This window comes from Actinomadura craniellae, from assembly GCF_003289645.1.
Lineage (GTDB): Bacteria > Actinomycetota > Actinomycetes > Streptosporangiales > Streptosporangiaceae > Actinomadura_D > Actinomadura_D craniellae.
In genome coordinates, this window is record NZ_QLYX01000001.1 from 342881 (window position 1) to 398088 (window position 55208).

Genomic DNA, 55208 nt, shown 5'->3' on the forward strand with positions numbered 1-55208 from the left:
CCCTGCCCGGACGCTCCGGGGCGCCCACCCGCGCCCTCGGTCCCTCCACCAAGGAGTACGAGTCGACCGTCGCGGCGATCATCGCCGTGGCCAGGAAACTCCCCGCCGCCCCCGGCCTGCTCTACCTCAAGGGCCCGGCGGTGATCTCCGTCGCCCTGGGCCGCTACCTCCACGACACCGGCTGGCTCCCGATGCGCTACACCCCGGGCACCCCCGGCACCTACACCCGCTACACCACCGAACCCTAGCCGGGCCGGCCGATCGCCTTCGGCGAGCATCCTTGAGGTGCGCGGCGGGCCCGTTCATGTAGTGGGCGAGTCCGTCGGCCAGGTGGTCTTGAGGTGGAACCAGACGGCTTTGGTGGCGGCGGAGGTCGTGACGCCGCAGGCGTCGGTGACCGCTTCGAGCAGGTGCATTCCGCGGCCGGAGACGTCGGTGTCGCGGGCCGCTTTGAACACGGGGAGCGCTTCGGGGGCGGTGTCGTGCACGGCGACCTCGAACAGGTCGCCCCAGCGGGCCAGCACGATCGTGACGTCGCCGTTCCCGCCGTGCACCACGGCGTTGGTCGCGACCTCGCTGGTGGCGAGCCGGACGGCTTCGAGGATCTCCGCCAAGCCGTAGGTGCGCGCGGCCGAAGTCACCATCTCCCGCACGACCCGTGGCCCGATATCCGATCGGGGTAGCACGATCCGTACCAACTCCCGGCCGTCGCTTGCGGAATGCGCCACTCGGAACCACCCTCTCCTGGGATTTCTCGCGCTCGGTCGATCTCGGCGAACGGCCACGTCGGCCGGCCGACCCGGACTACGCTCCGTATGTGACCCGGAACGGAACATGACGCAGATTCTGTAGCACTGCTAGTGCGGCCCGCAATAGATGCGGCCCGCAAAGTAGTTATCGATCACAATAAGTAGTTCTCAAATCGCCATAAATCGGGAGAACCTATGCCGCGCCGCGCGCCGACGGCCCGCCACCGCAAGCTCATCCAGGAACTCCGCCGCTTGCGCGAGGAACGCGGGCTGCGCCAGGAGGACGTGGCCCGCGAGCTCGACTGGTCCCTGTCGAAACAGGAGAAGATCGAGCGCGGCGCGATCGCCGTCCGCCCGGCGGACGTGCGAGCCATGCTCCATCTGTTCGGCCTCGCCACCCCCGATCATCAGCAGCAGTTCGACACGTTGCTGAGGCTCGCCCGCGACGCCCGGGTCAAGGGCTGGTGGCACGACTACGGCAACGCCATCCCGGACTGGTTCGAGTCCTTCGTCGGCTTCGAGGCCGACGCCGAGGAACTGCACGTCTACCAGAACCAGATCATCCCTGGCCTGCTCCAGACCCGCGACTACGCCACCGTGATCTCAGCAGCCGTCCGGCCGTCCCTGCCCGCCGAAGAAATCGAGAGCACGGTCGCCGCGAGAATGAAGCGGCAATCCAGGCTCTCCGGAACCAAGCCGCTCCGGCTCTGGGCGATCCTGGACGAGTCCATTCTCCATCGCCAGGTCGGAGGCTCTGGGGTGATGGCGGACCAGCTCCGGCATCTCCTCGAAGTCGGAGAACGCCCGAACATCACCATCCAGGTGCTCCCGTTCTCGGTAGGCGCTCATGCATCCGTCGGCACCTCGTTCGTCGTCCTTCAGTTCCCCGAGCCAGGTGACCCCGACCTTGTGTATCTCGAAGACCTGACGAGCAGCGCCTATCTGGAGGACGATCCGCATATTTTCCGGTATACGGTGGCATTCGACCACATCAAGTCGGCGGCGCTCTCAGATCGGGACTCCGCGCTGCTGATCGCGAAGTTGGTCGAGAACATGTCGTGACCATGGAAGGAGTGCGGGATGGCCACCCACGATCTGTCCCGTGCCGTTTGGCGTAAGAGCAGTCACAGCAATGGGCAAGGGGAATGCGTCCAGGTCGCCTCAGCCATGGGAGTGGTTGCGATCCGTGACAGCAAGAACCCCGGTGGCCCTCACATCGCCGTCCTCGCCGACGAGTGGAATGCTTTCCTCGCTGCCGTGAAAACGGGCACGCTGGACAGTGAACGCTGACCGCCAGAAGGGCTCCGTCCTTGTGTTCACCACCTGGTAGGAGTAACCGGTTCGGTGTGGCGATGCCTCTCGTTCACCTCGATATGGACGGCGTTAAGGACGAACCGCCAAGCCGGGCATCGGGATTTTATGAGCGGTGCCTCGTATCACTTGGCAGAAGGCTGCACGCCGATCTCTCGACGGGGGTTGGCGCCTGCCCTTGCACATCCACGGGTAAGGCGGTCAGCCGGGTCGCTCACCGGGCCGTGGGCAGGGCGTAGCCCATGCCGATCGTGGTGCGGTCGCCGATCCCGGCGTAGGCGGCGAAGCGGACGAGCGCGTCCAGCGCCGCTCTGGCCTGCGGGGTGGTGCGGCGGGTGTCGGCGACGCGGTAGGTGACGGTGCCGACGCTGCCGCGGCCTGGCGGGGCGCCGGCCTTGAGCAGGTGCTCGGCCATGGTCAGCCGGTGGTCGGCGACCTCCACGTTGCCCGAGATGAGCTCGGTCACCGCCTCCTCCAGCGGGACGCCGAAGGCGCTCCACCGCCGGTACAGGTCGGCCAGCACCCACTCGGGCTCCGGGAACGGGCGGGCGCGGCGGACCCCCTCCTCGCGGGCGGTGAAGAACGCCACCGGGGTGCGGACGTCCAGGTGCCAGCGGTTGGCGGGCCGGGCGGCGGCCAGCAGGTCCGGGTACGTTTCGGCCCCGGCCAGTTCCACGGCCGCGACCTCGTACAGGCAGCGGGCCACGCGCATCTGGGGGGTGGCCGCCAGCGCCTGCAGGACGGGGCCGGTGAGCGGATCGGCCAGCACGCCTACTTCGAACCGCACCCGCTCGCTGGAGGAGCCGGCGAGCCGGTTCCGCTCGTCCACCAGCGGGGTGAGCGCGTACGGCTTGGGCGGCTTCGTCTCGTGCAGCGCAGCGGACAGGTCGGCCTCGCCCGCGCCGCGCAGCGCGGCCAGGAACGCGGCGTTGACCGCCGGGCCGGTGTGCGGCGGCGGCACCGGCGGGCGTGGTCCGGCCGGGGCGAGGTGGATGGTGATGCGGGCGGGCATGGGGGTTGTGGCCTCCGCTTCCAGGAGCCGTCATCGGACCTTGGTGAGCGGCTGGGGGTGTTGGTCCGGCCTGTTTCAGGATGCTTGGCTCGGTGTCACCGTGGGAGGGATGCGCGCAGCCGGCCGATGGTCCGCAGGATCTCGGTGCGGTGCTTAGCCGACTTCAGCCACGCCGGCAGCCGGGCCAGCATGGTCATCCCGACGTATTCGCCGCGTTCGCGGAGCCGGGCACTGACGTAGTTCTCCAGGATGTCCAGGTGGCGTTCGTTGAACGCCCACAGGGTGTGCCCTCCGCAGCAATCCGCGCACAGCCACAGCGGTTGCCGGAAGTACGGATCGACCTCGCCGCCCCAGCACGAGGACGCCTTCTTGGTTTCGCGCCAGTTCCTGGCATGGCCGCAGGCGCGGCACACCAGCCGTCGAGGCCAGTGAGCCGAGTAAGGGTGCGGCGGTTCCCCGTCCAACCAGGGCACCACTTCCGCGTGGCCCGCGCAGGCCGGGCAGACCACATGGATGGGGTCCGCCGCCAAGGCGTACAGCGACACGGCGGGGTCGGTAAACCGCTCCTGCGTCGGCGATTGAGCATTCATACCGCCATTGTGCCGACATCTCTGTCCCGATGCGCGCGCTTTTACACGTGGCCGAATGGTCTTTCGTACGAGCCCGTAGAGCCATTCAGCGATGAGAGGGCGGCGCGCAGCCCATGCCGATCGTGGTGTGGCGTTGAGTTGCCACGCCCTTCTCATGGCCTTCGGTCCGAGCATGATGGCGCTGGCCGCCGGGGGCTCCCGCGTTGCGGCCGCCTGAGGTGAGGTGACCGCGGGTCGCCGAGGGGAAGGGGGTGTTCGCGCCCGCGCTGCGGTCACGCCTCGGGTGCGTGGGAGGAGGTCGGCCGGTGGCTGCCAGCGAACTCGTGCTCATCCCGGGGCCTGGTGACGTGGGCCGCGCGATCCTTGGCCTGCTGCGGGCGCAGGGCGTGCCGGTGCGGGTGATGGTCCGCCGCGATGATGAGCGTGCGGCCGGGGTGCGTGCGCTCGGGGCGGAGGTGGTGGTCGGTGACCTGACCCGGCCCGAGAGCGTCGCGGCCGCGCTGGAGGGGGTCGGGCGGATGTACTTCGCGATGCCCGTGTCGCCGGACCATCTGCTGGCGGCGACCGTGGTGGCCACCGTGGCGCGGGAGCGGGGGGAACTGGCCGGGCTGGTGGACATGTCGCAGATGACGGTGTCGCAGATGACCGCCACCAGTACCGCGGAGTCGCGCCAGCAGCGGCTGCACTGGCTGGCGGAGCAGGTGCTGGACTGGTCGGGCCTGCCGGTGGTGCACGTCCGGCCGACGGTGTTCCTGGACAACCCGCTGTTCACCACGCTGGCGGCGCGGTCGATCCGGGAGGACGGCACGATCGCGTTGCCGTTCGGCGCCGGGCGCACGTCGCCGATCGCGGTGAACGATGTGGCCCGGGTGGTCGCCACCGTGCTCCGCGACCCGGCCCCGCACGTCGGGCATGTGTACGAGCTGACCGGGCCGCGCACGGTCGACATGGCGCGGTTGGCCGGGGAGTTCTCGCGGGCGCTGGGGCGTCCGGTGTCCTATGTGGACGTGCCGCTGGAGCGGTGGCGGGCCGAGGTGCTCGCGCAGGCCGGTCTGCCGCCGCACGTCGAGCAGCACATCGCCACCATGGCCCGGCTGCACCGCGAGAACCGCTACGACCGGGTGTCCGACGACGTCCGGCGGGTGACGGGGGTGCCCGCCGGGACGATCGAGGAGTTCGTGGCCGCCCGCCGGGATTTCTACCTGGGCTGATTTCCTCCCTCCACCAGGGCGAACTCCTTTTGGTTTCCGCTCGTCGCGGGGATGCGCACTTCGGCGGAGTTCCGCGTTCACGGGGCCTTTGGTGTGCTATAGCCTTATCCGACTATGGGGCGTGACATGAGGTCGGCGAGGGCGAGCTGGCGGGATCGAGCCGAAACGGCGCCCCTGTGGGCGTGGTCGGGTTTGCTCTTTTTGCTTTTCGGGTCCTTCTTCGGGGCGTTCTATTTTCTGCTGACTCCAGATGCCGATGCCGGCTACGCGCTGGTCGCCGGAGTTCTCGGCGGGCTTTTCTTCGCCCTGGTGATGGGGGCGTTCCTGCGCATCGCGCGCGGCAGGGATCGGGCGGTGACCGGCGATCTGAGCCGTGCCGATGCGGTCGAGGTGGCGCGGGCGGGCCGGACCGGTGAACTCCCGGCGGAGCGGGATCTGGACGGCCCGATGCTCGACCTCATCAAGCGCAGGCGGGAGCAGTACCGCCGGTCATCGGTGTCCGGCCCTCTCGTCCTGGGCGCCATCGCGCTCCTTCATGTGGGGAACGCTCTGAACACGGGGGTCGGCTGGTGGTGGGCCGGTGCCGCGCTCATGGTCACCTTGCTGGTCTGGACCCGGGTGCAGGCGCAGCGGAACCTGGCCAAGCTCGATCGTCTCGAAACGGCGATCAACTCTCGACCGCACGACCCGGCGAAGTGACCCGTTCGCCGGGGCCGGCTCCCGTACGCGGTCAGGCGGCGGTGAGCCCGCCGTCGATCGCGAGTGCGGCTCCGGTGATGAACGGGGCCTCGCCGCTCAGCAGGAAGGCGGCGAAGGCCGCGATCTCGTCCGGCCGGCCGATCCGTCCGACGGGATGCATCGCTTCGGTCGCGCGCAGGGCCTCGTCCGGTGCCGGGCCCAGGTTGCCGCGCAGCAGGGGGGTGTCGACGCCGCCGGTGACCAGGGCGTTGATCCGGACGCCGGTGGTGGCCGTCTCGAGGGCCGCCGAGCGGGTGAGGCCGAGGACGCCGTGCTTGGCGGCGCTGTAGGCGGCCAGGCCGGCCATCCCGGTGACACTGACGTTGGAGGCGTTGTTGACGATCGAGCCGCCGCCGGCGGCCTGCAGCGCGGGGATCTGGTACTTGAGGCCGTAGAAGACGCTGTCGAGGTTGAGCGCCAGTTCGGCGCGCCAGGCGTCGCCGTCGACGGCGGTCACCGGGCCGGGTGCGGTGGCGGCGCCGACGTTGTTGAACGCGCCGTCGAGCCGGCCGTACCGTTCGACGGCCTGCCGGACCAGGTCCGCGGCTTCGGCCTCCACCGTCACGTCGGCCGGGACGAAGGTGGCCTCGCCGCCGGCGGCGCGGATGGCGGCGGCCCGCGCCTCGCCGGCGTCCTTGCCGCGTGCGGCCAGGACGACCCTGCCGCCCTCGGCCGCGATCCGCTCGGCGGTGGCCAGGCCCATTCCGGAGGTGGCGCCGGTGATCAGGATGACTTTGTCTACGAATCGTGCGGACATGAGGGTTCCCCCGTCAGGTGAAGATCGGTGATGTCAGAAGGTGAGCACGAGGCGGCCGCGGAGGCCGCCGGCCTCGAGCCGCCGGTGCGCCTCGGCCGCCTGTGCGGCGGGGAGGGCGGCGGCGACCCGCGGGACGAGCACGCCCGCCTCGGCGAGCCGGCGGATCTCGTCCAGCTTGTCCGTCCGGTCCGCGTAGTCGGGGACGAACGGGGTGCGGACGGTGATCCCGCGGCCGCCGGTCCGGTAGCCGCCGGGTTCGTCGGGGCTGCGGAACAGGGCGAGCGCGCCGCCGTCACGCACGGCGTCGAGCAACCGCGGCCCGAGCAGCGCCGTGTCGGCGACCGCGTCCACGCCCTCGGGGTACCGGGCCCGGAGGCGTTCGGCGACGTCGGGCCCCCTGGCCACGACGTCGGCCGCGCCGGAACGGCGGACCAGGGCCTCGTCGGCGGGCGCGGCGTCGGCGACGACGGTCAGCCCGGCGTGCGCGGCGAGCTGCACCAGGTAGCCGCCGAGCGTTCCGGCGGCCCCGATCACGGCGAGGACCGAGCCGGGGGCGAGGGCCAGCTGGTCGAGGGCCAGCAGCGCGGTGAGCCCGTTCATCGGCAGCGTCGCCGCGGCCGCGTGGTCGATCCCCGCCGGTGCGCGGACGACCCGGCCGGCCGGCAGCACGAGGTACTCGGCGTAGCCACCGGCGGCGGGGCCGATCGGGTGGGCCATCGCCATCACCGGATCGCCGGGGGACAGGCCGGTCTCCGTCCCGGGGCTGATCTCGTCGACCACGCCCGCGATGTCCATTCCGGGCACGTAGGGGGCCGGTATCCCGGCGAACGCCCGGGCGTGCACGCCGGCCCGGATCAGCGTGTCCGCCGGGTTCACCGCGGCCGCGTGCACGCGCACCCGGACCTCGCCGGGCCCGGCGTGCGGGTCCGGCAGGTCGACGATCCGCAGCACGTCCGGGCCGCCGAACTCGTACAGGCCGACCGCTTGCATGAGCACTACTCCTTCCGGTTCCTGTTAGATACCAGGTACATGATGCGTACCTTCACTTCGAGTCTTCGGGAACCTGGCCGGAACGGCAAGAGAGCACTTTGACCTGCGCTGGTATCACCCGGGGAACCGCACCTAGTGCGGTGTCCAGCGACGTGCACCGGGCCCACCCCTGCCCGGAGCGTGATCGTTGAGGATAGGTGGGGCCCAGCCCCACCTATCCTCAACGATCACGCTCCGGGGCAAGCCGCAAGGTGGGGTCGGCAAACGTCGCTGGACACCGCACTAGGTGGGCCCGGCAGTACCTGGTACCTCTCGTATACTGCGAGCCATGGCGCATCCGACCACCGACACCGCCGTCTCGCGCGAGGAGGCTCGTGCCCTGATCCGCGACGTGCTCGAACGGATCGGCGACAAGTGGTCCGTGGCCGTCATCTGCCAGTTGGGCGACACCACCCGGCGGTTCAACGAACTGCGCCGGCTGAGCCATCCCATCACCCAGCGGATGCTCAGCGCGACGCTCCAGGGGCTGGAACGGGACGGCCTGGTGACGCGGACCGTCCACGACACCAAACCCCCGCGGGTCGACTACGCGCTCACCCCGCGCGGGCTCAGCCTGCTCGACGTCGTCCGGAACCTGGCCCACTGGGCGGAGGACAACGCCACCGCCATCATGGACTCGCGGACGGCCTTCGACCGCGGCCGCCCGCCGCGGTGACGCGAGCGGCCGCTTCGAGCGGCCACGGTTCGCCGGGCCGGCCGCGGCGGCGGCCCACATGAGGGCTTGGTCGCCCGGCTTCGACGGGTCTTCACCGGCGGCGGAAAGCGTGCGGCCGGGTAAGGGCATCAGGGGTCGAAGCACTTGTAGGTGTAGATGACACCCTGGCCCGAGTGGTAGGGCCACAGCATGGCGGCGTTGGTCTTCGGTCCGTACACGCCGTCCACCGCTATCGGCTCGCCGAAGACGTCACGCTCCCATGTCTGCGCGTTCTTCAGCGCGCTGAGCGTGTTGATGCCGAAGATGCCGTCGAAGGGCCATGCGACCTGCTGCTGGTCGTAGCAGCGGCGCAGGGCGTCCTGCAGTGCGACCACCGCGGAACCGCGGGCCCCCTGCCGCAGTTCGCAGTTGAGCGAACCGTTGTAGGTCGGGTAGTAGACCCATCTCCAGTCCGACATTCCGGTGGATCTCCATTGGCCGGTGTTGCAGGCCGGGGCCGCGTGCGCGGCCGGCGCGGGAATGACCACGGCCATGGCCGTGGTGAGGACGAGAGCGCCCATGCCCGCCGCCGACTTCAGTGGCCGCCGCGATTTCATTCTGGCTCCTCAGGGGTCGTCCCGGTGTTCGCCCGAACATTAGTGTCAGTTTCACACAAAATGCGCCGCGCGTCGGTGGCGCGCGCTGTCCGGATCCGGCCGCGGCCGGGCAGGACGGGGAGCGCGGTCGTCCGCCTCTCCGCGGGCGCCGCCGTTCAGGTGGCGATCTTGTAGCGGCCGAGGAGGACCTGGAGGAGTTCGTCGGCGATCTCGTCGAGGGTGGCGTCGACCCAGCCGACGACCCAGTCGTGCATGAGGCCGTTGACGGCGCCGATGAAGGCGGCGGCGGCGATGCGGTAGTTGCCGGGCTGGATCTCGCCGCGGGCGACGGCGTCGTCGGTGGTGGCGGTGAGGAAGTCGATCCAGCGGGAGCGGCGTTCCAGGCGCTGGCGGTCCATCCGGGGGCTGACGCCGATGATCTCGACGTAGGCGATGCGGGCGTGCCGGTGGTCGGAGGCGGCGCCTTTGACGTAGGCGTGCAGCATGCGGGTGATCCGCTCGGTCAGCGGCAGGTCCTGGATGTGTGGCAGGACGTCGAGGACGGCTTGCTGGGCGGTGTCGTTGACGGACAGGTGCAGCGTGGCCAGGACGTCTTCGAGGGTGCGGAACTCCTCGTAGAACTGGCGGCTGGACAGGCCGGCCTCCTTGCACAGGTCCACGAGCCGGGTTCCCCGGTAGCCGGGTCCGGCGCCGAACAGTTCCAGGCCCGCCGCCAGGAAGCGGGCGCGCCGTTCGGCCTGCCGCTGGGCCGCTTCCTTGCCCCCGTACCGGCCTTCGGCCGGTGTGATCCTGCCCGCCACCGTGTCCTCCGTCGGGTGATACATGAATCTTCTCCCATCCGGGGGTGCCGGGGCCGGTGCGTTTTCCTTCGCTCCGGGGTCTTGTGGCGGGCGTCACTCTTTCCTACCATCGGGTAACCAAAATCTGAACTTTCACAAGTTCAGATTTTCTGAGTGTTCCCGCGTGGCGCTTCCAGGCGTGACGCGAGGCCGGCCCGGCGAGCCCGCTCTCCGGCCGGCCCGGGCTTTCCACCATCGCGGGCGAGCACGGCCGCTCGGCGGTCGTCGCCGCCTCCCACCCCCCGAAGGAGAGAGATGGAACAGGAACAGTCCCCGGCCATGTTCACCCGCCGGCGCACCCTGGCGGCCGCCGGCGGCATGCTGGCGGCGGGCGCGCTGGTCGGGTCGGCGGCGCGACCGGCGGCCGCGGCCGCCCCGACGACCTCGGCGGACGCGATCGTGGTCGGCGCGGGCCTGGCGGGCCTGGTCGCGGCGTCGGAGCTCGCCGCGGCCGGGCGGACGGTGCTGCTGGTGGACCAGGAGAACGAGGCGAACCTCGGCGGGCAGGCGTTCTGGTCGTTCGGTGGCCTCTTCCTGGTGAACTCCGACGAGCAGCGGCTCATGGGCGTCAAGGACTCCAAGGACCTGGCCTGGCAGGACTGGCTCGGCACGGCCGGGTTCGACCGGGGCGTGAACGACCCGGCCGGCGAGGACTACTGGGCCTACAAGTGGGCGGAGGCCTACGTCGACTTCGCGTCGGGGGAGAAGCGGTCCTGGCTGCACGGGCTGGGCGTGCGCTGGTTCCCGCTGGTCGGCTGGGCCGAGCGCGGCGGCGGCCTGGCCGACGGGCACGGCAACTCCGTGCCGCGGTTCCACGTCACCTGGGGCACCGGACCGGCGGTGATGGAGCCGTTCGAGAAGAAGGTGCGCGCCGCGGTCGCCAAGGGCCTGGTGACGTTCAAGTTCCGGCACCGGGTGGACGGCCTGGTACTCACCAACGGCGCCGTCACCGGGGTGCGCGGCTCGGTCCTGGAGCCCAGCAGTGCGGCGCGGGGGGTGCGCAGTTCCCGCACCGTGGTCGGCGAGTTCGAGCTGGCCGCACCCGTGGTGATCGTCACCTCCGGCGGGATCGGCGGCGACCACGACCTGGTGCGGCGGAACTGGCCCGCCCGGCTCGGCACCCCGCCCAAGCGGATGATCACCGGTGTGCCCGAGTACGTGGACGGCCGGATGCTCGGCATCACCGAGGCCGCCGGTGCCCGCCTGGTCAACCGCGACCGGATGTGGCACTACACCGAGGGCATCCAGAACTACGCCCCGATCTGGAAGGACCACGGCATCCGCATCCTGCCCGGCCCGTCGTCCCTGTGGCTGGACGCGAAGGGCCGCCGCCTGCCCGTCCCGGGCCTGCCCGGCTACGACACCCTCGGCACCCTCAAGCTGATCATGGACACCGGCTACGACTACTCCTGGTTCGTCACCACCCAGAAGATCCTCGCCAAGGAGTTCGCGCTGTCGGGCTCGGAGCAGAACCCCGACCTGACCAACAAGGACATCCCGCTCACCCTGTCCCGCATCTGGCAGAGCCCCGAACCGGTCGAGAAGTTCAAGAAGAACGGCGTCGACTTCGTGGTCGCCGACACCCTGCCCGAGCTCGTCACCGGCATGAACCGGCTCACCGGCACCAACCTCATCAACCACGCCGATCTCAAGTACCGGATCGACGCCCGCGACCGCGAGACCGACAACCCCTACACCAAGGACCTCCAGGTCATGGGCATCAACAACGCCCTGGCCTACCCGGGCGACCGGCTCAGCCGCACCGCCGGCCTGCACAAGATCCTCGACCCCTCGGCCCGCCCCCTCGTCGCGGTCCGCCTGAACATCCTGACCCGCAAGACCCTCGGCGGCCTCCAGACCGACCTTTCGGGGCGCGTCCTGGCCCCGTCCGGCCGGCCGATCCCCGGCCTGTACGCGGCAGGGGAGGTCGCCGGGTTCGGGGGCGGCGGCATCCACGGCTACCGCGCCCTGGAGGGGACCTTCCTGGGCAACTGCCTGTTCTCCGGCCGCCAGGCCGGCCGCGCCGCCGCGGCGGCCACCGCCTCCTGACCAGCGGTTCCCGCGGCGCCCGCCGCGGGAACCGGGCCGGAGTCACCGCCCACCGGACGCGGGGCGGCCCGCACCGCTCAGGAGGCGGTGGCCGCCTCCCGCTGGTCCGCGCCGTCGTCGAGCTGGCGCACCTGCCGGTAGACGTGGCCGCGCAGCCGGGCGAAGTCGGGCAGTTCCTTCGTGGTGAGCTGGTTGCGGGGGCGCGGCAGGTCGATGTCGATGACCTCCCGCACCCGGGTCGGGCGCGGGGTGAGGGCGATCACGCGGTCGGCCAGGTAGACGGCCTCGTCGATGTCGTGGGTCACGAACACCACGGTCACCCCGTACTCGTGCCGGAGCTTGAGGGTCAGGTCCTCCAGGTCGGCGCGGGTCTGCGCGTCCAGCGCGGCGAACGGCTCGTCCATGAGCAGGACCTGCGGTTCGTAGGCCAGCGCGCGGGCGATGGCCACCCGCTGCTGCATGCCGCCCGAGAGCTGCCACGGGTAGCGCCGGCCGGCGTCGGCGAGGTTGACGGCTTCCAGCGAGTCCTTGATCAGCTGCTGCTGTTTGGCGCGGCCCAGCCGCTTGCGGCGCAGCGGGAAGGCGATGTTCTGTTCCACGGACATCCAGGGGAAGAGCGACCGGCTGTAGTCCTGGAAGACGATCGCCATCTCCTCGGGGGTGCGGTCGAGCCGCCGGCCCTCGATGCTCACCTGCCCGGTGGAGGCGGACATCAGCCCGGCGAGGCAGCGCAGCAGGGTGGTCTTGCCGCACCCCGAGGGGCCGACCACGCACACGAACTCGCTGCGCGCGACGGTGAAGTTGATTTCGTCGATCGCGTGGACCGCCTGGGGCCCGTCGCCGTAGGTCTTGCCGAGGCCGCGGACCTCGAGCATCGGCGCTTCGTCGGTCATCAGGATGCTCCTTTTCGTGCTCCGTGGTGCCAGCGAAGCGCGCGACGCTCGATGGTGCCGAAAGCGAGGTTGAACAGATAGCCGAGGATTCCGAGCAGCACCATTCCCGACCACATCTCGGGAATCGCGAAAGTGCGCTGGGCCTGGAGGATGAAGTAACCGATCCCGCGGGTGCTCGCGACCATCTCGCTGATCACCATCAGGATCAGCGACAGCGACAGCGAGATCCGCATCCCGGCGAAGATCTGCGGCGCGGCGGCGGGCAGCACGACGTGCAGCATCCGGTCGCGCCGGCTGACGCGGTAGGCCCGCGCGCTATCGAGCAGCCCGGGGTCGACCCCGCGGACACCGTCGATGGTGTGCATCAGGACGGGGAACACGCCGACCATCAAGATGATGAACACCTTCATGCCCGTGCCGACGCCCAGCACGACGATGCCGAACGGGATCAGTGCTGGCGGGGGGATCGCCCGGACGAACTCGATGATCGGTGCCAGCGCGGTGCGCAGGGTGCGCACCAGGCCGATGAGGATGCCGAGCGGCACGCCGATGACGATCGACAGTGCGAACCCGGCGAGCATGTTGGTCAGGCTCGGCACGACGTCCGAGCCGACCCGGTCGAACACCCACGTGTCCCGGAAGACCGAGAGGATCTTCGTCAGCGGGGGGTAGAAGATGTTCGTGCTGCCGGCGGACCACAGCGCCCAGCCGAGCAGGACGAGGATCGGCGCCGCGATCTGGAGGGTGAGGAGCACGCTGCGCCGGTTCACTGGACGCCTCCCTGGGACCGCTGGGACGGGTGCCACCGCAGCAGCCGTTTCTCGAGCGCGACGAAGAGCAGGTTGAGCAGCACGCCCAGCAGCCCGGTCGCGATGATGAACGCGTACATGAGCTGGTACTGGCCGCCCGCCTGGGCCACGGTGATCGACTGGCCGAGCCCGGGCGCCCCGATCACCAGTTCGGCGGTGACGCAGAGGATCAGCGCGGTGGTCGACGCCACCCGCAGCCCGGGGGCGATGTAGGGCACCGCGCCGGGCAGCACCACCGACAGCAGCGTGTCGCGTGGGCGGGCGCGGAAGGAACGCGCGGTTTCGAGGGCGACGGGTTCGACGTCGCGCATGCCGTAGATGGTGGCGACGAGCACGGGCCAGGTGGCGGCGAAGGTGGCGAGGAAGACCTTGCTCTGCAGGCCGGTGCCGAGCACGAGGACGACCAGCGGGATCAGCGCGACCGACGGGATCGGCCGCAGGAACTCGATGACCGCGCTGGTGGCGGCGTACAGGACCGCGTTGGAGCCGACCGCGATGCCGAGCAGCACCGCGATCACCGTGGCGAGGGCGAAGCTGATGGCCCAGCCCTGCAGCGTGTGGCCGACGGCGGTCCACAGCTCCGCGGCGCCGGCCATTCCGGCGAGTTCCCGCAGGTCGGCCGAGACGCGGGGAAAGGTCTTCTCCGGCAACAGTCCGACGATCGTGGAAAACTCCAGGACGGCCAGTACCGTCACGAGCCCCGCCGCGCCGAGAAGCCCGTCGGTGAACTTCGGCGATCGCAGGAGTCGTCGTCTTGTGCCGGGGATAATTGACGTCGACATAGTCGAAGTCCGGGTCAACGAAAACTCCTTCCGGGTGCGGCTCTTGTCACATCCCGTAGCGCTGGGTCGGCCGGCACATGGCGGACGTACGGGCACGCCGGCACACCGTGGGCCGTTCACATGGCCGCACGGGGTCGTCGCGGGATTGCAATCGAGCCTTAAACCGAATATATTGAGCATGATGATTATCTGTCAAGATGTCGCAGTTCCCACCCCGATGATTCACCGGCCGGGCATTGCCCGGCCGGTTCGTAGGAGGAGAGCCGGGTGAGCCGTCCGGAGCGCACCGGCCGTGCCGAGTGGCGGCTGTCGCGAGCCGAAGCCATCGCGCGGGAGATCGAACGCAAGATCCTCGACCTGGCGCTGCCGGACGGCAGCCGGCTGGGCACCAAGGAGGACCTGCGCCAGGAGTACGGCGTCGCCGTCGGGACCGTCAACGAGGCGGTCCGGCTCCTCGAGACGCGCGGTGTGGTGTCGGCCAAGCCCGGCCCGGGCGGCGGCCTGTTCACCCTCCGCACCCCCGGCCACGTGCGCATCAACCACCTGGTCCTCAGCCTCCGCGAGAACGTCGTGACCAGCGCGCACTGCCTGGCGGTCCGCGACGCGCTGGAGGAGCCCATCCTCATGGACGCGGCGACCCACCGCACCGCCGAGGACCTGGCCGAACTGCGCGAGCTGCTGGACCGCATGGACGAGCAGCGCACCGACGCCGCCGGCTTCCTGCGCGCCAACTGGGCCGTGCACCGGCGGCTGGCCGAGATCTCGCCCAACGTGGTCCTGCGCATGGTCTACACGACGATGCTCGACATGATCGAGAACGAGATCGAGGAGGTCAGCTCCGACGACGATCTGTTCACCGCGAGCAAGACCTTCCGGGCTCACGTCGCGCTCGTCGACGCGGTCGAGTCGCAGGACCCCGCGCGCGTGCGCCGCGCCGTGCGCCGGCACCGGCCCCCGTCGTCGGTCGTCGACTGAACGCCGGAGGCCGGACGCGCCGCCCGGGCGCGTCCGGCCGGTGCTGACCCGTATCCCGGATCAGCCCTGCGCGCGATGGCGGAGCTCCCCGTCGACCGCCGTGGCCAGCACCGGCAGGTCGCGCAGCTCGTCCGGGGGGCACTGCGCGGGGTCGGCGCCGAGCGCCACCCAGTCCGCGCGCATGCCCGGGCGCAGCACCCCGACCGCGTGGTCGTTGAACGCGGCGTACGCGGCGTCGGAGGTGTACATCCGCAGCGCCGCCGCCACGTCGAGCCGCTCGTCCGCGCCGAGCGGCCCCCCGCTCGGCGCGTGGTGGCGGGTCACCGCCTGCCAGATCCCGCGCAGCGGCTGGAACGGCGTGACGGGCGAGTCCGAGCCGCCGGCCAGCCGGACGCCCGCGCGCTGCCAGGTGGCCAGCGGCGTGGCGGCGGCCGCGGCGTCCCGGCCGAGCTGGGCGATGAGGCGGCCGGCGAACTGTTCCTGCATCGTCGGCTGCGTGGCCACGACCACGCCCAGCCGGCGGGCGTCGGCCATGTTGCGCTCCGAGGGCGTCAGGTACGCGTGGATGGCCTGGCACCGCAGCGGCCGGACCGGGGCCACGCGATCGGCGTGGTCGAGCACGTCGAACAGCAGGTCGAGCGCCCCGCCCCCGACGGCGTGCACCCCGAGCGACCAGCCGTGCCGGACGAGCCCGGCCGCGAGCGTGCGCATCGAGTCGGGGTCGAGCAGCAGCTGCCCGTGGTCGCCGCACCGGCCGGGCCAGGGTTCGCGCAGGTAGGCCGTGCCCAGCGAGCCGCCGCCGTCCAGGAACACCTTCACCGGTCCGAGCCGCAGCCGGTCGTCGCCGAAGCCGGACCGCACGCCGAGCCCGGACAGGCGCGCGATCTCGTCGGTGACGGGCGCGCCCGCCACGAGCAGCGGCATCGCGGTCACCCGTAGCGGCAGTTCGCCGTCGGCGTGCAGCCCCTGGTAGGTGGCGAGTTCCTCGGCGCGCAGCCCCGGCTCGATCACCGACGTGAGCCCGGCGGCCAGGGCCGCCTCCGCCGCGACGGTGATCGCGGTCCGCCGGTCCCGGTCGCCCGGCGGGGGCATGTGGCGGCGGACGAGTTCGATCGCCGGGGGCTCGACCAGCACGCCGGTGAGCCGCCCGCCGGCGTCCCGGCCCAGGCGTCCGCCCGGGGGGTCGGGCGTGCCGTCGGTGAGCCCCGCCAGCTCCAGCGCGACCGAGTTGGCCACGCCCTCGTGACCGCAGCGCAGGATCAGCACCGGGCGGTCGGGGCACGCGCGGTCCAGCTCGTCGCGGTCCGGCAGGCGGCGCTCGGCGATGTCCTCGGTCTCCCACCCGTCGGAGGAGACCACCCACGGCGCCTCGGGGTGGGCGTCCGCCCAGGCGCGCGTCGCCGCGATGACGTCCTCGATGCTGCGCGCGCCGGCCAGGTCGAGCAGCACGTGCGCGAGCCCGGTCCACAGCAGGTGCATGTGCGTGTCGATCAGCCCCGGCAGGACGGTCGCGCCGCCCAGGTCGAGGACCGGTGCGTGCTCGCCGAGCGCGGCCCGCGCCTGGTCGAGCGAGCCCGCCGAGACGACGCGCCCGCCGCGGATCGCCAGCGCTTCGGCGCGGGGCCGCGCCGCGTCCATGGTGATGACGCTCGCGGCCCGGACGATGTGGTCACCCTTGTGATTCGTCATAACGATTGTAGGTTATCAGGGGAAGAAGTGTTTGCGAACCGTTGACCTTCTGATCCTATTGATGATAATCGTTCTGCTCGTAATGGCGGCATATGCCGCGTTCCACTCAGGGGAGTGAAGCCATGATGAGAACGATCCGACGGCGCCGGCTCCGGGTGGTCCTCGCGGCGCTCGCGGTCGGCCTGGCCGCCGGCTGCGGCTCGGGGGGCACCTCGGCCGGTCAGACCGACGCCGGGGGAGTGACCACGGTGAAGGTCGGCCTGATCCCGATCACCGACGTCGCCCCGCTGTACCTCGGCATCCAGAAGGGGTTCTTCACCGAGCAGAAGCTCAAGATCGAACCGCAGCTGGCCGCGGGCGGCGCGGCGATCGTCCCCGCCGTCGTCAGCAACAGCAACCAGTTCGGCTTCTCCAACAACGTGTCACTGATCGTCGCCAAGAGCAAGGGCGTGCCGCTGCAGGTCATCACGCCGGGCGTCGGCATCTCCCCGGGCCACAACGAGGCGTGCCAGGTGCTGGTGCCCGGGAAGAGCCCCATCCGCGGGATCAAGGACCTGCCCGGCAAGACCATCGCCGTCAACACGCTCAACAACATCGGCGACGTCACGATCCGCGCCGCGCTCGAGAAGGGCGGCGTCGACCCCGGCTCCGTGAAGTTCACCGAGATCGGCTTCCCCGACATGGTCACGGCGGTCGAGGCGGGACGCGTCGACGCGGCCTGGGAGTGCGAGCCGTTCGTCACCGCGCTACTGGACCGCGGCGCCCGCTCCATCCTCAACAACTACGCCGAGACCCACCCGAACCTGGCGGTGGCCTCGTACTTCACCTCCACGGCCTACGCCAAGAGCAACCCCGACGTGGTGCGCCGCTTCGACACGGCCATGCGCAAGTCGCTGGAGTACGCCAACACCCACCCGGACGAGATCCGCAAGATCCTCCCGGAGTACGCCAAGATCCCCGCGGCCCAGGCGGCGAAGATCAAGATGATCGCCTGGCCGGGCACGTTCGAGCGCTCCTCGATCGAGGAACTGGTGCGGCTGACGCAGAAGTACAAGCTCATCCAGCAGCCGGTCAGCCTGGACGAGCTCATCCAGGAACCGAAGTCCTGACCCTCCCGGGCCAGGCAGGAAAGAACCTCCCGGTACGGGCGCCCGCCGACCAGGCGCCGCCCGCACCGGGAGGTTCTCGCATCACCTGGACGGTCCTCGACCAGGGCCGGTACGGCTGACACGGCGGCACGGACTTGTCCAGCGGCCGACAGCCTGGGCGAACTGAGACCTGTCTCAAGTGAGGCCGACAGCCCTGGCGGTACCACCAATGCCCACCTCCGGCCTCTTGCTCGCGTGATCGTTGAGGATGGGTGGGGCTGGGGCCCCACCCATCCTCAACGATCACCGGCGCAGGCGCTTGTGCCAGGTGGCGGGCGGCCGGGTCCTGCGCGAGCGCAGCCAAGGTCATCGGCATTCGGCCCACTTCGAAACACGCCTTAGTCCAGGGTCAGTGCGGGCCTGGTCAGCGGACGGCGGTTCGACGAGCCCGGCCAGGAGCCGAAGTCCCGGCCCTCCCGGGCCGGACGGCGAAAGACCTCCCGGTGCGGATGCGCCGGGAGGTCTTTCGCCGTCCGGGAGGTTCTGTTGTCGCGCCCTGGTGGGGACCCCGGCCGCGCCCGTGGCCGGGCCGGGGCCGCGACCGGGCGCGGGCGGCCACCGGCCGCGGCACGGGCGCGGCGGGAACCGGTGGGGACTGGCGTCAGCGGGCGACGCCCAGCGCGGACACGCCGCCCAGGCCGGCGACCTGCACTTCGACCCGGGCCGGCGGGAACGGCGCCGCGGCGGTGGCGCCGCCGGCGAGGACGACGTGGCCGGCCAGCAGCGGCATGCCCTGGCGCCGGGCGATCCGCAGGAGCTCGGGCAGCGCCCGGTCCGGATGGCCGAGGATGGCGTCGGTGGAGCCCGTCTCGACGTCGGTGCCGTCCACGGTGAGCCGGACGGCCCGGCCGCCCAGGTCGGCGCCGAGCGGCTGCCAGGACCCGATGACGAACCCGGCGGACGAGGCGTTGTCGGCGATCACGTCGGGCAGGCTGAACCGGAAGTCGCGGTAACGCGAGTCGATGATCTCCAGCGCGGGCGCGACCGCGTCCACGGGCAGCTCGTCGTCGTCCGGGGTGACGTCACGGGCGATCCGGTAGGCGACCTCCGGCTCGACCCGGGGGTGGATGAACCGGGCCAGCGACACCTGGCCGCCGTCGGGGACGCGCATGGCGTCGGTGAGCCGCCCGACGATCACCTCGTCCACGCCCATCTGCGCCATCTTCGCCTTGCTGGTGAAGCCGAGCTTGAGCCCGACCAGCCGCTCGCCCCGCCCCAGGCGGCGGGCGATCACCGCGTCCTGGATCGCGTACGCGTCGGCGGGGGTGAGCCCGCCGGGGAGCTGCGCGACCGCGGACACGGTGTGCTGCGCGGTGTCCAGGCGTTCCGCCGCCTCGGTGCGTGCGCTGGTGTCGGTGCTCATGAACCGGTCCTCTCCGTCATCTCGGCTCGGGGGGCGCGCCGGTGGATGCGTCCGGCCGCCGGCAACCCCACGTAGTTCTCGCAGAAGCTCTTCATCGCGGCTTCGGAGGTGCAGACGTGCTTCAGCTCGGCGTGCTGGAGCCGCCACTCCATCGGGTTGGCCGGGCTGTGGTGCAGCAGCGACGTCATGGAGCGGGAGAACTGCTGGGCCCGCCAGACCCCGCGCAGCGCGTCGTCGGAGTAGCCGTCCAGCAGGGCGCGGTCGCCGGACTCGAACCAGGTGCACAGCGCGTCGGCGAGCAGCCGCACGTCCGCGGCGGCGAGGTTGAGCCCCTTCGCGGCGGTGGGCGGGACGATGTGCGCGGCGTCCCCTGCGAGGAAGAGCCTCCCGTACTGCATCGGCTCCACCACGAAGCTCCGCATGGCGGTGATGCTCTTCGTGGAGATGGTGCCTTCGGCGAGCGTCCAGCCGTCGTCGGTCCCCAGCCGCAGCCGGAGTTCCGCCCAGATCCGGTCGTCGGACCAGCCGGCCAGGTCCTCGTCCGGCGGGACCTGCAGGTAGAACCGGCTGACCTCGCTCGACCGCATGCTGTGCAGGGCGAACCCGCGCTCGTGGCACGCGTAGATCAGCTCGAACGTGGAGGGCTGGACGTCCGCGAGCACGCCGAGCCAGGCGAAGGGGTAGTCGTGCTCGTACACCGTCAGCACGTCGGCCGGGATCGTGCGGCGGGAGACACCGTGGAAGCCGTCGCAGCCCGCGATGAAGTCGCAGGCCAGGACTTGTTCGGAGCCGTCGGCCGCCCGGTAGCGCACCTTCGGTGCGTCGGTGTCGACGCCGTCGAGCCGCACGTCGTCGACGCCGAACTCCAGGGGGAGGCCCGAGGCGAGGCGGGCGGCGATCGCGTCCCGGACGATCTCCTGCTGGCTGTACATGACCGCGGTGCAACCGCCGGTCAGCTCGGCCATCGGGATCCGGTACCGCTGCCGGTCGAAGCGCAGCTCGAGTCCGTGGTGGACGGCCGCCTCCCGGCGCATCCGCTCGTCCAGCCCCAGCTCCTCCAGGAGCCGCATGGTGCGGTGTTCCAGCATGCCCGCGCGGATACGACCCTCCACGTAGGACTGGCTCCGGTGTTCCAGGATCACCGCGTCGACTCCGGCGAGCTCCAGCATCCGGCCGAGGAGCAGGCCGGCCGGCCCGGCTCCGATGATGGCGACCTGTGTTCGTTCCATGTTGAGCTCCACGTAGGGCCGGTCACCGGCTGTAATTGTGAGGGGGTTTCAGTAGGTCCGCTGCACTTCGCCGCAGTTACTGCAGGTACGGGCCTCCAGGTCGTCGAAGAAGCGCTGGTACGCCTCGCCGACCGGGTCGACGGAGTAGTCGGCGATGTGGCACGACTCCTCGTGCAGGAACTCCCCGCAGTTCTGGCAGTACCACTGGAAGCGGTCGAGCTCGCCCGGGCGGCGGAGCCGCTCGAGGACGATGATGAAGGAGTCCGGGTCGAACCGGGGGGAGTGCGGGAGCCGGGAAGGAGTGAAGATCGCCGAACCCTCCGGGACCACGTCGATCACCTCGGTGCCGTCCGGCTGGCGGCTGTGCAGCCGCAGCTCGCCCCGGATCACGTACATCACCTCATCGCTGGGATTGAGGTGGAACTCGCTGCGGTACTCGCGGCCCCGCGCCACGAAGCCGAGGGACTCGTTGTGCTGCCACAGCACCTCGACGCGCTTGCCGCTCTTGCCGAGGCGTTCGGCGATCGCGTCGAGGTCGACGACCGGCATGCGGTACGGCTCGGTCATGGTCACTCCTTCCCGGAGCCCTGGTCTCCTGGTCCGTTACTTCGGTTCAACGACGGCGGCGACGCATTCCACCTCGACCAGCACGCCGGCCCGGTGCGGGGGCGCGTTGACGGTCGTGCGCGCGGGGAAGCTCTCACAGTCGGCGAAGAACTCCCGGTACGCCTTGTTGAACTCGGGGAACTGGGCGGCGTCGCGCAGGTAGCAGTTGCACTTGAGGATCGAGTCCTTGGTGCCGCCGGCCGCCTCGACCACCGCGACCAGGTTGGTGAGCGTCTGCCGGACCTGCTCGGCGAGGTCGTCGGAGACGATCGTGCGGGTGGCCGGGTCCAGCGGGCCCGTTCCCGAGCAGAAGATGAGGTCCCCGTGGACGATCGCCTGCGACAGGGGAGGAGTGGTCCCCGCGGAGAAGCCGACCTGGGGCGCGTTGGTTGAGCTGATCGAGATCTTCGACATGGCACTCCTCGTTCGATTCGGCACGTGGTCTGCCGGGCAGCCCGGGGTTCGGAGCCGCGGCGACTACTCGCTGCGACTCTAACCACCATGTTGATTAGAGTCAATGTATCCCGCGGTGGGCCAGGTGAGGAGGTTGTTGGCCGACCACCCGATTGTCACCCAGATGCCTATCCATCATAATGGTTATCTGAAACAAGGTTCGGAGGGATGGTCATGACATCGGCGAACGAGCCCGCCACCGAGCCCGCCACGACAGGCCCCGGTCCAGGATCGGACTGGCCCGTGACGGTGGACGTCCACGCGCACGCGCTGCCGCTGCCGCTGCTCCGGTACCTCGCCGACCGCGGCTACGCGGACCTGTCCGGCATGGACTCCGGAACGCTGCTGCTGGACCCGAGGGTGTCCGGGGTCGCCCGGGGAGCCCGCATCCCGCTCGCCGCCGACCAGTACGACGTCCGGCGCCGGCTGACCTCCATGGACGCCGCCGGCATCGCCGCCCAGCTGGTCGCGGCACCGCCGTTCGTGTTCGCCTCGTCCGCCGACGACGACGAACTGGTCCTGGAGATCACCCGCCGTTCCAACGATGCGCTCGCCGAGTACGTCTCGGCCGACCGGCGGCTTGCGGCGCTGGGAACGGTCCCGGTGGGCCTGCCCGGCGCAGCCCGGGAGGCGGCCCGCTGCCTGGACGAACTCGGCATGGCGGGCCTGACGACCGGCACCTTCGGCGGGGGCCGCGAACTCGACGACCCGGTCAACGAGGACCTGTGGAGCCTGCTGACGGAACGCCGGGCGTTCTGCCTGGTCCACCCGAGCCGCGCGTCCTCCCCGGCCCGGCTGCGCGAATACCACCTGGTGCAACTGCTGGGCTACCCGGCGGAGACGGCGCTCGCCGCGGCCCGGCTGATCTTCGGCGGCGTCCTGGACCGGCACGACCCGGTGCTGTGCCTCGTGCACGGCGGCGGATGCCTGCCCGGGCTGGTGCCCCGGCTGGACCTCGGCTGGCGGCGCAAGCGGGAGTCGCAGACCGTTTCGGCGTCACCCCGCGACTACCTGCGCCGCCTCCACTACGACACCGCGGTCTTCGACGGCACCGCGCTCCGCCGCCTGATCGAAGACGTCGGGCCCGGCAACGTCCTGCTCGGCACCGACCTGCCCTTCGACCTCGCCGACGTCGACGCGGTCTCCACCGTCCGGGAGCAGGGCCTGCCGCCCGCGGTCGAACACGCGATCCTCGCCGGGAACGCGCTGCGGCTGATCCCTTCCCTGACCACCGCGCCCGGCACCCCCGGCGCGGCCGGATAGCCGACCAGAGCCGGACACGGCCGGACGAGGACGGCGGGAACCGCCCGCCCGTCACCCCCCTTTTCTCGCCAGGAGGATTCGACATGCCCCTTGTGCAGGTCAGCTTGGCCGCGGGACGGCCCCCTGACCAGATCCGAGAACTGATCAGCGAAGTGCACGACGCGGTCGTGCGCGCTACCGGAACCGACCCGGCACGGGTACGGGTGCTCGTCCACGAGCTGCCGCCGACGCACTGGGCCGCGGGCGGGGTCACGCTCGCCGAGCGCGACACCGCCACAACACAGGAATGAGGGGTAACGGCATGGAGTTCTTCGGGCACGTCATCGACGGCGAGGAAGTCGAGTCGCAGGACGGCGCGCGGTTCGACAGCGTCGATCCATGGACCCGGCAACGGTGGTCCGAGGTGGCGCTCGCCTCCCGGAAGGACGTGGAGGCGGCCGTGGCGTCCGCGCGCCGCGCGTTCGACGACGGCCCGTGGCCGCGGATGGGCTACGCCGAGCGCGGCCGGCTGCTGCACCGCCTCGCCGACCTGGTCGAGGCGAACAAGCAGGAGCTCGGCCTGGCGGACACCCGGGACATGGGCAAGCCGGTCACCCAGAGCGTCGGCAACGACGTCGACCGCGCCGTCCAGAACCTCAGGTTCTTCGCCGACCACGCGCGCCTGACGGCGGCGGACACGCTGCCGATGGACAGCGGTCACCACGCCTACACCAGGTTCGGCCCGGCCGGTGTCGTCGCCGCCATCGCCCCCTGGAACTTCCCGCTGATGCTGGAGACCTGGAAGATCGCGCCGGCCCTGGCCTGGGGCAACACCGTCGTCCTCAAGCCCGCCGAGGACACCCCGGCGTCCGCGACGCTGCTGGCGCGGCTCGCAGTCGAGGCCGGCCTCCCGCCCGGCGTCCTCAACGTCGTGCACGGATACGGCCCGGAGTCCGCCGGGCAGGCGCTGACCGAGAGCACCATGATCGACCGGATCACGTTCACCGGCGCGTCGAGCACCGGCCGGACCATCGCCCGGGTCGCGGGCGGGAACCTGGTCCCGGCGAGCCTGGAACTCGGCGGCAAGGGCGCCAACCTGGTCTTCGCCGACGCCGACCTGGACACGGCGGTGGACTGGTCCATCCGGGCCATCTTCACCAACGCCGGCCAGGTGTGCCTCGCCGGCAGCCGGCTCTACGTGCAGCGCGAGGTCTACGACGAGTTCCTCGCCCGGTTCGTCGCCGCCGCCGAGGCGATGGTGATCGGCGACCCCACCGAACCGGCCACCCAGGTGGGCCCGCTCGCCTCGCAGGAGCACTACAAGAAGGTGCGCGGGTACGTGGAGACCATCGAGGCGCAGGGCGGCCGCATCCGCACCGGAGGGCTCGGTGACGGCTGGATCGTCCGCCCCACCGTGATCACGGACATGCCGCAGGACGCCCCGCACTGGTGCGAGGAGATCTTCGGCCCGCTCGTCGTCGTGGCCCCCTTCGACACCGAGGCCGAGGGGATCGCGCTGGCCAACGACACGCCGTACGGCCTCAACGCCATGGTGTTCACCGAGAACCTGAGCCGGGCGCACCGGGTGTCCGCGGCCCTCCGCGCCGGGACGGTCTGGGTGAACTGCTTCTTCATCCGCGACCTGCGCGCACCGTTCGGCGGGGTCGGCGAGTCGGGGGTCGGCCGGGAGGGCGGCGCGTTCAGCCGCGAGTTCTTCACCGAGCCGAAGGCCGTCGTCATGCAGATCGACCGCTGAACCCCTGCATCCCCTGCTCCGTTCCGGGCGCGCGGCGACCTCGCCGCGCGCCCGCTCGCCTCTCCGGGCCGAGCCGGAGCCCCTCCCCGCTACCGGGCGGATTCCGGCCCGTCCCCCTCCAGGTCTCCCTCGATCCGGAGGTACAGCTCCTTCAGGGCGTTGACGGTGTCCGGTTCGGGGTGCTCCCACATCCGGCGGTCGGCGGCCTCCAGCAGGCGTTCGACGATGCCGTGCAGCGCCCAGGGGTTGGACGTGGTGAAGAACTTCTGGTTCTCGTCGTCCAGGGCGTAGGTGTGGGCGAGCTTCTCGTACATCCAGTCGGCCACCACCCCCGCGGTCGCGTCGTAGCCGAACAGGTAGTCCACGGTGGCGGCCAGCTCGAAAGCGCCCTTGTAGCCGTGCTGCCGCATGGCCGCGAGCCAGCGCGGGTTGACCACCCGGGAGCGGAAGACCCGGGCGGTCTCCTCGCTCAGCGTGCGGGTGCGGACCGCGTCGGGCCGGGTGCTGTCGCCGATGTAGGCCACCGGGGCCCGGCCGGTGAGCGCCCGGACCGCGGCGATCATCCCGCCGTGGTACTGGAAGTAGTCGTCGGAGTCGGCGATGTCGTGCTCGCGGGTGTCGGTGTTCTTGGCCGCGATGTTGATCCGGCGGTAGGCGCTCTCCATGTCCGCGCGGGCGGGCACGCCGTCCAGGTCCCGGCCGTAGGCGTAGCCGCCCCACACGGCGTAGACCTCGGCGAGGTCGGCGTCGTCGCGCCAGTTGCGGCTGTCGATGAGTGGCAGCAGCCCGGCCCCGTAGGCGCCGGGCCGGGAGCCGAAGACGCGCATGCTCGCGCGGCGCTCGTCCCCGTGCTCGGCGAGGTCGGCGTGTACGTGGGCCCGGACGTAGTTGTCGGCGTCGTCCTCGGGCTGGTCCGCGGCCAGCCGGACCGCGTCGTCGAGCATCGCCACCACGTGCGGGAAGGCGTCCCGGAAGAACCCGCTGATGCGCACGGTCACGTCGATGCGCGGGCGGCCGAGCTCCGCCAGCGGGATCGGCTCCAGCCCGCTGACCCGGCGGGACGCCTCGTCCCAGACGGGCCGCACGCCCAGCAGCGCCAGCACCTCGGCGATGTCGTCGCCGGAGGTGCGCATGGCGCTGGTGCCCCAGACCGACAGGCCGACCGAGCGCGGCCACTCACCGGTGTCGTCGCGGTAGCGGGCCAGCAGCGAGTCGGCCATGGCCCGGCCCGTCTCCCAGGCGAGCCTGCTCGGCACCGCCTTCGGATCGACGGAGTAGAAGTTACGGCCGGTCGGCAGGACGTTGATCAGGCCGCGCAGCGGCGAGCCGCTGGGGCCGGCCGGCACGTATCCGCCGTCGAGGGCGTGCAGGACCATCTCCAGCTCGTCGGTGGTCCGGGCGAGCCGGGGCACGATCTCGGTGGCCGCGAAGCGCAGGATCTCGGCCACCGTGCCCTCGGCGACGGTGTCGGCGGCCGCGGGGTCCCAGTCCCGCTCCTCCATGGCGAGCACGAGGTCGCGGGCCTGGCTCTCGAAGGCGTCCACCCGCGCACGGTCGGTGTCGCTCTCGTCGAGCCCGAGGGCCTCGCGCAGCCCGGGCAGCGTCACCTGGCCGCCCCACATCTGCCGGGCCCGGAGCATGGCCAGCACCAGGTCGGCCCGCCCCTGCCCGGCGGGGGGCACCCCGAGGACGTGCAGCCCGTCGCGGATCTGCACGTCCTTGACCTCGCACAGCCAGCCGTCCACGTGCAGCAGGAAGTCGTCGAACTCGGCGTCGTGGGGGCGGTCGCCGATCCCCAGGTCGTGGTCGAGCCGGGCGGCCTGGATCAGGGTCCAGATCTGGGCGCGCACGGCGGGCAGCTTGGCCGGGTCGAGCGCGGCGATGTTGGCGTGCTCGTCCAGCAGCTGTTCCAGCCGGGCGATGTCGCCGTAGCTCTCCGCCCGGGCCATCGGCGGGATGAGGTGGTCGACGAGGGTCGCGTGGGCGCGGCGCTTGGCCTGGGTGCCCTCGCCCGGGTCGTTGACCAGGAACGGGTAGACCAGGGGCAGGTCGCCGAGCGCGGCGTCCGGGCCGCAGGAGGCGGACATGCCCGCGGTCTTGCCCGGCAGCCACTCGAGGTTTCCGTGTTTGCCGACGTGCACGACGGCGTGCGCGCCGAACTCCGCGTCGATCCAGCGGTACGCGGCGAGGTAGTGGTGGCTGGGCGGCAGGTCGGGATCATGGTAGATCGCGACGGGGTTCTCGCCGAACCCGCGGGGCGGCTGCACCATGACCACCGTGTTGCCCGAGCGGAGCGCGGCCAGCACGATTTCGCCCTCGGGGTCACGCGAGCGGTCCACGAACAGCTCGCCCGGCGGCGGCCCCCAGTGCCGCTCGATGCCGGTGCGCAGGTCCTCGGGCAGGGTGTCGTACCAGGCGTGGTAGCGGGCGGCGGGGATGCGCACCGGGTTGCCGGTGAGCTGTTCCTCGGTGAGCCAGTCGGCGTCCTGGCCGCCGGCCGCGATGAGGGCGTGCATCAGCGGGTCGCCCTCGGCGGGCAGTTCGTCGCCGATGTCGTAGCCGCGTTCGGCCATCGCCGCGAGCAGCCGCACCACGCTCGCCGGGGTGTCCAGGCCGACCGCGTTGCCGATCCGCGCGTGCTTCGTCGGGTAGGCCGACAGCATGAGCGCGATGCGGCGGCGCTCCGGCGGGACGTGCCGCAACGTCCCGTGCCGGACCGCGATGCCGGCGACGCGGGCGGCCCGTTCGGGGTCGGCGACGTAGACGCTGAGCCCGTCCTCGTCGATCTCCTTGAACGAGAAGGGCACGGTGATCAGGCGACCGTCGAACTCCGGGACCGCGACCTGGGTGGCGGTGTCGAGCGGGGACAGGCCGTCGTCGTTGGCCTCCCAGGCCGAGCGCGGGCTGGTCAGGCAGAGCCCCTGCAGGATGGGCACGTCCAGGGCGGCCAGCGCGCCCACGTCCCAGGCCTCGTCGTCACCGCCGGCCGACGCGAAGGCCGGCCGGGTGCCGCCCGCCGCGAGGACCGTGACGACCAGCGCGTCCACCTGCCGCAGGGTGTCCAGCAGGCCCGCGTCGGGGGTGCGCAGCGAGGCGCAGTAGAGCGGCAGGGCACGGCCGCCGGCCGCCTCGATCGCGGTGCAGAGCACGTCCACGAAGGCCGTGTTCCCGGCGAGGTGGTGGGCCCGGTAGTAGAGCACGCCGATCCGCGGCCCGTCCTGCGGGGCCGTCCCGGCGGAACGCTCCAGTACCCCCCAGGAGGGGTGGGCGGCGGGGGCGGCGAAGCCGTGGCCGGTGAGGAGCACGGTGTCGGACAGGAAGTTGTACAGCTCACCCAGGTTGCCGGGGCCGCCGTGCGCGAAGTAGGCGTGCGCCTCGGCGCTGACGCCCGCGGGCACGGTGGACAGCCGCATCAGCTCGGCGTCGGGTGCCTGCTCGCCGCTGAGCACCACGACCGGGCGGGGACCTGCCAGCAGCGCGTCCAGGCCCTCCTCCCAGGCCCGGTGCCCGCCCAGCAGCCGGACGACGACCAGGTCCGTTCCGGCCAGCAGCGCGGGGAGGTCGTCCGGTGCCAGCCGCGCCGGGTTGGCCAGGCGGTACGCGGCGCCGCTGGCACGGGCGCTGAGCAGGTCGGTGTCCGAGGTGGACAGCAGCAGGATCACGCAGTGGTTCCTCACTCGGGGTCCGCGCCCCGGGCCGAAGGGAGCGGCAGCATGGAGTCTCCTGGCTTCCGGATCGGTGCTCGCCCCGGCCTTCCCGCGGTCACGGTGGCCGACGGTGGGGTTCGCTCCCCGGTGACAGTGGCGGGACCGCGCCGGATTCTCACCGGCTTCCTCCACGTGCTGCCGCGCGGTATGGCCCTTACTTTCGTTGTCGCCTACAGTCACGTCAAGTGCGCCGACTTCGGACCTTTAGGATCCGATCGTGTCCTTGCCCTCGCGCTATGCCCCCGACTCGTGCCCGGGGGCGCTGCGGATCCATGCCGCGGCCGACGGCGGCCTGGCCCGGGTCCGGTTGCCGGGAGGGCGGCTGGCCGCACCCGGTTGCGCGGTTCTCGCCGACGCCGCCGCCGATCTGGGCGACGGCCATCTGGAGCTCACCTCGCGCGGCAACGTGCAGCTGCGGGGCCTGGCGCCGGGCGCCGAGGGTGAGCTGGGCCGGCGGTTGCGGGCGGCGGGGTTGCTCCCCTCCGACACGCACGAACTGGCCCGCAACATCACTGCGAGCGTGCTGACCGGCCGGGCCGGGGACGGCGTGCTGGACGTGCGCCCGCTCGTCGCCGGGCTCGACCGCGGGCTGTGCGCCGACCCCGAGCTGGCGGGCCTGCCGGGGCGGTTCCTGTTCACGATCGACGATGGGCGCGGTGACGTGGTCGCGCTGCGCGGCGACGTCGGGCTGTACGCGCTGGACGCGGCCTCCCTGGCGGTGACGCTCGGCGGGGCCGACACCGGTCTGCGGGTCGCCCCCGAGGCGGCGGTGCCGGCCGTCCTGGCGGTGGCCCGGGCGTTCATGCGCGCGCGCACCACGGAGTGGCGGCTCACCGAATGGGACGATCCCGGCGAGCGGCTCGCGCCGTGGCTGCCGGGCCTGGGGGTGGGGCCGCGGGTGGAACAGAGCGCGGCGCGGCGGGCCCTGCCGGGAACCCCCGCGAAGCCGCCCGTCGGCGCGGTGGCCCAGCGCGACGGCCGGTGGGCGCTCTCCGCGCTGGTCCCGCTCGGGCGGCTGACACCGGCGCAGCTCTCCCGGCTGCGCGGCGCCGAAGAGATCATCATCACACCCTGGCGATCCGTCGTCGTGCCCGACTTGACCGATATGCCAGACTCCTACGGCCTGGTCACCCGACCCGGCTCCGGCTGGGAGGGGCTGTCCTCCTGCGCGGGCCGGCCCGGCTGTGCCCGGTCCCTGACGGATGTGCGGGCCGACTGCGCCCGCACGCTCGACGGCGCCGCGGAACCGGCGCGCCCGGAGCTTCCGGTGCACTGGTCCGGCTGCGAGCGCCGCTGCGGGAGTCCGCCCGGCCGGCACGTCGCGGTGGTGGCCACCCAGGACGGCTACGAGGTGCGGCTGGAAGAGCGGGTCAGGGACCGGTCCCGGAGCCTGCCCGCGACGGCCGCCGCCATCGCGCGGACACGCGAGGAACAGGTGAACGAGTGAACGACTACCTCCGCGACGGTGCGGAGATCTACCGGCGATCCTTCGCCACCATCCGCGCCGAGACGGACCTGGGCGGGCTACCGGACGACGTCGCCCGGGTGGCGGTGCGCATGATCCATGCCTGCGGCATGGTCGACCTGGTGGACGACCTGGCGTACTCGCCGGACGTGGTCGCCGCGGCCCGCGCGGCCCTGCTCGCCGGGCGGCCGATCCTGTGCGACGCCCGCATGGTGGCCGCCGGGGTGACCCGGTCCCGGCTGCCCGCCGGCAACGAGGTCGTCTGCACGTTGCAGGACCCCCGCGTCCCGGCGCTGGCGGCCGAGCAGGGCACCACCCGCAGCGCCGCGGCCCTCGACCTGTGGCCGGACCGGCTGGAGGGGGCGGTCGTGGCGATCGGCAACGCGCCGACCGCGCTGTTCCGGCTGCTGGAGCTGGTCCGTGCCGGCGCGCCGCGGCCGGCCGCCGTGCTCGGCATCCCGGTCGGGTTCATCGGGGCGGCCGAATCCAAGCAGGCACTGGTCGAGTCCGGGCTCACCCACCTGGTCGTCCGCGGCAGGCGCGGCGGCAGTGCCATCACGGCGGCGGCGATCAACGCGATCGCGTCCGAGGAGGAATGATGACCGGACGGCTGACCGGCGTCGGGCTGGGTCCCGGCGACCCCGAGCTCATCACCATCAAGGCCGCCCGGCTGATCGAGCGCGCCGACGTCGTCGCCTACCACGCGGCCCGGCACGGCCGGAGCATCGCCCGGTCGATCGCCGCGGCCCACCTGCACGACGGGCAGATCGAAGAGGCCCTGATCTACCCGGTCACCACCGAGCGCAACGAGCGCTACCGGGAGGTCATCGAGGAGTTCTACGGCCGCTGCGCCGAACGCCTGGCGGCGCACCTGGACGCCGGCCGTGACGTGGTGGTGCTGTGCGAGGGGGACCCGTTCTTCTACGGCTCGTACATGCATCTCCACAAGCGGCTCGCCGACCGCTACCCGACCACCGTCGTCCCCGGGGTGACGTCGGTCAGCGGCGCCTCGGCCGAGCTCGGCCGCCCGCTGGTCGAACGCGACGAGGTGCTGACCGTGCTGCCCGGCACCCTGCCGCCCGGCGAGCTGGCCGAACGGCTGGCCGCCACCGACTCCGCGGCCGTCCTCAAGCTCGGCCGCACCTTCGGCCCGGTCCGCACGGCGCTGGAGAAGTCCGGGCGGCTGGCGGACGCCTGGTACGTCGAGCGCGCCACCACCGAGCAGCAGCGCGTCGCGCCGCTCGCCGAGGTGGACCCGGAGTCGGTGCCGTACTTCTCGGTGGCGATCCTGCCCAGCCGGGTGCACCAGGAGACCCGCCGCGCCCTGCTGGCGGAGCCCGCCGCCACGGGCGGCACCGAAGCCGGCGGCCGGGGCGAGGTCGTCGTCGTCGGGCTCGGCCCGGCCGGCCGCGAGTGGCTGACCCCCCAGGCCCAGGACGCGCTGAGCACCGCGGACGACCTGGTCGGCTACGGCCCGTACCTCGACCGCGTACCGGCCAACGCCCGGCAGGCCAGGCACCCGTCCGACAACCGGCAGGAGGCCGAACGCGCCGAGTTCGCGCTCGGCCTGGCCGCCGCGGGGCGCCGTGTCGCGGTCGTGTCCTCCGGCGACCCCGGCGTCTTCGCCATGGCGACCGCCGTGGTCGAGGCGGCGGCCGCGGAGCGGTGGAAGGACGTGCCCGTCCGGGTGCTGCCGGGCCTGACCGCGGCGCAGGCGGTGGCGTCCCGGGCCGGCGCCCCGCTGGGCCACGACTACTGCGTGGTGTCGCTGTCGGACCGGCTCAAGCCCTGGGAGGTCATCGCCGCGCGGCTGGCCGCCGCCGCGGCCGCCGACCTGGTGATCGTCGTCTACAACCCCGCGTCGCGCAGCCGCGTCGAGCAGCTCGCCCGGGCCCGTGACCTGCTCCTGGAGCACCGCGCTCCGGACACCCCGGTCGTCATCGGCCGGGACGTCGGCGGCCCCGAGGAGAGCGTGCGGGTGGTGCCGCTGGCCGAGCTCGACCCCGCCGAGGTCGACATGCGCTGCCTGCTGATCGTGGGGTCGTCCACCACCCGGGTCACCGGCCGGGGCGACGGCGGCACGATGGTGTTCACCCCTCGCCGCTACCCGGCATGACCGGACGCTGATCCAGCCAGGCCACCGCCTCCTCGACGGTGGCCACGGCCGGGACGCCGGGGACGGGCGGCCGGTCGACCATGACCACGGGCAGGCGAAGCCGCCGGGCGGCGGCGAGCTTGGCCGCGGTCATCGCACCGCCGCTGTCCTTGGTGACCAGGACGTCGATGGCGTGCTCGCGCATCAGCGCGACCTCGCCCTCGACGTCGAAGGGCCCCCGCGCGAGCAGGACGCGCATGCGCGGGGGCATCGGGGGCGCCGGCGGCTCGATCGAGCGGACCAGGAACCAGCGCCCCGCGTCGGCGGCGAAGGCCCCCAGCCCGGTCCGGCCGGTGGTCAGGAAGACCCGCTCGCCGGGAAGGTCCGCGGCGGCCGCCGCCAGCGAGGGGACCCGGCGCCAGTCGTCACCGGGTCCGGCGGTCCACCCGGGCCTGCGCAGCAGCAGCAACGGCACGCCCAGCCGTGCGCACGCGGCCGCCGCCGAGGCGGTGATGCCGGCCGCGAACGGGTGGGTCGCGTCGATGACGGCGGTGACGCGTTCCCGCGCCAGCCAGGCGGCCAGGCCCGCGGGCCCGCCGAACCCGCCGACCCGGGTCCGGCCGGCCGGCAGCACCGGGTCACCGACCCGGCCGGCGAGCGAACTGGTCACCTCGACGTCCGGCCGGCCAGCCAGCAGGGCGGCCAGCCGGCGGGCCTCGCCGGTGCCGCCGAGCAGCAGGACGCGCATCAGTCCCGGCACCGGCCGGCCGAGTACAGGTGGCTGTCGGGGAACGACCGGGCGCCCAGCACCGAGCCCACGATCACGACCGCGGTGCGGACGACGCCCGCCGCGCGCACCTCCCCGGCGATGTCGGCGAGCGTCCCGCGCAGCACGATCTCGTCGGGGCGGCTGGCGTAGGCGACGACGGCCACGGGGCAGTTCGCGCCGTAGTGGGGTGTCAGCTCCGCCACCAGCTCGTCGATCCGCTGGACGGCCAGGTGCAGGACGACCGTGGCCCGGCTGCGCCCCAGCGTCGCCAGATCCTCCCCGGGCGGCATCGGGGTCGCGCGCCGGGAGATGCGGGTGAGGATGACCGTCTGCCCGACCCCGGGGACCGTCAGCTCGCGGCCGAGCGTGGCGGCGGCCGCCGCGAACGCGGGAACGCCCGGGGTCACCTCGTAGGGCACTCCCGCGGCGTCCAGCCGCCGCATCTGCTCGGCCATCGCGCTGAACACCGACGGGTCGCCCGAATGCAACCGCGCGACGTCCAGCCCCGCCTCGTGGGCGCGGACCATTTCGGCCACGATGTCGTCGAGGACCATGTTCGCGGTGTCCACCAGCCGCGCCCCCGGGGGGCACCGCTCCAGCAGCTCGGCCGGCACCAGGCTCCCGGCGTACAGGCAGACCGGGGAGGTCTCGACCAGGTTCCGGCCGCGCACGGTGATCAGGTCCGCCGCGCCGGGCCCGGCGCCGATGAAGTGCACGGTCATGGCTTGTTCGCCGTCCACTGGGTCACCGGCATCATCGCTCTCCATCCCGTGTATCCGCCGACCGGCGAAGCCCTGTTGATCGCTATCCGGACGAGGTCGCCGCCGAACCCGGCGTACGCGTCCGCCAGCACCCGCTCCCCTTCCAGGGTCACGGCGTTGGCGACGAGCCGGCCGCCGGAGGGAAGCGCGTCCCAGCAGGTCTCGATCATGCCTGACGTGGTGATTCCGCCGCCGATGAAGATCGCGTCCGGGGTCGCGAGCCCGGCCAGCGCCGCCGGCGCCCGGCCGTGCACGACGCGCAGTCCCGGCACCCCCAGGGCGGCGGCGTTGGCCGTGATCCGCTCGGCCCGGTCGGCCCGGGCCTCGACGGTGACGGCCCGGCAGGACCGGTGGGCGCGCATCCACTCGATGGCGATGCTGCCCGAACCGCCGCCGACGTCCCACAGCAGCTCGCCCGGGACAGGCGCGAGCCGGGCCAGCGTGACCGCGCGCACCTCGCGCTTGGTGAGCTGCCCGTCGTGCTCGTAGGCGTCGTCGGGAAGGCCGGGGACCGACGACCGCGCCGGGCCGCGGCACTCCACCGCGACGATGTTGAGGGGGTCGGGCGCGTCGTGCGGCGGCCCGACCCGCTCGTCCGGCCCGCCGAGCCGTTCCAGCAGGACGACGTCGCTGTCGCCGTGGCCCTGCTCCGCGAGCAGCTTCATGACCCGCGCCGGTGTCTCGGCGCCCGCGCTGAGCAGCAGGATCCGGCGGCCCGGCGTCAGCACGGCGGTCAGCGCCGCCAGCGGCCGGCCGACCGCGCTGACCACTTCGACCTCCTCCATCGCCCAGCCGAGCCGGGCGCAGGCCAGCGAGATGGACGAGGGGTGCGGGAGCACCCGGACCCGGTCGCCGCCCAGCAGCCGGACCAGCGTCGTTCCCACGCCGTAGAACATGGGGTCGCCGCTGGCGAGCACGACGATCTCCCGGCCCCGGTGCTCGGCGAGCAGGCCGGGCAGCGCGGGCACCAGGGGCGACGGCCACGGCACGCGCTCGGATTCCGGCCCGCCGGCGGGCAGCGCCGCGAGCTGGCGGGTGCCGCCGAAGACCACGTCGGCCGCCTCGACGGCCCGGCGGGCCGGCTCGGTCAGCCCCGCCCAGCCGTCCGCACCGATCCCGACGACGGTGACGGCCGGCTCAGACATTGCCGAGGACCCGGCTGATCGAGATCTCGATGACCACCCGCTCCGGGTTGGGCCGGGGCGGGCGGTAGCGCTCGGCGTAACGGCGCACGGCCTCCGCGACCGCCTCGGGCTCGTGCCGGATCGTCGCGGTCCCCTCGACGGTGGACCAGTGCCGGCCCTGGAACTGGCAGACCGCGACGGGGAGTCCCGCCGCCCCGGTCCGGGCCACGTTCCTGGCCTTGAGGGAGCCGCTCGAAGTGATCACACGGACCAGTCCGGCGTCCGGATCCAGCGTGGCCCCCACCGGCACGACGTGCGGCGTCCCGTCCGGCCGGGACGTGGTCAGCGTGCACGTCAACCGTTCCGCCCAGAACGCCAGCAGGTTCTCGTCGCGGAGATCCAGCTCATGACGGGTACGCCGGTTCATGTCCACCTCAATCCTTCCAGGTTGCGCCCAGCAGGTTCTCAGACCGCCGGAAGGGACTCGACGCGGGTACCCGCCGGTTCCCCGGCGCCACGATCAGCGGCGGGGGAGCCGGGTCCCGGCTCCCACCCGCACCGGTAGCGTGAGAGGCCGTGTCGCGGGGGGAACGCGGATCGGGTGCACACGGAGCTCCTGCCCGCGGCTGACCTGCCACTGCGCATGATAGGCAACCGTCGTTCGCCGGCCCGCGAGGGCGGGCGGTCACCCTGGGAGAACGAGCAGCATGCGGAAGATCATCGTCATCGGTATCGGGGCCGGGGATCCGGATCACATGACCGTGCAGGCGGTGAACGCCCTCAACCGGGTCGACGTGTTCTTCGTTCTGGACAAGGGGACGGTCAAGCAGGAACTCGTGGACCTGCGGGCGGAGATCCTTCGCCGGTTCGTCCGCGACGGCTCCTACCGCGTGGTCCAGGGGGTCGATCCGCAGCGTGACCGCACCGCCGAGGGATACGTCGAGGCGGTGGACGACTGGCGGCGCCGCCGGGCGGACGAGTGCGAGCGGCTGATCACCGACGAGCTCGGCGACGGGCAGACCGGGGCCTTCCTCGTCTGGGGCGACCCGACGCTGTACGACAGCACCCTGGCGATCCTGGACGACCTCGCCACCCGCGGGGTGCCCTTCGACGTCGAGGTCGTCCCGGGCATCAGCAGCGTGTCCGCGCTGCTGGCCCGGCACCGCACCAACCTCAACCGGGTCGGCGCACCGGTGCAGATCACGACCGGGCGCCGGCTGGCGGAGGAGTGGCCGGCCGGAGCGGACGACGTCGTGGTCATGCTGGACGCGCGCAACGCCTTCCAGCACTACGTCGACGAGGACGTCGACATCTACTGGGGCGCCTACCTCGGCATGCCGGACGAGATCCTGATCCAGGGCCGGCTGTCCCAGGTCGCCGAACGGATCGCCGCCGAGCGGGCCGAGGCCCGTGACCGCAAGGGCTGGATCATGGACACCTACCTGCTGCGCCGCACCGGCCACCGGGAGCCCGAGCGCGACGACTGACCTCCGCTCGGGGATGTGCGCGGGTACCCGCCGCAGCGCGCCGTGCCACCCCGATATGCAACCAAAGGTTGCATATCGGGGTATGGTCGCGGTAGCTTGACGCAACCAAAGGTTGCGAAAGGTTGGTGGGTATGGAACACGGATCCATCGAGCGCGACATCCACGTCGACGCCTCACCCGAGGTGGTCTTCGAGGTGGTCAGCCGGCCCGAGCACATCCGGGAATGGTGGTCCGACGACGCCCGGTTCGAGCCGGTCGCGGGAGCGCCCGGCGAGCTCATGTGGTGCGACGCGGAGACCGGCGAGACGATGACCGCCGCGCTCGCCGTCGTCGAGGTCGACCCTCCGAAGCGGTTCTCCTTCCGGTGGTGCTTCACCGGCGCGGACCGGAGCGGGCCCGCGCTGCTCGTCACCTTCGACCTGGCCCCGGCCGGTGCGGGGACCCGGATCCGCATGACGGAGACCGGGTTCCGCGAGATGGGATGGGAGATCGCCGCCCTCGAGGAGCAGTACCGCGACCACGAGAGCGGGTGGGACCACTACATTCCCGCGCTGGGCGCGTACGTCGCGCGGCCGGTCCTCACCGCATGAGCACGGCGGTCGATGACGACCTGTGGTCGGCGATCGGCGACCCCGTCCGGCGCACGATGATCGACCTTCTTCTCGCCGGGGGGCCGGGCACCGCCACGTCGCTGAGCGAGCGGCTGCCCGTCACCCGCCAGGCCGTCTCGAAACACCTGGCCGTCCTGGACCGGGTCGGCCTGGTCCACTCTGCGCCGGCCGGCCGCGAGCGTCACTACCAGGTCGACCAGGCGCAACTGGCCCGGGCCGTCGCCCAACTGTCGGCGGTCGGCACCGCCTGGGACGCCCGACTCCGCCGGATCAAGCGGATCGCCGAGGCGATCGAACGCGACCGTAACAACGACCAAGGAGAATGAAATGATCGACATCCTGCACCGGATCGGCGTCGTCGCTCCCCTCGATGACGTCTACCAGGCGGTGGCGACCCCGGAGGGCCTCGCCGGCTGGTGGACGACCGACACCACGGGCAAGAGCGAGATGGGCGAGCGACTGGCCTTCCGGTTCGGAGACCACGGCGGCTTCGACATGGAGGTCCTGGAACTCGACCCCTCCGGCCGCGTGCGGTGGCGGGTCACCGACGGCCCCGAGGAATGGATCGGTACCGAGGTCGACTGGCGCCTCGACCAGCGTGACGAGTACACGATCGTCCAGTTCAAGCACGAGGGCTGGCGCGAGCCGGTCGAGTTCATGCACCACTGCAGCACCAAGTGGGCGACGTACCTGATGAGCCTCAAGGAGCTGGTGGAGACCGGCCGCGGCAAGCCGGCACCGGACGACGTCCAGATCAGCGACTGGCACTGACCCCGGCGGCCGGGCTCGGGTGCCGCCCCGCGGAGAGCGGGTGTGCCGCCGCCCGGCGGCACACCCGTGGGGACGCGAGTGCGTCACCGATCGGCAGCCCCTCCGGACGTCACGTCCGGAGGGGGTCCTCGTCGTGGTGCTCCGCGGTGATCTCGTCGAGCAGGTCCGCGGCCCGCCGCACGTCCCCGTGTAGCGGCCGGTCGGGGTCGATCGGCGGGATCGCCTCCATCAGCGCGTCCACGATGGCCGTGCAGGCGGGGGCGGTCGGGCGGGCGCCGAGGTGGACCGCCTGCCGCAGTGCCACGGCCAGGGAGCCGTGCAGCAGTCGCAGCGACCGGGTCACCTCCCAGGCCGTCTGGGCGGCCAGGGTGCCCAGGGGGACGATGTCCTGGTTGTGCAGGTTCGTGGGCAGGCTCTGGGAGCTGATCGGGATGACGCGCCGGCGCATGTCGGCCACGAGCGCGGTCGCGGCGAGCTGCACCCCGGCCACGCCGTGCTGGCGGCCGGGATCGGCGGCCAGCAGCGCCGGGAGGCCGGTGTTGCGGTGCGGGTCCACCAGCAGGTCCAGCTGCCGTTCGGCCAGGTTCCCCAGTTGCGTCGCCACCATCACCAGGACGTCGGCGGCGAACGCCGCCGGCTGGCTGAAGAAGTTCCCGCCGTGGGCGATCACATCGGCGCCCGGGAAGAACAGCGGGTTGTCGCTGATGGAGTTCAGATCACGGGTGATGACCTGCCGGGCGTGGTCGAGGTGCGATCGGGCGGGTCCCAGCAGCTGGGGGGTGCACCGCAGGGAGTACGGCTCCTGCAGGGCTCGCAGCCCCGAGGGCCGGCTTCCGGCCAGCAGCGCCCGCATGCGCTCACCGACCTCGGCGACCTCGGGATGGCCGAATGCCTCCAGCAGTTGCGGGGCCAGGAACGTGGGGGCGGCCCCCAGCACGTCGACCAGCACGCATGTCAGCACGGCCGCGATGGCATGGGAACGGTCCAGTTCCGCGACCGCCAGGCCGGCGGTGGCCGCGGTCAGCGAGGTGCCGTTGACCAGGGCCAGCCCGTCCCGCCCGTCGGGGCGCAGCGGCGGCAGCCCCAGCCGCCGCAGCGCCTGGGCGGCCGGCAGGTGCTCCGCGCCGATGTAGGCGTGGGCGCCGTCGCTGCCCTTGAGCGCCTGGACCATGTGGGCGAGGGGGATCAGGTCGCCGCTGGCGCCCACCGACCCCAGCCGCGGAACCGCCGGGACCAGTGGGGTCCGCAGGGCCGCGATCAGGGCGTCGATCGTCGCGGTCGACGCCCCCGAGTGGCCTCGGGTCAGGGAGTGCAGGCGCACTAACATCATCGCGCGTACCGTTCCCGGCTCCAGGTCCGGTCCCTGGCCGGCGCTCAGATGCGCCAGGATGCTTTCGCTCTGGTCGACGTCGTCGGCGCGGCCGGCGTGGACGACCAGCGGGCCGAACCCGGTGCTCGCCCCGTAGATCGGCCGGCCTTCGGCCAGGCAGCGCATCATGTACGCGCGGTTGGCGGCGACCCGGTCCCGGACCCCGTCCGCCAGACGGATCTCCAGGGGGCCGGCCGCGTGCCGGAGTTGGGCGGGGGTGAGCCGTCCGGGGACGGTGATGGTCAGCGCGGGGGCGGTTTGAGCGGGCATGAGCGGCCTCCACAAAGCTCGGTGCCGAGCAGGTGTAGGGCGGGAGGTCTCTGGCTGACGGGCAGGAGCCAGGGCGGTGACGGCACGGGAGCGCGGATCCGATCTCCGCTTCCGCCGTCCGGGTGCGTTCATGGTGGCGTTTGAACGGATGTGGCTATATTTGACAGCTTTTATACAAGATTGACTAGTGGGGAAAGCGGTCAACCGCCGAAGAGATATTGGATCGTTCCCTGGCGGACACCGGATGATCCGGGCGGCGAACCCCTTCACCCGGGCCCGCGCCGCCCGGACGACGTTTCCGGGCTGGTTCGACGGCGCGCCCCCGGCGCGGCTCAGGGGCCGGCCGGGCCGGGGCCGTTGAGGGCGGTGTCCAGGGCCTCGGTCTGGGCCTGGAGGTACTCGCGGGAGACGGGGGCCCTCGCCTCGAGGATGTCGAAGGCGTGGTAGGCGCCGGGGACCACGTGCAGGGCGCAGGGCACGCCGGCCTGGCGGAGCCGGTCGGCGTAGGCGACGTCCTCGTCGTGGAACAGGTCACGGGTGCCGACCCCGATCCACGCGGGCGCCACCCCGGACAGGTCGTCATGGCGGGCGGGCGCGGCCAGCGGCGGGACGGGCCCGGCGGCGGCCGGGCCGAGGTAGGCGCGCCAGCCGAACCGGTTGCTGGTGTTGTTCCAGATGCGCAGCCGGCGAGGGTCGGCGTCGGTGCGCGCCGCGGTCCGGTCGTCGAGCATGGGATAGGACAGCAGTTGCAGGACGGGGCTGATCAGGTCGCGTTCCCTGGCCAGGAGGGCGAGGGCGGCGGCCAGCCCGCCGCCGGCGCTGGCCCCGCCGATCGCGATCCGCCCGGTGTCGACGTCGGGCCGGGCGGCCAGCCAGCGCAGCGCGGTGTAGCAGTCCTCCAGCGGTAGGGGGAAGGGGTGCTCGGGCGCGAGCCGGTACTCCACCGAGGCGACGACGGCGCCCAGCCGCTCGGCCCAGTCCCGGCAGAGGCGGGCGTCCTGCAGGGCGCTGCCGAACACCATCCCGCCGCCGTGGATCCACAGCAGCGCCGGAGCGGGCTGCCGCGGCGAGCCGGGCCGGAACAGCTGGACCGACACGTCGCGGTCGACCTGGACGGCCTGCGCCCTGGCCCGGGAGGCGAGCCCGGCCAGCCGGATGCCCGCCCGGAACAGCCGCAGGTTGCGCGGGCCGACCGTGGTCCGCGGCAGGAACCGCGCGGCCCGCAGCTGCGGGTGGAAGATCTGCTCGGCCATCGCCGCTCCTTCCGCCGAATCTGCCCGATCGTAGCCGCCCTTCACCCGAGCCGATCGATATACATGTATCGAATTTATATTAGGCAACACGGGTCGCATCACGGAGGGCGAGAGCTGATGGACACACTGAAGGACCGGGTCTGCATCATCACCGGCGCCGGGCGCGGCATCGGCCGCGAGCACGCCCTGCTGTTCGCGGCCGAGGGCGCCAAGGTCGTGGTGAACGACCTGGGCGGCGCGCCGGACGGGTCCGGTTCGGATGCCACGCCCGGAGCGGAGGTGGTGGCGGAGATCAGGGCCGCCGGCGGTGAGGCGATCGCCAACGCCGACGACGTCTCGACCTGGGAGGGCGCCGAGCGCCTGGTCAAGCAGGCCATCGACACCTACGGCGACCTGCACGTCCTGGTCAACAACGCCGGCATCCTGCGCGACCGGATGCTGGTGAACATGAGCGAGGCGGAGTGGGACGCGGTGATCCAGGTCCACCTCAAGGGCCACTTCGCGCCGCTGCGCTTCGCCGCCGCCTACTGGCGCGACCAGTTCAAGGCGGGTGTCCGGGTGCCCCGCTCGGTGATCAACACCGCGTCCACCTCGGGCTTGTTCGGCCAGCCCGGCCAGACCAACTACGGCTCGGCCAAGAGCGGCATCGCCACCTTGTCGATCATCGCCAGCGCGGAGCTGGGACGCTACGGGATCCGGGTCAACGCGATCGCTCCCGCCGCCGCGACCCGGCTGACCAGCTCGCTGGTCGACCAGACGGGGGAGGAGCGGGACCCGGACGCGTGGTCGCCGCTGGACCCCTCGAACGTCTCCCCGTTCGTCGCCTACCTGGCCACCGCGGACTGCCCGATCAACGGGCGGGCCTTCTTCGTGATGGGCGGCGAGGTGCACCTGTTCCACCCCTGGCGGATCGTGGACTCGCTCAGCAAGGACGGCACGTGGACGGTCGAGGAACTGCAGGAGCAGGCGGCCGGGTTCCAGGAGTTCACGTTCGACTACGGGCACCCGCTGGGGCCGCAGGCATGACGCGACGCTCCGGCCGGGTTTACCTCCGGTCCGGCGCGCGCTTATATTACTAATCTTAGGTAAGAAAGGCGGGTGCCTTCATGCTCCTCCTCGCCGGCGTGGACCTGACCGCGCGCCCGGAGGGCGCCCCGGTCCTGGCCGAACCTCCCGCGGCGGCAGCATGAGCATCCACCACGAGATCGCCGGCGGCGTCCTGACGCTGCGGATCGAACGCGAGCACAAGCGCAACGCGCTCGACCCGGCGTCGGTCCGGCAACTGATCGAGTTGCTCGAATCGGCGGCGCTGGACGGGGACCTGCGGGCCGTCCACCTGACCGCGGCGGGCCGCGACTTCTGCTCCGGATCGGACTGGGTGTCCTCCAACACCGGCACCGGGGAGCGGCCCCGGCCCGCGAACATCGTCCGGCGGCTGCCGCTGCAGAGCCACCGCCTGATCGAACTGCTGGTGACCCTCCAGCTCCCCGTCGTCGCGACCGTGCGGGGCGTCGCGGCGGGGCTGGGCTGCCAGCTCGCCCTCGCCGCCGACTTCGCGGTCGCCGACGAGGAGGCGACGTTCTGGGAGCCGTTCGTGCACCGCGGCTTCACCCCCGACACCGGCGCGTCGTGGCTGCTGCCGCGGCTGGTGGGCCTGGCCCGGGCGCGGCGGATGCTGCTGCTGGGGGAGAAGGTGAGCGGCGCCCGGGCGGCCGAGTGGGGCCTGATCCACGAGGCGGCCCCCGCCGCCGAACTGGACGCCCGCGCGGGGGAGCTGGTCGCCTCCCTGGCGCAGGGGCCGACCGTCGCGCTCGGGCTGACCAAGCAGGTCCTGGCCCGGTCGGCGGAGGCGCCGCTCGCCCGCGCCCTGGTCGACGAGTCGTTCGGGCTGGAACTGGCCGCCCGGACGGCCGACTTCCGCGAGGGCCTGGCCGCGTTCACCGACCGCCGCGACCCCGACTTCACCGGACGATGACCGAGCCACCCGAGGAGGCCGCGCTGACCGCGAACGCCGACTACGAGACGATCCGGCTGGAGACCGACCACGAGGCGAGGGTCGCCACCCTCACCCTGAACCGGCCGGACCGGCTCAACGCCTTCAACCGGCGGATGTGCCACGAGGTCGCCGACGCCTGGCACCGGATCAAGCTGGACGAAAAGGTCAACGCGGTGGTGCTGCGCGCCGCCGGCGACCGCGCGTTCAGCGCGGGCCTCGACGTCCGCGAACCCTACGGGCAGCCCGACGACATCTGGAACCACGAGGACCCCGGCGAGCTGCTGAGCCCCAAGTGGCAGAAGCTGTGGAAGCCGGTGGTCTGCGCGGTCCAGGGCATCTGCACGGGCGGCGCGTTCTACTTCGTCAACGAGGCCGACATCGTCATCTGCTCGCAGGACGCGACCTTCTTCGACTCGCACGTCACGTTCGGCATGGTGTCGGCGATCGAGCCCATCGGGCTGATGCGCCGGATCGGGCTGGGCGACACCCTGCGCATGGCGCTGCGCGGAAACGACGAGCGGGTCGGCGCGGAGACCGCGCTGCGGATCGGCCTCGTCACCGAGATCGTCCCGGCCGGGGAACTGTGGGCGCGCGCCGACGAGCTCGCGCGGAGCATCGCGGAGAAGCCGTCGGCCGCCACCCAGGGCACCGTGCGGGCGATCTGGGAGTCGCTGGACAAGCCGTACCGGGCCGCGGTGGAGCAGGGCCTCACCTACACCCGGCTCGGCAACCCCATCGGCATGAGCCAGGTCGACCGCGCCGCGGTCGCCACACCGGACGTGGTCATCCGGTGAGCGCCGAGACCGCCGGTGCCCTCGCCCGCCGGATCGCCCGGACACTGGAGCTGGACCGGGCGGCCCGCGCCATCGAGTACGAGGACGCCTGGTGGACCTGGGGCCAGGTCGCCGACGTCGCGAACGCCGTCGCCGCGGCCGTGCCGGGGCCCGGCGCGCCCCTCGGCGTGGTGCTGCGGAACTCGCCGTGGCACGTCGGTGTCCTGCTCGGCGTCCTGCTCGCCGACGCCTGCGCCGTCACGATCAACCCGAGCCTCGGGCCCGAGCGCCTCCGTACCGAGATCGGCGAACTGGCTCTGGCGGGCCTCGCCGGGACCGAGGCCGACCTGGACGCGATCGGCGCGGACTTCGGCGTGCGCCTCACCCCCGCCGCCATCCCCGCCGCCCCGCCCGCCGTGCCGCCCGGGGCCGTGCCCCGGCCCGGCGTGGCGGTGCGGATGCTCACCAGCGGCACCACCGGCCCGCCCCAACGGGTGGACCTCGGGGCGGACACGCTGCTGCGGACCTTCGAGGGCGCCAAGCACTACGAGTCCAGGCGGAGCCGGGAGCCGGCGCTGCGCGGCGGGGTGGCGATCGTGAGCGCGCCGCTCATCCACGTCGGCGGGCTGTTCCGCGTCCTGCAGTGCGTGCTGGACGGGCGCTCCTTCGTGCTGCTGCCCCGCTTCGAGGTCGCCGCGTGGGCGGCGGCGGTGCGCCGGTACCGGCCGAAGACGGCGAGCCTGGTCCCGGCGGCGCTGCGGATGGTCCTGGACTCGGACCTGACCCGCGACGACCTGTCCAGCCTGCTGTCGGTCGTGTCCGGAACGGCGCCGCTGGACGTCGCCGACCAGGACGCGTTCACCGAGCGGTTCGGCGTCCCGGTGCTGCGGTCCTACGGGGCCACCGAGTTCGGCGGCGGCGTGGCCGGCTGGAACCTCGCCGACCACCGCGAGTTCGCGGCGGCCAAGCGGGGCAGCGTCGGCCGCGCCCACGCGGGCTGCGGCCTGCGGGTGATCGACCCGGACGGTGCGGAACTGCCTGCCGGCGAGGTCGGCGTGCTGGAGGTGCGGCCCGCCCAGCACGGCGCCGGCGCGGACTGGATGCGCACCGCCGACCTGGCGCGCATCGACTCCGACGGGTTCCTCTACATCGTCGGCCGCGCCGACCAGACGATCGTCCGCGGCGGCTTCAAAATCCACCCCGAGCACGTCAAGTCCGTCCTGGAGCGGCACCCGGCGGTGTCGGCGGCGGCGGTGCTGGGCGTCCCGGACGCCCGGCTCGGCGCCGTACCGGTCGCGGTCGTCGAACCGCGACCGGGGCACGCGCTCGACCACGAGACCCTGCTCGCCCACGCCGGCGGGGAACTGGCCCGCTACGAGCTGCCGGCCCGGGTGCGGTTCGTCGCGTCCCTGCCGCGGACCCCGTCCGGGAAGGTCGATCTGGCCGCCGCGCGCGCACTCGCCGAGCCGGGGGAGGGCACCGGATGACGTTCCGGACGCCCGCGCCGGCCGAGCGGATCCCCGGCCTGCCGAAGGGAGCCTGATGGAACCGTGGGTCTTCGGCGAGGCCGCGCTGCCCGAGCAGGAACGGTTCGCGTGGGAGGTGCGGGAGCTGTGCGCGCTGGTGCTCCGCCTGGAGCGGGCTGACCCGCTGCTGGACGACGTCACCCGCGCGCTGCGCCGGGCGCGCCACGGGCTCGAACACCGCGTTCCCGCCGACCCGGCGCCGCGCGTCGGCGCCCGGGCGGACGGCGCGGGCCGCGTCTACCTCGACCACGGGCGGGACGCCGGCGACTTCAACCCGATGTTCCCCACCTACCGGATCAGTGTCGCCGGCCCGGAGCACGCCACCGGGACCGTGCGGTTCCCGCTCTGCTACGAGGGCCCGCCGGGCTGCGTCCACGGCGGGTTCCTCGCCGTGTTCGCCGACTGCGTCGTCCAGCACCACAACTGCGAGGTCGGCCAGACCGGCAAGACGCGCGGCATGGAGGTCCGGTACCGGCGCCCGGTCCCGCTGGAGACCGACCTGGACTTCGCGGTCGCCCGGACGGTCGCCGCCGGCTCGGTGCACTCCGAGCTGCGGCTGACTTCCGCCGGCGAGCTGCTGTGCACCGCGTCGGCGAGCGCGGTGTGCGGCGACCGCGCGAACCTGCCCGCCGTCTCCCCCCGGAGGTGACACCATCGACGCGCACCCGGAGGAACCCGCCCGGACCGTGGGAGAGGTGCTGCGGCGCCGGGCGGCGGACGCGGCCGACCACACGTTCCTGGTCTGCGACGACGAGCGGCTGACCTTCCGGCAGGCCGCCGCGGAGTCGCGACGCCTGGCGAAGGGCCTGGTCGCAGCCGGTGCGGGCCGCGGCTCCCACCTCGCGCTGCTCATGCCCAACGGCGCGGACTTCGTGCTGGCCGCCCTGGCGGCCGCCCGGATCGGCGCGGTGGCGGTGCCGATCAGCACGATGTCCACGGCGGCCGAACTGCGCACCCTGCTCGACCGCTCCGACAGCGACCTGCTGCTGGCCTTCGCCGGTTACCGGTCGCAGGACTTCCGCCGGTCGCTGCGGGAGGCGATCGGCCTCGACACCACCGCACCGCCGCCGCTTTGGACCACGGCCGCGCCTGCGCTGCGGCACGTCCGCTTCACCGGCGAGGACGCCGCCCCCGGCTGGGCGGTGTCCGAACTGCTGCGCGACGGCGCGGCGGTCGGCGACGAACTGCTCGCCGCGATCGAGGCCGACGTGGCGCCGTCGGACGACCTGGTGATCGTGCACACCTCCGGCTCGACGAGCGCGCCCAAGGGCGTCGTGCACACCCACGGCGCCCTGCTGGACCACCTGCGGGTGCTCAACGACCTGCGCGGCTACGGCCCGGCGGAGGTGCTGTTCTCCAACTCGCCGTTCTTCTGGATCGGCGGGTTCGCCTACACCCTGCTCGGGACGCTGCTCGCGGGCGCCACCCTGGTCTGCTCGCGGGCCGCCGAGCCGGCCGCGGTGCTGGACGTCATCGAGCGCGAGCGGCCCACCATGGTGAACGGCTACGCCTCGTCGGTGGCGGCGCTGGCGGCCGACCCGAGCTTCCCGCACCGCGACCTGTCGTCCATCCGGCGCGGCAACCTCTACCCGATCATGCCGGCCGCGGTCCGGCCCGCCGATCCGGGCCTGCGGCCGAACATGCTCGGGCTGACCGAGGGCGGCAGCGTGGTCCTCGCCGCGGCCGACGAGGCCGACCTGCCGGAGCGCAGGCGCGGCTCGTTCGGGCGGCCGGTGCCCGGCTACGAGGGCCGGATCGTCGACCGGGAGAGCGGCACGGACTGCCCGCCGGGCGAGATCGGCGAGCTGTGGCTGCGCGGCCCCGCGCTGATGCGCGGCTACCACGGCATGGAGCGCTTCGCCGCCTTCGACGCCGACGGCTGGTTCCACACCGGCGACCTGGCCCGCACCGACGAGGACGGGCACTGGTACTTCCTCGGCCGCGGCGACGACCTGATCAAGACCGCGGGCGCGAACGTCTCCCCGGCCGAGGTGCAGGAGGCCATCCTCGCCGCGACCGGGCTGCCCTCCCACGTCCTGGGCCTGCCGGACGCCGACCGCGGCCAGATCGTCGCCGCGGTCCTGGTCGCCGAGCCCGGCGACCCGGCCCCCGACGTCGCGGGGCTCCGCGCCGCCCTCGCCCCGCTGCTGTCCCCGTACAAGATCCCCCGAGCTGTCCGCGCGGTGCCGGTGGCGCAAGTGCCGCTGCGCTCCAGCGGCAAGGTGGATCTGCGCGCGCTCATGGAGGCGTTCGATGACCGCTGAGCCGCCCGCCGGCACGCCCGGCACGCTGCCCGCCGCGCTAGCGCGGCACGCGGCGGAGCGCCCGGACCGCGCGGCGCTGGTGACCGCGGACGAGCGGATCACCTGGGCCGGGCTGGACGCGGCGAGCCGCGACCTGGCGGCCGAGCTCGTGGCGCGCGGCGTCTCCCGGCGTACCCGGGTCGGGCTGGTCATGGAGAACGGCGTCGACTGGGCGGTCTGCGCCTTCGCGATCATGCGGGTGGGGGCGGTGCTCGTCCCGCTCAGCACCCTGCTCCGCGCCCCCGAACTGGAGCAGCAGTTGCGCGTCGCGGCGGTGGAACGGCTGGTGCTGGTCGACGGGTTCCGCGGCCGGGACTTCCGCGCCGAGTACGGCGAGCTGCTGCCGCGGGGCGCCGGTGACGGCCGGACGCCCCGGCTGCCCGCGCTGCGATCCGCCTGGCGGTGGGACGACCTCAAGGGGCGGACCGCCCCCGCCGCCCGGGAACTGGCGGCGGCCATGGAGCGCCGGGTGCGGCCCGCCGACGACCTGGCCGTCCTGTTCACCTCCGGCAGCCGGGGCATGCCCAAGGGCGTCGTCCACACCCACGGCAACGCGCTGCGCGCCGTGGCCGCCGGGCTCCCGGCCCGCTGCGTCCGGGAGGACGAGCGGCTCTACATCCCGATGCCGTTCTTCTGGATGGGGGGCTTCGGCGGCGGGCTGCTCACCGTGCTCGTCGCCGGCGCGACGCTGCTCACCGAGGCCGTCCCCGAGCCCGAGCGGACGCTGGACCTGCTGGCCCGGGAACGCGTGACGCTGTTCCGGGGCTGGCCCGACCAGGCCGCGCGGTTGGCGGCCCACCCCCGCGCCGCCGGGGCGGACCTGTCGTTGCTGCGGCCGGGCAGCCTGCCGGCGATCCTGCCGCCCGGTCGGCGGAGCGGTCCGGGCGCCCGCGCGAACCTGTTCGGGATGACCGAGACGTTCGGCCCCTACTGCGGTGACCCGCTCGACCGCGACATGCCGCCTGACGCGTGGGGGAGCTGCGGCACCTCGTTCGCGGGCGTCCAGGTGCGGATCGCCGCCCCGGAGACCGGTGCCGGGCTCCCGCCGGGGGAGCACGGCGAGATCTGGGTGCGCGGCCCGAACCTCATGCGCGGCGTCTGCGGCCGGTCCCGCGCGGAGGTCTTCACCCGGGACGGCTGGTACCGCACCGGTGATCTGGGGCACCTCGGCGAGGACGGGCGGCTGTGGTACCACGGCCGGATCGACGACATGCTCAAGGTCCGCGGCGCCACCGTCTACCCGGTGGAGGTGGAGGCCGCGCTGCTGGCCGTCCCGGACGTGCGGCACGCGTTCGTCACCGGCATCGCCGGGGCGGACGGCGCGGAGCGCGTCGCGGCGGCCGTCGTCCCCCGCAGCGGGGTGCGGTTGGACGAGGCGGCGGTCCTGGCGGCCGTGCGGGACCGGCTGAGCGCCTTCAAGGTGCCGGCCGTGCTGCGCGTCCTGCCGCCCGGCGGGGACGTGCCGCGCACCGCCAGCGGGAAGGTGGACAAGGCCGGGTTGCAGCGCCTGCTCGCCGGCTGAGCGGCGGTCAGTCCGCCGGCGTGACCGCCGCCGCACGGATGGTGGTGCGCTCCGCCCAGGCGAGGGTGCGGTCGCGGGCGAGCGACAGGTGCGCCGACGCGACCTCGCGGGCGCGATCCTCGTCGCCGGCCTCGATCGCCGCCAGCAGGTTCTCGTGGGCGCGCAGCGCGTCGCGGCGCACCCTGCGCGACATCGGCGCGTTCAGCGTGTCCGGGTCGGCGTCCGCGACGGGCCGCGGCGCGCGGCGGCGGGCGCCGGGCGCGGCGCTCCACACCGCCGACTCGTGCGCGGACCAGATCGCCTCCAGCGACCCGACGACCACGATCATGGTGTCGCTGCCGCAGAGCTCGACCACGGCCTCGTGGAAGCGGCGCGCGTTGGGCACGTAGGCGTCCAGGTCGTCGAGCTCGTCGGACTGGCGTGCCAGGATCGCCCGCAGCGCCGGCACGACGGTCCGCGCGCGGTCCGGGCGGGCCGCGCACAGGGCCGCGCAGACCGGTTCGATGTGGCCGAGCGCGGCGCCGACGTCCGCGGCGGTGGTGGTGCGCGCCTGCAGCACCATGCTGATCATCTGGGCGGCCCGGTCCACGGTGGGGGCGTGCACGACGGCGCCGCCCACGTTCCCGCGCCGCACCAGCAGCAGCCCGTCGTTCTCCAGCAGCCGCAGGGCCTCCCGGACCACGCCGAAGCTCACCTGCAGCTCGGCCATGAGCTGTTCCTGCGGCGGCAGCAGGTCGCCCTCGCGCAGCTCGCCGCTGAGGATGCGCTCGCGCAGCCGGGCGGCGACGAGTTCCGCCAACAGAGGTTGCCGCACGTACCGCTCCCGTCGCTGCCGGCGCCTTTTCCCAGGTGTCCCGGGTGCCGTGCGACGAGTCTAGTCGGCGGGTCGAAGCCGGCCGCCCGGGTGACCTCGGGGTGGAGCGGGGTGCGGAGAGACGGCTGACAGCTCGGTCAGGGCGAGTTAAACATCTAGATGTATTGACAGCCGTTTCATGGTCGTGTTCAGTGAGAGGCGTCCTGATCGGGGGCGCGCCGGTGGCGTCCCGCAGGCGCGTCGAGCCTGCTCGCGCACGGTTCGGCGCTCCCGCCGCGTGCTGAGGGGATCTCTATGGAGCTGGGGCTCTCGCCTGATCAGAAGCTTTTCCAGGCGTCGGCGAAGGGCTTGCTGGAGAAGGAGTACTCCCTCGATCGCATCCGCGACATGGCGGACGGCGAGCCCCGCTGGAACCGTGACTGGTGGCGGCAGGGCGCCGAGCTCGGCTGGGCCGCGGCCATCGTGCCGGAGGAACTGGGCGGCGGGAGCGTCTCCGGGGAAGGGGTGCGGGATCTGGCGCTGCTGGCGGAGGAACTGGGCGCCGGGCTGGCCCCGGGGCCGCTGCTGCCGGTGAACGTCGTGCTCGCCGGCCTGGTGGAGACGCACGGCACCGGTCCCGACCACACCGCCGAGATCGAGGCGCTGGTCGCGGGGGAGAGCGTGGCGAGCTGGGCGGTCTACGAACCGGGCCGCGAGTGGTCGCCCGTCGCGCCCGGCCTGACCGCGACTCCGGCGGCCGGCGGGTTCGTGCTCGACGGCGTCAAGGACCGGGTGGAGGACGCCGGGCAGGCGGATCTGCTGCTGGTGACGGCCGCGACCCCGGAGGGTGTCGCGCAGTTCCTGGTGCCCGCCTCGGCTGTGGGTGTGACGGTCTCTCCGCAGTGGTCGCTGGACCTGTCCCGGTCCTTCGGTGAGGTCCGCTTCGACGGCGTCCAGGTCACGGCGGACGCGATGGTGGGCGTGGCCGGAGCGGACCAGGTCATCGAGCGGCAGCTCCAGATCGCCGTCGTCATCCAGTGCGCCGAGGTCTGCGCGGTGCTGGACCGGGCCTTCGCGATGACCAGGCAGTGGGCGTTCGACCGGTACTCCTTCGGCCGGCCGCTGGCGTCCTACCAGGCGCTCAAGCACCGGTTCGCCGACATGCGGACCTGGCTGGAGGCCTGCCACGCCACGACGCAGGCGGCCGCCGCGGCCGTTCAGGAGAGGTCGCCGAACGCCGCCGAACTGGCCAGCGTGGCCAAGTCGTACGTGGGGGACCGGTCGCTGGTGATCCTCCAGGACTGCGTGCAACTGCACGGCGGTATCGGGGTGACCTGGGAGCACGACCTGCACCTGTACCTGCGGCGCGCGACCCTGGACCAGGCCCTGTACGGGACCCCGCAGGACCACCGCCTCCGCCTCGCCGACCTCGCCGCCATCTGACACCCGAGGGCTGAATCGCGATGACCGAGAGCACGATGGAGAGTGTCGAGTCCTTCCGCCTGCGCGCCCGGGCGTGGCTGGCGGAGAACATGCCGCGGCAGGCCGGGGACGAGCCGCCCCCGCTGAGCGACGACGACACCAGTGACTGGATACGGGCCCGCGAGCTGCAGCGGATGCTGTACGCCGGTGGTTTCGCCGGGATCTGCTTCCCGCAGGAGTACGGCGGGCTCGGCCTGACCCGCGCCCACCAGCAGGCGTTCACCGAGGAGAGCATCGGCTACGAGATGCCGCTGCCGCTGAACATCCCGACCTTCGCCATCTGCGCCGCGACCCTGCTCGACATGGGCACCGAGGAGCAGAAACGCGACCGGATCGGCGCAGCGATCCGGGGCGAGGAGGTGCTGTGCCAGTTCCTGTCCGAGCCCCGGGGCGGCTCCGACCTGGCCGGTGTGACCACCCGGGCCGACCGCGACGGCGACGGCTGGATCCTCAACGGGGCGAAGACCTGGAGCACCTCGGCGTACGCGGCGGACTGGGGACTGTGCCTGGCCCGCACCAACTGGGAGGTGCCCAAGCACCGCGGGCTGACGATGTTCCTGGTCCCGACGAAGGCACCGGGCGTGACGATGAACCGCATCCGGATGGTGAACGGGGTCCGGGAGTTCTGCGAGGAGTTCTTCGACGACGTGTGGGTTCCGGATTCGGCCGTCGTCGGCGAGGTCGACGCGGGCTGGACCGTGGCGTCCCGGCAGCTGTTCCACGAGCGCAACTCCATGGGCGGCGGCTCCCCCTACGTCAGCGGGCGGGGGCACCCCCGGACCGTGCCCAAGGTGACGCCGCTGGAGATCGTGCGCGCGTGCGGCCGGACCGAGGACCCCCGGATCAGGGAGCTGGTCGGGGAGTACCTGGCCATGGCGGCGGTGCAGCGGCAGACCTCCGACCGGGTGACGCGCGCGGTCGGCACGGGCGCGCTGGACCCGGCGGCGGTGTCCCTGATCCGCCTCCTGCACGCCGAGGGCGCCCAGCTGAGCGACGACCTGGCGGTGCGGATCGCCGGGGCGGGCGTCGCGACCGGCACCGGCGCCGAGCCCGGGGTGGCCGGCCGGGTCGCCATCGGCTACCTCATGCGGCAGAGCGCCAGCCTCGGCGGCGGCAGCACCGAGATGGCGCGCAACGTCATCAGCGAGCGGCTGCTGGGGATGCCCCGGGAGGCCGCCCCCGACCGCGACGTCCCTTTCAAGCAGGTCAAGCAGGGCCGCTGACCGGACCACACACGCTGGAGCTGCGATGAACCTCGCGATGATCCTCGACATGGTCGCCGACGGCATGCCCGACCGGGTCCTGATCGGGGACCGCACCACCGGCCTCACCGGCGCGGGCCTGCGCGCCCGGGCGCTGGCCGGCGCCGAGCGTGCCGCCGGCGCCCGGCGGCTGGTCTACCTGGGCCCGAACGGCCCGGCGTTCCCGGTGGCCCTGTTCGCCGCCGCCTACGCCGGGGTGCCGTTCGTGCCCCTCAACTACCGGCTGGGGCAGGACCAGCTCGCCGAGATCATGAGCCGGCAGGAGTCCCCGCTCGTGGTGACCGACACCCCCGAGCGGATGCCCGGGACGGCGACCCTCGGCCTGGCGGAGTTCCTGGCGCTGCCGGGCGCCCCGGGAGGCCCGGCAGCGTCGGCGGCGACCACGGTCGCCCCCGACGAGGTCGCCGTGCTGCTGATGACGAGCGGGACCACCGCGGCGCCCAAGAGTGCGGTGTTGCGGCACCAGAACCTCACCGCGTACCTGTTCGGTTCGGTGGAGTTCGCTTCCGTCGCGGAGGAGGATGCGACGCTGGTCAGCGTCCCGCCGTATCACATCGCGGCGGTCGCCAACGCGCTGTCGAACCTCTACAGCGGGCGCCGGATCGTCTACCTCGACCAGTTCGCGGCCGGCACGTGGCTGGACACCGTGGAGCGCCAGCAGGTCACCCACGCCATGGTGGTGCCCACGATGCTCGCCCGGATCGTCGCCGAACTCCGGGACCGGGGCGCGCAGGGGCCCACCTGCCTGCGCTCCCTGTCCTACGGCGGGGCGAAGATCGCGCCCGCGGTCGTCGCGGACGCGCTCCGGTTGTTCCCGGGCACCGGGTTCGTCAACGCCTACGGGTTGACGGAGACCGCCTCCTCGATCGCCGTGCTCGGCCCCGACGACCACCGGACGGCCGCCGCCGCCACCGACCCCGGGATCCACGCCCGGCTCGGTTCGGTCGGCCGCGCGCTGCCGTCGGTCGAGATCGAGGTGCAGGACGAGGACGGCCGCGCGTGCCCGCCGCACGTCGTCGGCGACATCGTGGTGCGCGGCCCGCAGGTGGCGGGAGAGTACCTGGAGGCCGGCAGCAAGATCCGCGCGGACGGCTGGTTCCCCACCCGCGACCGCGGCTATCTCGACGACGACGGGTACCTGTTCGTGCGCGGCCGGGCTGACGACACGATCATCCGTGGTGGGGAGAACATCGCGCCCGCCGAGATCGAGGACGTGCTCGCCGGCCACCCCGCCGTCCGGGAATGCGTCGTGGCCGGCGTACCCGACGACGAGTGGGGCGAGCAGATCGGCGCGTTCGTCATCGTCCGCCCCGGGGCCGAGGTCGACGCCGAGGAGCTGCGGACCTGGGTACGCGAGCGGCTGCGCGGCTCCAAGACCCCGCACTACGTGCTCTTCCTCGACGAGTTCCCCACCACCCCCACCGGCAAGGTGCTGCGCCGGGAACTCGTCGCGCGCCTGCACCGGGACGAGCCCCTCCGCACGTAGCCCACCCCCTCTGATCGGCGTCGCCGGCCGGCGGCCGGCCCGGTGCCAGGAAGCCGAGGTCCGCCCGTGACCAAACCGATGGAAGGCGTCCGCGTCCTCGAGGTCGCCCAGTTCACCTACGTGCCGTCCGCGGGCGCCGTCCTGGCGGACTGGGGCGCCGACGTGATCAAGGTCGAGCACGCGGAGAAAGGCGACGCGCAGCGCGGCATCATCAAGGTGTTCAGCCAGAACGTCGGCGCCGAGGGCTCGACGTTCTCCCCGATGATGGACGGCCCGAACCGCGGCAAGCGCAGCATCGGGCTGGCGCTGGAGAAGCCGGAGGCCACCCGGGTCCTGCACGAGCTGATCCGCTCCAGCGACGTGTTCCTGACCAACTTCCTGCCGAGCGCCCGCGTCAAGCTCGGCATCACGGTCGAGGAGGTCCGGGCGGTCAACCCGGACATCATCTACACCGTCGGCACGGGCTTCGCGCACAGCGGCCCCGAGGCCGACAAGGGCGGCTACGACAGCACCGCCTACTGGGCGCGGGGCGGCAGCGCCGACTCCGCCACGGTCCCCGGCGCCGAGTTCGTCACCCAGCAGCCGGTCGGCGCCTACGGCGACAACATCGGCGGGATGACCATCGCGGGCGGGATCGCGGCGGCGCTGTTCGCCCGGTCCCGGACCGGCGTCGCGCCGACCGTGGACATCTCGCTGCTGGGCGTCGCCGCCTGGGCCACCCAGATGAACGTGAACCTGGCGCTGATGGCCGGCCGGCCGCTGCCGAAGCGCTCCCCGCTGGAGTCACGGGCGAGCAACCCGCTGACCGGCCTGTACGAGACGTCCGACGGCCGCTGGCTGTCGCTGTCGATGCTGCAGCCCGGGCGGTACTGGCCGGAGTTCTGCGCGAAGGTGGGCCGCCCCGAGCTGGGCACCGACGAGCGGTTCGACACGGCCGAGAAGCTGATGGGCCGCGCCGCCGAGGTGGCCGACATCATCGCCGGGATCATCGCCTCCCGGACCAAGGACGAGTGGGTCACCGCCTTCGAGGACATGGAAGGCCAGTGGGCGGTGGTGCAGAACACCTACGAGCTGGGCCAGGACCCGGCGCTGGTCGGGATCGGCCAGATCGCCGACGTGGTCGACGCCGAGGGCGTGACCCGCAAGCTCGTCGCCAGCCCGGTCCAGTTCGACCGGCAGGCGCCGCAACTCACCCGCGGCCCGCTGTTCGCCGAGCACACCGACGAGATCCTCGCCGAACTCGGGATCACCGGCGAGGACCTGATCAACCTCAAGATCGCCGGAGCGGTCACATGAGCGCGGGAGGCACGATGCGGGTCGGGTTCATCGGACTGGGCAGCCAGGGCGGGCCCATCGCCCGCCGGATCGCCGACTCCGGCGTCCCGACCACGCTGTGGGCGCGCCGCCCCGAAACCCTCGTCCCGTTCGAGGACACCGCGGCGGTCACCGCCGCGACGCCCGCCGAACTGGGCGCCGCCAGCGACCTCGCCTGCGTCTGCGTGGTCGACGACGCCGGGGTGCGGGAGGTCGTCGCGGGCCCCGGCGGCCTGCTGGAGGGCCTGCGCCCGGGAAGCATCATCGCGATCCACAGCACCGTGCACCCGGACACCTGCCGGGCGCTCGCCGAGCAGGCCGCCGAGCGGGACGTCGCCCTGCTCGACGCCCCGGTCAGCGGCGGCGGGCCGGCCGCCGCGCAGGGCACGCTGCTGGTGATGGTCGGCGGAGACACCGGGACCCTCGAACGCGCCCGCCCGGTCCTCACGACCTTCGGCGACCCGGTGGTGCACCTGGGGCCGCTCGGCGCGGGACAGCGCGCCAAGCTCATCAACAACCTGCTGTTCACCGCCCACCTCGGTGTCGCCGAGAGCGCGTTCGCCCTGG

General features: G+C 72.8%; 54 protein-coding genes and 1 riboswitch (2 of these 55 running past the window's edge). Of the genes, 31 read left to right on the forward strand and 23 right to left on the reverse strand.

All coding sequences use genetic code 11. The annotated features are described in order from the left end of the window. Positions 1–248, forward strand: partial view of a hypothetical protein gene (locus DPM19_RS01425; RefSeq protein ID WP_146778717.1) — the 3' portion only. Its footprint begins 814 nt before the window's first position; only the last 248 of its 1062 coding nucleotides appear in the window; its start codon lies beyond the left edge, outside the window; its stop codon occupies positions 246–248. Between the two features lie 54 nt (positions 249–302). Here DPM19_RS01425 and DPM19_RS35110 read toward each other — a convergent pair whose 3' ends face one another. Beyond that, entirely contained in the window at positions 303–644 is a 342-nt protein-coding gene (locus DPM19_RS35110; protein ID WP_158566671.1) for an ATP-binding protein, read from the reverse strand. 300 nt (positions 645–944) lie between these two features. Between DPM19_RS35110 and DPM19_RS01435 the strand changes: the two genes are divergently transcribed. After that, positions 945–1811 carry a DUF5753 domain-containing protein gene (locus DPM19_RS01435; protein WP_111862906.1) on the forward strand — a complete coding sequence of 289 codons (867 nt, stop codon included), beginning with the start codon at positions 945–947 and terminating at the stop codon, positions 1809–1811. A gap of 18 nt (positions 1812–1829) precedes the next feature. Further along, the gene (locus tag DPM19_RS01440; RefSeq protein ID WP_111862907.1) at positions 1830–2039 is read left to right on the forward strand and encodes a DUF397 domain-containing protein; all 210 of its coding nucleotides are present in this window, start codon (positions 1830–1832) and stop codon (positions 2037–2039) included. Between the two features lie 235 nt (positions 2040–2274). On the opposite strand, the gene cas6 is transcribed toward DPM19_RS01440, so the two are convergent. Continuing rightward, complete coding sequence (gene cas6 / locus DPM19_RS01445; protein ID WP_111862908.1) at positions 2275–3072, reverse strand: CRISPR system precrRNA processing endoribonuclease RAMP protein Cas6; 798 nt, start codon at positions 3070–3072, stop codon at positions 2275–2277. 95 nt (positions 3073–3167) lie between these two features. Next, entirely contained in the window at positions 3168–3662 is a 495-nt protein-coding gene (locus DPM19_RS01450; RefSeq protein WP_111862909.1) for a TFIIB-type zinc ribbon-containing protein, read from the reverse strand. A 305-nt stretch (positions 3663–3967) separates the two neighbouring features. On the opposite strand from DPM19_RS01450, the gene DPM19_RS01455 reads away from it, so the two are divergent. Both DPM19_RS01455 and DPM19_RS01460 read left to right on the forward strand, forming a co-directional pair. Beyond that, a complete protein-coding gene (locus DPM19_RS01455) occupies positions 3968–4873 on the forward strand; it encodes an NmrA family NAD(P)-binding protein (RefSeq protein ID WP_111862910.1) in 906 nt (301 codons plus the stop codon). A 126-nt stretch (positions 4874–4999) separates the two neighbouring features. Then, the gene (locus DPM19_RS01460; protein WP_146778718.1) at positions 5000–5572 is read left to right on the forward strand and encodes a hypothetical protein; all 573 of its coding nucleotides are present in this window, start codon (positions 5000–5002) and stop codon (positions 5570–5572) included. 31 nt (positions 5573–5603) lie between these two features. Here DPM19_RS01460 and DPM19_RS01465 read toward each other — a convergent pair whose 3' ends face one another. After that, complete coding sequence (locus DPM19_RS01465; protein ID WP_111862912.1) at positions 5604–6368, reverse strand: SDR family NAD(P)-dependent oxidoreductase; 765 nt, start codon at positions 6366–6368, stop codon at positions 5604–5606. 33 nt (positions 6369–6401) lie between these two features. Then, positions 6402–7358, reverse strand: coding sequence for an NADP-dependent oxidoreductase (locus tag DPM19_RS01470; RefSeq protein ID WP_111862913.1), 957 nt, complete (start codon positions 7356–7358; stop codon positions 6402–6404). 328 nt (positions 7359–7686) lie between these two features. On the opposite strand from DPM19_RS01470, the gene DPM19_RS01475 reads away from it, so the two are divergent. After that, the gene (locus tag DPM19_RS01475) at positions 7687–8073 is read left to right on the forward strand and encodes a winged helix-turn-helix transcriptional regulator (RefSeq protein ID WP_111862914.1); all 387 of its coding nucleotides are present in this window, start codon (positions 7687–7689) and stop codon (positions 8071–8073) included. Between the two features lie 128 nt (positions 8074–8201). Here DPM19_RS01475 and DPM19_RS01480 read toward each other — a convergent pair whose 3' ends face one another. Together DPM19_RS01480 and DPM19_RS01485 are read right to left on the reverse strand one after the other, a co-directional pair. After that, a complete protein-coding gene (locus DPM19_RS01480; protein ID WP_111862915.1) occupies positions 8202–8669 on the reverse strand; it encodes a peptidoglycan-binding domain-containing protein in 468 nt (155 codons plus the stop codon). Between the two features lie 155 nt (positions 8670–8824). Further along, the gene (locus tag DPM19_RS01485) at positions 8825–9493 is read right to left on the reverse strand and encodes a TetR/AcrR family transcriptional regulator (protein ID WP_111862916.1); all 669 of its coding nucleotides are present in this window, start codon (positions 9491–9493) and stop codon (positions 8825–8827) included. A 270-nt stretch (positions 9494–9763) separates the two neighbouring features. On the opposite strand from DPM19_RS01485, the gene DPM19_RS01490 reads away from it, so the two are divergent. Next, positions 9764–11557, forward strand: a complete 1794-nt coding sequence (locus tag DPM19_RS01490) for an FAD-binding dehydrogenase (protein WP_111862917.1) — start codon at positions 9764–9766, stop codon at positions 11555–11557. Positions 11558–11634: 77 nt separating this feature from the next. Here the strand turns inward: DPM19_RS01490 and DPM19_RS01495 are convergent, their stop codons facing one another. Genes DPM19_RS01495 through DPM19_RS01505 form a run of 3 tightly spaced genes read right to left on the reverse strand, consistent with a single transcriptional unit; the run spans position 11635 to position 13954 of the window. Then, positions 11635–12450: an ABC transporter ATP-binding protein gene (locus DPM19_RS01495; protein WP_233509740.1), complete on the reverse strand. Its 816-nt coding sequence runs from the start codon at positions 12448–12450 to the stop codon at positions 11635–11637. Then, positions 12450–13220, reverse strand: a complete 771-nt coding sequence (locus tag DPM19_RS01500) for an ABC transporter permease (protein WP_111862918.1) — start codon at positions 13218–13220, stop codon at positions 12450–12452. The genes DPM19_RS01495 and DPM19_RS01500 overlap by 1 nt, the downstream gene beginning before the upstream one ends. Further along, a complete protein-coding gene (locus DPM19_RS01505; RefSeq protein ID WP_199484771.1) occupies positions 13217–13954 on the reverse strand; it encodes an ABC transporter permease in 738 nt (245 codons plus the stop codon). Before DPM19_RS01505 ends, DPM19_RS01500 begins: the two co-directional genes overlap by 4 nt. A 354-nt stretch (positions 13955–14308) precedes the next feature. Here DPM19_RS01505 and DPM19_RS01510 point away from each other — a divergent pair, with 354 nt between their 5' ends. Further along, positions 14309–15016 (forward strand): FadR/GntR family transcriptional regulator, encoded by a 708-nt coding sequence (locus tag DPM19_RS01510; protein ID WP_111862920.1) that lies wholly within the window; start codon positions 14309–14311, stop codon positions 15014–15016. Between the two features lie 60 nt (positions 15017–15076). Here the strand turns inward: DPM19_RS01510 and DPM19_RS01515 are convergent, their stop codons facing one another. Then, entirely contained in the window at positions 15077–16705 is a 1629-nt protein-coding gene (locus tag DPM19_RS01515; protein WP_111862921.1) for an amidohydrolase, read from the reverse strand. A gap of 122 nt (positions 16706–16827) precedes the next feature. Here DPM19_RS01515 and DPM19_RS01520 point away from each other — a divergent pair, with 122 nt between their 5' ends. Beyond that, positions 16828–17814 (forward strand): ABC transporter substrate-binding protein, encoded by a 987-nt coding sequence (locus DPM19_RS01520; RefSeq protein ID WP_158566672.1) that lies wholly within the window; start codon positions 16828–16830, stop codon positions 17812–17814. Between the two features lie 640 nt (positions 17815–18454). Here DPM19_RS01520 and DPM19_RS01525 read toward each other — a convergent pair. The 4 genes from DPM19_RS01525 to DPM19_RS01540 are packed head-to-tail and all read right to left on the reverse strand — an operon-like array spanning position 18455 to position 21465. After that, entirely contained in the window at positions 18455–19216 is a 762-nt protein-coding gene (locus DPM19_RS01525) for a 2-keto-4-pentenoate hydratase (RefSeq protein WP_111862923.1), read from the reverse strand. Further along, positions 19213–20445 (reverse strand): 4-hydroxybenzoate 3-monooxygenase, encoded by a 1233-nt coding sequence (locus DPM19_RS01530; RefSeq protein ID WP_111862924.1) that lies wholly within the window; start codon positions 20443–20445, stop codon positions 19213–19215. Before DPM19_RS01530 ends, DPM19_RS01525 begins: the two co-directional genes overlap by 4 nt. A gap of 48 nt (positions 20446–20493) precedes the next feature. After that, the gene (locus DPM19_RS01535) at positions 20494–21012 is read right to left on the reverse strand and encodes a 3-hydroxyanthranilate 3,4-dioxygenase (protein WP_111862925.1); all 519 of its coding nucleotides are present in this window, start codon (positions 21010–21012) and stop codon (positions 20494–20496) included. Between the two features lie 36 nt (positions 21013–21048). Continuing rightward, positions 21049–21465, reverse strand: a complete 417-nt coding sequence (locus DPM19_RS01540) for a RidA family protein (RefSeq protein WP_111862926.1) — start codon at positions 21463–21465, stop codon at positions 21049–21051. A gap of 282 nt (positions 21466–21747) precedes the next feature. On the opposite strand from DPM19_RS01540, the gene DPM19_RS01545 reads away from it, so the two are divergent. The 3 genes from DPM19_RS01545 to DPM19_RS01555 all read left to right on the forward strand — a co-directional run bounded on the left by DPM19_RS01545 (position 21748) and on the right by DPM19_RS01555 (position 24502). Beyond that, entirely contained in the window at positions 21748–22767 is a 1020-nt protein-coding gene (locus DPM19_RS01545; protein WP_233509741.1) for an amidohydrolase family protein, read from the forward strand. Positions 22768–22850: 83 nt separating this feature from the next. Then, the gene (locus tag DPM19_RS01550; protein ID WP_111862927.1) at positions 22851–23057 is read left to right on the forward strand and encodes a tautomerase family protein; all 207 of its coding nucleotides are present in this window, start codon (positions 22851–22853) and stop codon (positions 23055–23057) included. An 11-nt stretch (positions 23058–23068) separates the two neighbouring features. Then, complete coding sequence (locus DPM19_RS01555) at positions 23069–24502, forward strand: aldehyde dehydrogenase (RefSeq protein ID WP_111862928.1); 1434 nt, start codon at positions 23069–23071, stop codon at positions 24500–24502. An 89-nt stretch (positions 24503–24591) separates the two neighbouring features. Here DPM19_RS01555 and cobN read toward each other — a convergent pair whose 3' ends face one another. Further along, positions 24592–28164: a cobaltochelatase subunit CobN gene (gene cobN / locus DPM19_RS01560; RefSeq protein WP_111862929.1), complete on the reverse strand. Its 3573-nt coding sequence runs from the start codon at positions 28162–28164 to the stop codon at positions 24592–24594. Positions 28165–28219: 55 nt separating this feature from the next. Beyond that, a riboswitch (cobalamin riboswitch) is annotated at positions 28220–28337 on the reverse strand. Positions 28338–28426: 89 nt separating this feature from the next. Between cobN and cobG the strand changes: the two genes are divergently transcribed. Genes cobG through DPM19_RS01575 form a run of 3 tightly spaced genes read left to right on the forward strand, consistent with a single transcriptional unit; the run spans position 28427 to position 31790 of the window. Further along, entirely contained in the window at positions 28427–29656 is a 1230-nt protein-coding gene (gene cobG / locus DPM19_RS01565; protein ID WP_111862930.1) for a precorrin-3B synthase, read from the forward strand. Further along, entirely contained in the window at positions 29653–30273 is a 621-nt protein-coding gene (locus DPM19_RS01570) for a precorrin-8X methylmutase (RefSeq protein WP_111862931.1), read from the forward strand. The genes cobG and DPM19_RS01570 overlap by 4 nt, the downstream gene beginning before the upstream one ends. Continuing rightward, a complete protein-coding gene (locus DPM19_RS01575; RefSeq protein WP_111862932.1) occupies positions 30273–31790 on the forward strand; it encodes a precorrin-2 C(20)-methyltransferase in 1518 nt (505 codons plus the stop codon). The genes DPM19_RS01570 and DPM19_RS01575 overlap by 1 nt, the downstream gene beginning before the upstream one ends. On the opposite strand, the gene DPM19_RS01580 is transcribed toward DPM19_RS01575, so the two are convergent. From DPM19_RS01580 to DPM19_RS01595, 4 genes are read right to left on the reverse strand one after another with little or no spacing between them, the layout of a single operon-like run. Beyond that, positions 31765–32517, reverse strand: coding sequence for a cobalt-precorrin-6A reductase (locus DPM19_RS01580; protein ID WP_111862933.1), 753 nt, complete (start codon positions 32515–32517; stop codon positions 31765–31767). The two genes, DPM19_RS01575 and DPM19_RS01580, sit on opposite strands and share 26 nt — an antisense overlap. Next, the gene (gene cobM, locus DPM19_RS01585) at positions 32517–33260 is read right to left on the reverse strand and encodes a precorrin-4 C(11)-methyltransferase (RefSeq protein WP_111862934.1); all 744 of its coding nucleotides are present in this window, start codon (positions 33258–33260) and stop codon (positions 32517–32519) included. The genes DPM19_RS01580 and cobM overlap by 1 nt, the downstream gene beginning before the upstream one ends. Further along, positions 33257–34444 (reverse strand): precorrin-6y C5,15-methyltransferase (decarboxylating) subunit CbiE, encoded by a 1188-nt coding sequence (gene cbiE, locus DPM19_RS01590; protein WP_111862935.1) that lies wholly within the window; start codon positions 34442–34444, stop codon positions 33257–33259. Before cbiE ends, cobM begins: the two co-directional genes overlap by 4 nt. Next, positions 34437–34850 carry a pyridoxamine 5'-phosphate oxidase family protein gene (locus DPM19_RS01595; RefSeq protein ID WP_111862936.1) on the reverse strand — a complete coding sequence of 138 codons (414 nt, stop codon included), beginning with the start codon at positions 34848–34850 and terminating at the stop codon, positions 34437–34439. The genes cbiE and DPM19_RS01595 overlap by 8 nt, the downstream gene beginning before the upstream one ends. Before the next feature lie 280 nt (positions 34851–35130). Here DPM19_RS01595 and cobF point away from each other — a divergent pair, with 280 nt between their 5' ends. The 4 genes from cobF (at position 35131) to DPM19_RS01615 (ending at position 37292) form a co-directional block, all read left to right on the forward strand. Then, positions 35131–35910 (forward strand): precorrin-6A synthase (deacetylating), encoded by a 780-nt coding sequence (gene cobF / locus DPM19_RS01600; protein WP_111862937.1) that lies wholly within the window; start codon positions 35131–35133, stop codon positions 35908–35910. Positions 35911–36041: 131 nt separating this feature from the next. Then, on the forward strand, positions 36042–36500 hold the full coding sequence (locus DPM19_RS01605) for an SRPBCC domain-containing protein (protein WP_111862938.1): 459 nt from the start codon (positions 36042–36044) through the stop codon (positions 36498–36500). Continuing rightward, positions 36497–36847, forward strand: a complete 351-nt coding sequence (locus tag DPM19_RS01610; protein WP_111862939.1) for an ArsR/SmtB family transcription factor — start codon at positions 36497–36499, stop codon at positions 36845–36847. The genes DPM19_RS01605 and DPM19_RS01610 overlap by 4 nt, the downstream gene beginning before the upstream one ends. A 1-nt stretch (position 36848) precedes the next feature. After that, positions 36849–37292 (forward strand): SRPBCC family protein, encoded by a 444-nt coding sequence (locus DPM19_RS01615; protein ID WP_111862940.1) that lies wholly within the window; start codon positions 36849–36851, stop codon positions 37290–37292. A 109-nt stretch (positions 37293–37401) separates the two neighbouring features. On the opposite strand, the gene DPM19_RS01620 is transcribed toward DPM19_RS01615, so the two are convergent. Together DPM19_RS01620 and DPM19_RS01625 are read right to left on the reverse strand one after the other, a co-directional pair. After that, on the reverse strand, positions 37402–38931 hold the full coding sequence (locus tag DPM19_RS01620) for an HAL/PAL/TAL family ammonia-lyase (RefSeq protein ID WP_111862941.1): 1530 nt from the start codon (positions 38929–38931) through the stop codon (positions 37402–37404). Positions 38932–39263: 332 nt separating this feature from the next. After that, positions 39264–40184, reverse strand: coding sequence for an alpha/beta hydrolase (locus tag DPM19_RS01625; protein WP_111862942.1), 921 nt, complete (start codon positions 40182–40184; stop codon positions 39264–39266). Positions 40185–40301: 117 nt separating this feature from the next. Between DPM19_RS01625 and DPM19_RS01630 the strand changes: the two genes are divergently transcribed. From DPM19_RS01630 to DPM19_RS01660, 7 genes are all read left to right on the forward strand, one after another. After that, positions 40302–41210: an SDR family oxidoreductase gene (locus DPM19_RS01630; protein ID WP_111862943.1), complete on the forward strand. Its 909-nt coding sequence runs from the start codon at positions 40302–40304 to the stop codon at positions 41208–41210. A 160-nt stretch (positions 41211–41370) separates the two neighbouring features. Next, positions 41371–42159 (forward strand): enoyl-CoA hydratase/isomerase family protein, encoded by a 789-nt coding sequence (locus tag DPM19_RS01635; RefSeq protein ID WP_111862944.1) that lies wholly within the window; start codon positions 41371–41373, stop codon positions 42157–42159. After that, positions 42156–42974 carry an enoyl-CoA hydratase/isomerase family protein gene (locus tag DPM19_RS01640; RefSeq protein WP_111862945.1) on the forward strand — a complete coding sequence of 273 codons (819 nt, stop codon included), beginning with the start codon at positions 42156–42158 and terminating at the stop codon, positions 42972–42974. Before DPM19_RS01635 ends, DPM19_RS01640 begins: the two co-directional genes overlap by 4 nt. Continuing rightward, a complete protein-coding gene (locus DPM19_RS01645; protein WP_111862946.1) occupies positions 42971–44440 on the forward strand; it encodes a class I adenylate-forming enzyme family protein in 1470 nt (489 codons plus the stop codon). Before DPM19_RS01640 ends, DPM19_RS01645 begins: the two co-directional genes overlap by 4 nt. Positions 44441–44495: 55 nt before the next feature. Next, positions 44496–45128 (forward strand): PaaI family thioesterase, encoded by a 633-nt coding sequence (locus DPM19_RS01650; RefSeq protein WP_111862947.1) that lies wholly within the window; start codon positions 44496–44498, stop codon positions 45126–45128. A 37-nt stretch (positions 45129–45165) separates the two neighbouring features. Beyond that, on the forward strand, positions 45166–46743 hold the full coding sequence (locus DPM19_RS01655; protein WP_111862948.1) for a class I adenylate-forming enzyme family protein: 1578 nt from the start codon (positions 45166–45168) through the stop codon (positions 46741–46743). Continuing rightward, entirely contained in the window at positions 46733–48304 is a 1572-nt protein-coding gene (locus tag DPM19_RS01660) for a class I adenylate-forming enzyme family protein (protein ID WP_111862949.1), read from the forward strand. The genes DPM19_RS01655 and DPM19_RS01660 overlap by 11 nt, the downstream gene beginning before the upstream one ends. A gap of 7 nt (positions 48305–48311) precedes the next feature. On the opposite strand, the gene DPM19_RS01665 is transcribed toward DPM19_RS01660, so the two are convergent. Then, entirely contained in the window at positions 48312–49118 is an 807-nt protein-coding gene (locus tag DPM19_RS01665; protein ID WP_199484772.1) for a FadR/GntR family transcriptional regulator, read from the reverse strand. A gap of 294 nt (positions 49119–49412) precedes the next feature. Here DPM19_RS01665 and DPM19_RS01670 point away from each other — a divergent pair, with 294 nt between their 5' ends. The 5 genes from DPM19_RS01670 to DPM19_RS01690 form a co-directional block, all read left to right on the forward strand. After that, a complete protein-coding gene (locus DPM19_RS01670; protein WP_111862951.1) occupies positions 49413–50540 on the forward strand; it encodes an acyl-CoA dehydrogenase family protein in 1128 nt (375 codons plus the stop codon). A 20-nt stretch (positions 50541–50560) separates the two neighbouring features. Then, positions 50561–51802: an acyl-CoA dehydrogenase family protein gene (locus DPM19_RS01675; RefSeq protein WP_111862952.1), complete on the forward strand. Its 1242-nt coding sequence runs from the start codon at positions 50561–50563 to the stop codon at positions 51800–51802. Between the two features lie 25 nt (positions 51803–51827). After that, on the forward strand, positions 51828–53327 hold the full coding sequence (locus tag DPM19_RS01680; RefSeq protein ID WP_111862953.1) for a class I adenylate-forming enzyme family protein: 1500 nt from the start codon (positions 51828–51830) through the stop codon (positions 53325–53327). 66 nt (positions 53328–53393) lie between these two features. Then, a complete protein-coding gene (locus tag DPM19_RS01685; protein WP_199484773.1) occupies positions 53394–54623 on the forward strand; it encodes a CaiB/BaiF CoA transferase family protein in 1230 nt (409 codons plus the stop codon). Next, positions 54620–55208: the 5' portion of an NAD(P)-dependent oxidoreductase gene (locus DPM19_RS01690; protein ID WP_199484774.1), read on the forward strand. 251 nt of this gene lie beyond the right edge of the window; the window shows 589 of its 840 coding nt (coding positions 1–589); the start codon lies at positions 54620–54622; the stop codon falls past the right edge of the window. The genes DPM19_RS01685 and DPM19_RS01690 overlap by 4 nt, the downstream gene beginning before the upstream one ends.

Bases quoted from the DNA above. Each gene is read 5' to 3' on its own strand.
- DPM19_RS35110 (WP_158566671.1), bottom strand. From the start codon at position 644: ATGGTGACTTCGGCCGCGCGCACCTACGGCTTGGCGGAGATCCTCGAA.
- DPM19_RS01435 (WP_111862906.1), top strand. From the start codon at position 945: ATGCCGCGCCGCGCGCCGACGGCCCGCCACCGCAAGCTCATCCAGGAA.
- DPM19_RS01440 (WP_111862907.1), top strand. From the start codon at position 1,830: ATGGCCACCCACGATCTGTCCCGTGCCGTTTGGCGTAAGAGCAGTCAC.
- cas6 (WP_111862908.1), bottom strand. From the start codon at position 3,072: ATGCCCGCCCGCATCACCATCCACCTCGCCCCGGCCGGACCACGCCCG.
- DPM19_RS01450 (WP_111862909.1), bottom strand. From the start codon at position 3,662: ATGAATGCTCAATCGCCGACGCAGGAGCGGTTTACCGACCCCGCCGTG.
- DPM19_RS01460 (WP_146778718.1), top strand. From the start codon at position 5,000: ATGAGGTCGGCGAGGGCGAGCTGGCGGGATCGAGCCGAAACGGCGCCC.
- DPM19_RS01465 (WP_111862912.1), bottom strand. From the start codon at position 6,368: ATGTCCGCACGATTCGTAGACAAAGTCATCCTGATCACCGGCGCCACC.
- DPM19_RS01470 (WP_111862913.1), bottom strand. From the start codon at position 7,358: ATGCAAGCGGTCGGCCTGTACGAGTTCGGCGGCCCGGACGTGCTGCGG.
- DPM19_RS01475 (WP_111862914.1), top strand. From the start codon at position 7,687: ATGGCGCATCCGACCACCGACACCGCCGTCTCGCGCGAGGAGGCTCGT.
- DPM19_RS01480 (WP_111862915.1), bottom strand. From the start codon at position 8,669: ATGAAATCGCGGCGGCCACTGAAGTCGGCGGCGGGCATGGGCGCTCTC.
- DPM19_RS01485 (WP_111862916.1), bottom strand. From the start codon at position 9,493: ATGTATCACCCGACGGAGGACACGGTGGCGGGCAGGATCACACCGGCC.
- DPM19_RS01490 (WP_111862917.1), top strand. From the start codon at position 9,764: ATGGAACAGGAACAGTCCCCGGCCATGTTCACCCGCCGGCGCACCCTG.
- DPM19_RS01495 (WP_233509740.1), bottom strand. From the start codon at position 12,450: ATGACCGACGAAGCGCCGATGCTCGAGGTCCGCGGCCTCGGCAAGACC.
- DPM19_RS01515 (WP_111862921.1), bottom strand. From the start codon at position 16,705: ATGACGAATCACAAGGGTGACCACATCGTCCGGGCCGCGAGCGTCATC.
- DPM19_RS01520 (WP_158566672.1), top strand. From the start codon at position 16,828: ATGATGAGAACGATCCGACGGCGCCGGCTCCGGGTGGTCCTCGCGGCG.
- DPM19_RS01525 (WP_111862923.1), bottom strand. From the start codon at position 19,216: ATGAGCACCGACACCAGCGCACGCACCGAGGCGGCGGAACGCCTGGAC.
- DPM19_RS01530 (WP_111862924.1), bottom strand. From the start codon at position 20,445: ATGGAACGAACACAGGTCGCCATCATCGGAGCCGGGCCGGCCGGCCTG.
- DPM19_RS01535 (WP_111862925.1), bottom strand. From the start codon at position 21,012: ATGACCGAGCCGTACCGCATGCCGGTCGTCGACCTCGACGCGATCGCC.
- DPM19_RS01540 (WP_111862926.1), bottom strand. From the start codon at position 21,465: ATGTCGAAGATCTCGATCAGCTCAACCAACGCGCCCCAGGTCGGCTTC.
- DPM19_RS01550 (WP_111862927.1), top strand. From the start codon at position 22,851: ATGCCCCTTGTGCAGGTCAGCTTGGCCGCGGGACGGCCCCCTGACCAG.
- DPM19_RS01555 (WP_111862928.1), top strand. From the start codon at position 23,069: ATGGAGTTCTTCGGGCACGTCATCGACGGCGAGGAAGTCGAGTCGCAG.
- DPM19_RS01575 (WP_111862932.1), top strand. From the start codon at position 30,273: ATGACCGGACGGCTGACCGGCGTCGGGCTGGGTCCCGGCGACCCCGAG.
- DPM19_RS01580 (WP_111862933.1), bottom strand. From the start codon at position 32,517: ATGCGCGTCCTGCTGCTCGGCGGCACCGGCGAGGCCCGCCGGCTGGCC.
- cobM (WP_111862934.1), bottom strand. From the start codon at position 33,260: ATGACCGTGCACTTCATCGGCGCCGGGCCCGGCGCGGCGGACCTGATC.
- cbiE (WP_111862935.1), bottom strand. From the start codon at position 34,444: ATGTCTGAGCCGGCCGTCACCGTCGTCGGGATCGGTGCGGACGGCTGG.
- DPM19_RS01595 (WP_111862936.1), bottom strand. From the start codon at position 34,850: ATGAACCGGCGTACCCGTCATGAGCTGGATCTCCGCGACGAGAACCTG.
- cobF (WP_111862937.1), top strand. From the start codon at position 35,131: ATGCGGAAGATCATCGTCATCGGTATCGGGGCCGGGGATCCGGATCAC.
- DPM19_RS01605 (WP_111862938.1), top strand. From the start codon at position 36,042: ATGGAACACGGATCCATCGAGCGCGACATCCACGTCGACGCCTCACCC.
- DPM19_RS01610 (WP_111862939.1), top strand. From the start codon at position 36,497: ATGAGCACGGCGGTCGATGACGACCTGTGGTCGGCGATCGGCGACCCC.
- DPM19_RS01615 (WP_111862940.1), top strand. From the start codon at position 36,849: ATGATCGACATCCTGCACCGGATCGGCGTCGTCGCTCCCCTCGATGAC.
- DPM19_RS01620 (WP_111862941.1), bottom strand. From the start codon at position 38,931: ATGCCCGCTCAAACCGCCCCCGCGCTGACCATCACCGTCCCCGGACGG.
- DPM19_RS01625 (WP_111862942.1), bottom strand. From the start codon at position 40,184: ATGGCCGAGCAGATCTTCCACCCGCAGCTGCGGGCCGCGCGGTTCCTG.
- DPM19_RS01630 (WP_111862943.1), top strand. From the start codon at position 40,302: ATGGACACACTGAAGGACCGGGTCTGCATCATCACCGGCGCCGGGCGC.
- DPM19_RS01635 (WP_111862944.1), top strand. From the start codon at position 41,371: ATGAGCATCCACCACGAGATCGCCGGCGGCGTCCTGACGCTGCGGATC.
- DPM19_RS01640 (WP_111862945.1), top strand. From the start codon at position 42,156: ATGACCGAGCCACCCGAGGAGGCCGCGCTGACCGCGAACGCCGACTAC.
- DPM19_RS01650 (WP_111862947.1), top strand. From the start codon at position 44,496: ATGGAACCGTGGGTCTTCGGCGAGGCCGCGCTGCCCGAGCAGGAACGG.
- DPM19_RS01660 (WP_111862949.1), top strand. From the start codon at position 46,733: ATGACCGCTGAGCCGCCCGCCGGCACGCCCGGCACGCTGCCCGCCGCG.
- DPM19_RS01670 (WP_111862951.1), top strand. From the start codon at position 49,413: ATGGAGCTGGGGCTCTCGCCTGATCAGAAGCTTTTCCAGGCGTCGGCG.
- DPM19_RS01675 (WP_111862952.1), top strand. From the start codon at position 50,561: ATGACCGAGAGCACGATGGAGAGTGTCGAGTCCTTCCGCCTGCGCGCC.
- DPM19_RS01680 (WP_111862953.1), top strand. From the start codon at position 51,828: ATGAACCTCGCGATGATCCTCGACATGGTCGCCGACGGCATGCCCGAC.